The sequence below is a fragment of the Bradyrhizobium rifense genome (genome assembly GCF_008123425.1).
GTDB lineage: Bacteria > Pseudomonadota > Alphaproteobacteria > Rhizobiales > Xanthobacteraceae > Bradyrhizobium > Bradyrhizobium rifense.
Genome location: NZ_VSSS01000044.1, coordinates 1 through 45,637, shown reverse-complemented (window position 1 = coordinate 45,637; position 45,637 = coordinate 1). Strand labels below are relative to the sequence as shown.

Annotated in this window: 40 protein-coding genes and 7 pseudogenes; 31 read left to right on the top strand and 16 right to left on the bottom strand. The window is 59.6% G+C overall.

The features are described 5' to 3' along the window. Positions 1 to 156 (top strand): annotated as a pseudogene (locus tag FXB40_RS28515) (IS701 family transposase); the annotation flags it as partial. A gap of 77 nt (positions 157 to 233) precedes the next feature. Here FXB40_RS28515 and FXB40_RS28510 read toward each other — a convergent pair. The 7 genes and pseudogenes from FXB40_RS28510 to fixL form a co-directional block, all read right to left on the bottom strand. Continuing rightward, the gene (locus FXB40_RS28510; protein WP_085398450.1) at positions 234 to 584 is read right to left on the bottom strand and encodes a hypothetical protein; all 351 of its coding nucleotides are present in this window, start codon (positions 582 to 584) and stop codon (positions 234 to 236) included. A gap of 168 nt (positions 585 to 752) precedes the next feature. Further along, positions 753 to 890 carry a hypothetical protein gene (locus FXB40_RS48195; RefSeq protein WP_187437205.1) on the bottom strand — a complete coding sequence of 46 codons (138 nt, stop codon included), beginning with the start codon at positions 888 to 890 and terminating at the stop codon, positions 753 to 755. A gap of 96 nt (positions 891 to 986) precedes the next feature. Beyond that, a pseudogene (locus FXB40_RS28505) lies at positions 987 to 1,960 on the bottom strand (NAD(P)/FAD-dependent oxidoreductase); the annotation flags it as partial. Between the two features lie 187 nt (positions 1,961 to 2,147). Further along, entirely contained in the window at positions 2,148 to 2,846 is a 699-nt protein-coding gene (locus FXB40_RS28500; RefSeq protein WP_187437203.1) for a helix-turn-helix domain-containing protein, read from the bottom strand. A 102-nt stretch (positions 2,847 to 2,948) separates the two neighbouring features. Next, positions 2,949 to 3,371 carry a response regulator gene (locus FXB40_RS28495; RefSeq protein WP_148775443.1) on the bottom strand — a complete coding sequence of 141 codons (423 nt, stop codon included), beginning with the start codon at positions 3,369 to 3,371 and terminating at the stop codon, positions 2,949 to 2,951. 44 nt (positions 3,372 to 3,415) lie between these two features. Further along, on the bottom strand, positions 3,416 to 4,033 hold the full coding sequence (gene fixJ, locus FXB40_RS28490) for a response regulator FixJ (RefSeq protein ID WP_148775442.1): 618 nt from the start codon (positions 4,031 to 4,033) through the stop codon (positions 3,416 to 3,418). Between the two features lie 3 nt (positions 4,034 to 4,036). Then, a complete protein-coding gene (gene fixL / locus FXB40_RS28485) occupies positions 4,037 to 5,554 on the bottom strand; it encodes a sensor protein FixL (protein ID WP_148775441.1) in 1,518 nt (505 codons plus the stop codon). 265 nt (positions 5,555 to 5,819) lie between these two features. On the opposite strand from fixL, the pseudogene FXB40_RS49430 reads away from it, so the two are divergent. From FXB40_RS49430 to FXB40_RS28425, 12 genes and pseudogenes are all read left to right on the top strand, one after another. Continuing rightward, positions 5,820 to 6,040 (top strand): annotated as a pseudogene (locus FXB40_RS49430) (universal stress protein); the annotation flags it as partial. A gap of 36 nt (positions 6,041 to 6,076) precedes the next feature. Beyond that, on the top strand, positions 6,077 to 6,502 hold the full coding sequence (locus FXB40_RS28475) for a CBS domain-containing protein (protein ID WP_148775440.1): 426 nt from the start codon (positions 6,077 to 6,079) through the stop codon (positions 6,500 to 6,502). 209 nt (positions 6,503 to 6,711) lie between these two features. After that, positions 6,712 to 8,361, top strand: a complete 1,650-nt coding sequence (gene ccoN / locus FXB40_RS28470) for a cytochrome-c oxidase, cbb3-type subunit I (RefSeq protein ID WP_148775439.1) — start codon at positions 6,712 to 6,714, stop codon at positions 8,359 to 8,361. A 10-nt stretch (positions 8,362 to 8,371) separates the two neighbouring features. Further along, positions 8,372 to 9,106: a cytochrome-c oxidase, cbb3-type subunit II gene (gene ccoO / locus FXB40_RS28465; protein WP_148775438.1), complete on the top strand. Its 735-nt coding sequence runs from the start codon at positions 8,372 to 8,374 to the stop codon at positions 9,104 to 9,106. 13 nt (positions 9,107 to 9,119) lie between these two features. Continuing rightward, positions 9,120 to 9,284, top strand: a complete 165-nt coding sequence (locus FXB40_RS28460; RefSeq protein ID WP_027528922.1) for a CcoQ/FixQ family Cbb3-type cytochrome c oxidase assembly chaperone — start codon at positions 9,120 to 9,122, stop codon at positions 9,282 to 9,284. A 6-nt stretch (positions 9,285 to 9,290) separates the two neighbouring features. Then, positions 9,291 to 10,166, top strand: coding sequence for a cytochrome-c oxidase, cbb3-type subunit III (gene ccoP, locus FXB40_RS28455; protein ID WP_148775437.1), 876 nt, complete (start codon positions 9,291 to 9,293; stop codon positions 10,164 to 10,166). A 109-nt stretch (positions 10,167 to 10,275) separates the two neighbouring features. Next, the gene (gene ccoG, locus FXB40_RS28450; protein WP_148775436.1) at positions 10,276 to 11,742 is read left to right on the top strand and encodes a cytochrome c oxidase accessory protein CcoG; all 1,467 of its coding nucleotides are present in this window, start codon (positions 10,276 to 10,278) and stop codon (positions 11,740 to 11,742) included. A gap of 15 nt (positions 11,743 to 11,757) precedes the next feature. Beyond that, complete coding sequence (locus FXB40_RS28445; RefSeq protein ID WP_148775435.1) at positions 11,758 to 12,243, top strand: FixH family protein; 486 nt, start codon at positions 11,758 to 11,760, stop codon at positions 12,241 to 12,243. Between the two features lie 11 nt (positions 12,244 to 12,254). Then, entirely contained in the window at positions 12,255 to 14,447 is a 2,193-nt protein-coding gene (locus tag FXB40_RS28440) for a cation-translocating P-type ATPase (protein ID WP_148775434.1), read from the top strand. Beyond that, positions 14,447 to 14,608, top strand: coding sequence for a cbb3-type cytochrome oxidase assembly protein CcoS (gene ccoS / locus FXB40_RS28435; RefSeq protein ID WP_148775433.1), 162 nt, complete (start codon positions 14,447 to 14,449; stop codon positions 14,606 to 14,608). The genes FXB40_RS28440 and ccoS overlap by 1 nt, the downstream gene beginning before the upstream one ends. Before the next feature lie 89 nt (positions 14,609 to 14,697). Beyond that, positions 14,698 to 14,997 carry a helix-turn-helix domain-containing protein gene (locus FXB40_RS48185; RefSeq protein WP_187437201.1) on the top strand — a complete coding sequence of 100 codons (300 nt, stop codon included), beginning with the start codon at positions 14,698 to 14,700 and terminating at the stop codon, positions 14,995 to 14,997. A gap of 187 nt (positions 14,998 to 15,184) precedes the next feature. Then, positions 15,185 to 15,706, top strand: coding sequence for a hypothetical protein (locus tag FXB40_RS28425; RefSeq protein ID WP_148775431.1), 522 nt, complete (start codon positions 15,185 to 15,187; stop codon positions 15,704 to 15,706). A gap of 36 nt (positions 15,707 to 15,742) precedes the next feature. Here the strand turns inward: FXB40_RS28425 and FXB40_RS49425 are convergent. Continuing rightward, positions 15,743 to 16,231, bottom strand: a pseudogene (locus FXB40_RS49425) (transposase); the annotation flags it as partial. A gap of 1,432 nt (positions 16,232 to 17,663) precedes the next feature. On the opposite strand from FXB40_RS49425, the pseudogene FXB40_RS28410 reads away from it, so the two are divergent. The 3 genes and pseudogenes from FXB40_RS28410 to FXB40_RS49955 form a co-directional block, all read left to right on the top strand. Then, positions 17,664 to 18,879: pseudogene (locus FXB40_RS28410) on the top strand (EAL domain-containing response regulator). Between the two features lie 528 nt (positions 18,880 to 19,407). Continuing rightward, entirely contained in the window at positions 19,408 to 19,611 is a 204-nt protein-coding gene (locus FXB40_RS28405) for a 4Fe-4S dicluster domain-containing protein (protein ID WP_085399650.1), read from the top strand. Positions 19,612 to 20,319: 708 nt separating this feature from the next. After that, positions 20,320 to 20,496 (top strand): annotated as a pseudogene (locus tag FXB40_RS49955) (hypothetical protein); the annotation flags it as partial. 247 nt (positions 20,497 to 20,743) lie between these two features. Here the strand turns inward: FXB40_RS49955 and FXB40_RS49950 are convergent. Beyond that, on the bottom strand, positions 20,744 to 20,878 hold the full coding sequence (locus tag FXB40_RS49950) for a hypothetical protein (protein ID WP_283812956.1): 135 nt from the start codon (positions 20,876 to 20,878) through the stop codon (positions 20,744 to 20,746). A 790-nt stretch (positions 20,879 to 21,668) separates the two neighbouring features. Beyond that, positions 21,669 to 22,138: pseudogene (locus FXB40_RS50530) on the bottom strand (cytochrome-c peroxidase). A gap of 2,136 nt (positions 22,139 to 24,274) precedes the next feature. On the opposite strand from FXB40_RS50530, the gene FXB40_RS28390 reads away from it, so the two are divergent. From FXB40_RS28390 to FXB40_RS28375, 5 genes are all read left to right on the top strand, one after another. Next, complete coding sequence (locus tag FXB40_RS28390) at positions 24,275 to 24,634, top strand: hypothetical protein (protein ID WP_246208014.1); 360 nt, start codon at positions 24,275 to 24,277, stop codon at positions 24,632 to 24,634. Positions 24,635 to 24,843: 209 nt separating this feature from the next. Next, entirely contained in the window at positions 24,844 to 25,317 is a 474-nt protein-coding gene (locus FXB40_RS28385; RefSeq protein WP_347339784.1) for a helix-turn-helix domain-containing protein, read from the top strand. Positions 25,318 to 25,731: 414 nt separating this feature from the next. After that, positions 25,732 to 26,055, top strand: a complete 324-nt coding sequence (locus FXB40_RS49415; RefSeq protein WP_246208012.1) for a hypothetical protein — start codon at positions 25,732 to 25,734, stop codon at positions 26,053 to 26,055. Positions 26,056 to 26,184: 129 nt separating this feature from the next. Then, a complete protein-coding gene (locus FXB40_RS49410) occupies positions 26,185 to 26,397 on the top strand; it encodes a hypothetical protein (protein ID WP_246208011.1) in 213 nt (70 codons plus the stop codon). 291 nt (positions 26,398 to 26,688) lie between these two features. After that, positions 26,689 to 27,723: a TIR domain-containing protein gene (locus tag FXB40_RS28375; protein ID WP_148775429.1), complete on the top strand. Its 1,035-nt coding sequence runs from the start codon at positions 26,689 to 26,691 to the stop codon at positions 27,721 to 27,723. Between the two features lie 13 nt (positions 27,724 to 27,736). Here FXB40_RS28375 and FXB40_RS28370 read toward each other — a convergent pair whose 3' ends face one another. The 6 genes from FXB40_RS28370 to FXB40_RS49940 form a co-directional block, all read right to left on the bottom strand. Next, complete coding sequence (locus FXB40_RS28370) at positions 27,737 to 28,258, bottom strand: M67 family metallopeptidase (RefSeq protein ID WP_148775428.1); 522 nt, start codon at positions 28,256 to 28,258, stop codon at positions 27,737 to 27,739. Then, a complete protein-coding gene (locus tag FXB40_RS28365) occupies positions 28,212 to 29,954 on the bottom strand; it encodes a ThiF family adenylyltransferase (protein ID WP_148775427.1) in 1,743 nt (580 codons plus the stop codon). Before FXB40_RS28365 ends, FXB40_RS28370 begins: the two co-directional genes overlap by 47 nt. Beyond that, the gene (locus FXB40_RS28360; protein WP_148775426.1) at positions 29,951 to 31,507 is read right to left on the bottom strand and encodes a nucleotidyl cyclase domain-containing protein; all 1,557 of its coding nucleotides are present in this window, start codon (positions 31,505 to 31,507) and stop codon (positions 29,951 to 29,953) included. Before FXB40_RS28360 ends, FXB40_RS28365 begins: the two co-directional genes overlap by 4 nt. Before the next feature lie 338 nt (positions 31,508 to 31,845). After that, positions 31,846 to 32,025: a hypothetical protein gene (locus FXB40_RS28355; RefSeq protein WP_148775425.1), complete on the bottom strand. Its 180-nt coding sequence runs from the start codon at positions 32,023 to 32,025 to the stop codon at positions 31,846 to 31,848. A 614-nt stretch (positions 32,026 to 32,639) separates the two neighbouring features. Continuing rightward, the gene (locus FXB40_RS28350; RefSeq protein WP_148775424.1) at positions 32,640 to 32,885 is read right to left on the bottom strand and encodes a hypothetical protein; all 246 of its coding nucleotides are present in this window, start codon (positions 32,883 to 32,885) and stop codon (positions 32,640 to 32,642) included. After that, the gene (locus FXB40_RS49940; protein WP_283812955.1) at positions 32,882 to 33,007 is read right to left on the bottom strand and encodes a hypothetical protein; all 126 of its coding nucleotides are present in this window, start codon (positions 33,005 to 33,007) and stop codon (positions 32,882 to 32,884) included. The genes FXB40_RS28350 and FXB40_RS49940 overlap by 4 nt, the downstream gene beginning before the upstream one ends. A gap of 577 nt (positions 33,008 to 33,584) precedes the next feature. Here FXB40_RS49940 and nifD point away from each other — a divergent pair. The 10 genes from nifD (at position 33,585) to FXB40_RS28300 (ending at position 45,443) form a co-directional block, all read left to right on the top strand. Further along, positions 33,585 to 35,087, top strand: a complete 1,503-nt coding sequence (gene nifD, locus FXB40_RS28345; protein ID WP_148775423.1) for a nitrogenase molybdenum-iron protein alpha chain — start codon at positions 33,585 to 33,587, stop codon at positions 35,085 to 35,087. Positions 35,088 to 35,168: 81 nt separating this feature from the next. Beyond that, on the top strand, positions 35,169 to 36,728 hold the full coding sequence (gene nifK / locus FXB40_RS28340; RefSeq protein WP_148775422.1) for a nitrogenase molybdenum-iron protein subunit beta: 1,560 nt from the start codon (positions 35,169 to 35,171) through the stop codon (positions 36,726 to 36,728). A gap of 118 nt (positions 36,729 to 36,846) precedes the next feature. Beyond that, positions 36,847 to 38,490, top strand: coding sequence for a nitrogenase iron-molybdenum cofactor biosynthesis protein NifE (gene nifE / locus FXB40_RS28335; RefSeq protein WP_148775421.1), 1,644 nt, complete (start codon positions 36,847 to 36,849; stop codon positions 38,488 to 38,490). A 9-nt stretch (positions 38,491 to 38,499) separates the two neighbouring features. Beyond that, positions 38,500 to 39,906, top strand: a complete 1,407-nt coding sequence (nifN, locus tag FXB40_RS28330) for a nitrogenase iron-molybdenum cofactor biosynthesis protein NifN (protein WP_148775420.1) — start codon at positions 38,500 to 38,502, stop codon at positions 39,904 to 39,906. Then, positions 39,903 to 40,298 (top strand): nitrogen fixation protein NifX, encoded by a 396-nt coding sequence (gene nifX / locus FXB40_RS28325; RefSeq protein ID WP_085399643.1) that lies wholly within the window; start codon positions 39,903 to 39,905, stop codon positions 40,296 to 40,298. Before nifN ends, nifX begins: the two co-directional genes overlap by 4 nt. 10 nt (positions 40,299 to 40,308) lie before the next feature. Beyond that, the gene (locus FXB40_RS28320) at positions 40,309 to 40,779 is read left to right on the top strand and encodes a NifX-associated nitrogen fixation protein (RefSeq protein ID WP_085399642.1); all 471 of its coding nucleotides are present in this window, start codon (positions 40,309 to 40,311) and stop codon (positions 40,777 to 40,779) included. 7 nt (positions 40,780 to 40,786) lie between these two features. Then, on the top strand, positions 40,787 to 40,987 hold the full coding sequence (locus tag FXB40_RS28315) for a CCE_0567 family metalloprotein (RefSeq protein WP_085399641.1): 201 nt from the start codon (positions 40,787 to 40,789) through the stop codon (positions 40,985 to 40,987). A 13-nt stretch (positions 40,988 to 41,000) separates the two neighbouring features. Next, a complete protein-coding gene (gene fdxB, locus FXB40_RS28310) occupies positions 41,001 to 41,285 on the top strand; it encodes a ferredoxin III, nif-specific (RefSeq protein ID WP_148775419.1) in 285 nt (94 codons plus the stop codon). 176 nt (positions 41,286 to 41,461) lie between these two features. Then, positions 41,462 to 43,534 carry a prolyl oligopeptidase family serine peptidase gene (locus FXB40_RS28305; protein ID WP_187437204.1) on the top strand — a complete coding sequence of 691 codons (2,073 nt, stop codon included), beginning with the start codon at positions 41,462 to 41,464 and terminating at the stop codon, positions 43,532 to 43,534. A 790-nt stretch (positions 43,535 to 44,324) separates the two neighbouring features. Further along, a complete protein-coding gene (locus tag FXB40_RS28300; RefSeq protein WP_148775417.1) occupies positions 44,325 to 45,443 on the top strand; it encodes a TlpA disulfide reductase family protein in 1,119 nt (372 codons plus the stop codon). Positions 45,444 to 45,637 lie beyond the last annotated feature (194 nt).

Here is a 45,637-nt window from a genome sequence, read left to right as displayed (position 1 = left end):
CTGCAACATCGTCGCCTCGCATACGCGGGGCGGAAAAAAAAGAATCAACGGGCCTCCGCCTCAACCAACCATGCCCGCCGTACGTCACGCCATCGTCGATCTCATCCTTCGGCCGCCGCCTCAGCAGTGCCCATATTGCCGAAAGCAAATCCTTGAAAAACAGCGGCGAAAACACATTCTGCCAAAGTAGTGCTAGTTGGCGCGACGTGGAGCACCTCGTGGGCTTTCAGACATTAGCGTAGCGGCAGTACCAACTGCAGCCTTGTTTCGCTCGCATTGGCGGCGATGAAGGCATCCAGCGCAGGTGTGATCTCCAAGGCCTCATCGATTGCGAGTTGCGCAAGCGCCGTGGCAACCTCAGACGTCGCGTCCCTCGACCAGCCCTCAATAGCGTTAAAGGCCACGATCCGCACGGGATAGGTGTATTGTCCAGAGATCAGATCGCGGACGATGGTCTCCAAGTCCGTATCTTCCTCGTCGGTCTCCCGCCAAGCGCAGCCGGCGCGCGCTCCAAAGTCCTCCAACACCAAATAGACGTCACGATCGAGGCGATCAGCCGGTACAATCGAGGGCGAGGACCGCATGAGCTATTCCGAACACAAAGGCTGAGAGAGACGGCCCCGGCTTCAGGGGGCTGGGGGGCATGGCCGGGGCCGCTCTGCCAGCTGGCAACACTCTCAAGCCGATCTGCTGGCCTGCGTTCCTCGCCGGTCCAGCTGGGAAATTTACGGGTGGTCAGACTGGCGGGCCTATCACGTCGTACTCGAACGCCACGCCCTCAGGATCGTTCTCCTCGAAACAGTTTCCGCGGCATCGATCGTGGAGAAGACCTTAATGTGGTCGATGTCGCCGACCTGTTTGGCGGTGTTCACGTAGACGAAGACGGTCATAGTCATCCTCAGACCACGGATGGCGGAGAGACGGCCGCGGCTTCAGAAGACTTTTGGGCCAGGGCCGGGGCCGCTCCCTGGACGCCCCGAAGTCCCTGGAAAAAGCTTGCGCAGCGATCTTTGGGCCCAGGCCCGGTGAATAGATTGCCCCATCCCCACAAGCGCACCAACACTGCCAAACACGAGTCGCCCGGAGCGATCGAGGCGAAATGAAGAGAGGACCTCTCGAGTGTCCCACGCACCCTGCCGCTCAGGCAAGATCGACTTTCTCAGATCGGCGGGCAGAGAAGGCGTGGCAAAGTTGAAATAAGGCAGTTGAATCTGTTCCTGGCGTACCTCAGACCAAAGTCCTTTGCTATAAGCATCCGTCGCGACGACCGACCCAGTCGGCCTCTACAGATCCGGTTTCGGTGCCGACTCTCCAGCGCAAACCGTTGTGTTGCGCCACGATGGCCTCGCTTTGCGTAAATATCCTGGCTCCCATCGCAAGCGCGGCCCGCGCTAACCCTCGCGCATAGGCCAATGGCTGTATGGTGCCGGCGCGGCTATCGAGCAGCGCGCCGGTGTAGTCGCCACCGCCTACTTTCCTGTGTGTTGCCTCCGCATTTAGCACCAAGACGGGCGCTCCACGCTTCTGCCACTGTTCGGCACGGGCCTCAATCTCCTCCAGGCCCTTACATCCGACCGCACAATGCCGGCACGTTCCACTTCACATTCGATGTCGTGCTTTTCGATGAGTTCGAACACCGTCTGCGGTCCGCGCCCGAGTTGTTCAAGCAACCGTTCTCAAAACGGCGCGCGGAGCGCGTCCGGAAGCGCGTCAGGCATGAGCCACATACCCGCATTCACGAGCCCGACGTTCCGCCCGGAGCCGCCGAATCCTATTTCAGACGCCTCCAAAAGCGCGACACGCGCCCCACCTTCAGCAAGATGAAGGGCCGCCGACAGCCCCGTATATCCACCGCCAATCACGACGATATCCGCTGCAGTTTCGGCGGTAAGGGAGCGGTTTCTGGCGCTGGTGGCGCAGTCAGAGCCCATAGTCCGTGTGATCGTCTATTGTTTCGCATCTGCCAATCTTGATCGACCCGAGGTCCAGCAGCTACGGTGAATACCGGTAAGCTCTGGCGGACCTCTCTAGTATGCAAAACTGACGCCGGCCAGGCGCTAGTTTCTCACTACATCATGCTCGGGGCGCAATGAATAGCCGCCATCGGGCCAAGTCGCGGAGGAGAAACATCGGCCAGGTGAAAGCGATCAGGCGTCGAGATTGTGCAGGTGCTGGCGGTTGCGCAGCACGATCTGGCGAGCGCCCGAGAAGCCGAGTATGCCCTTTGCGTGAAGCTGCGAGAGCGCGCGCGACACGGTCTCGAGCGTGAGGCCGAGATAGTCGCCGATATCGCGCCGACACATCGGCAGCGCCATCATGTTGGCGACGGCGAGGCGGCGATCCATTTCGAGCAGGAAGGTTGCAACACGCTCCATCGCCGTCTTGCGCCCCAGCAGCAACATGTGATCTTCGGCGTGACGCAGCTCGCCCGCCGTCATGGCCCAGAGCTTGCGCGCGACCTGTACGTCGGTGCCGGCGACCCTTTCGAGGCTGGCCCGCTCCACGAGGCGCACGCTTGTGGCGATAATCGCTTCGGCCGCAAGGCGATGCGTCTGGCCCGGTTCGAGGCCGAACACGTCACCGGGAAGGTGGAATGCGCCGATCTGACGGCGGCCGTCGGAGAGCAGCTTGTAGCTGCGCACCGCGCCGGAGACCACCTGATAGACATATTCGGCGGGCTCGTCTTCGCCGTAGATCTCCTCGTCCTTGCGATAGGAGAACTCGGTGGCAACGAGGCCGGCATGTCCCGCGATCGCGCCGAACTGGTCGGAAACGGGACGCGCGGGAGCGATCTTACCGCCGATTTGGGTGTTAATCGCCTCGGTCTTGAGTGTCTGGGTCAGCATCTGCGCCATCTCCGTTGTGATGGTGCATTGGTATGCCGGATCGTACGGTCCGGAAATTTCGAGCGATATCTAAGGAGGTTTACCCACGGAGAATCCCGGAGGTCAGTGGCCGCGCCTGTCCTGGATGGCGTGGCAGATGCATTTCGCGAGGCTTTCATCGAGGAGCGGCTTCAAAATCACGTCCTTGATCCCTGCCGCCGCCGCCCGTGCTGAGATATGTCCGTCCGGATAACCCGTGATCAGGATCACGGGCGTGTCGCCGTCGGATTGGCGCAGCCGCCTGGCCAGCTCGATGCCATTGATGTCAGGCATCTTGTAGTCGATGACATAACAATCTGCGCGGGGCGGGTTCGTCGCATTGAGCAGCGTCGTGGCATTCCTGAAGGTCCGTACGGCAAAACCGTCGATTTCCAACAGGAACCGCAGGGAGCCCAGCACGGCGGCATCGTCATCGACAACATAGACGGTGAGCTTCGCCGATGACGCCATTGGGAGCCGCTGATGGTGCGAGCCGATCTCGATCATGCTGATTGGCTAGCACAGGGCCAGCGCAAGGGCTTTGACCTGACTCAATCCTTGATCAGGCCGGCGCGCATCGCCAGCCGCACCAGCTCCGAGAGGCTGTTGGCCTGCATCTTGGTCATCACATTGGCCCGGTACACCTCGATCGTGCGCGGGCTGATATCGTATTCGCGGGCGATCAACTTGTTGGAGAGGCCTGCGATCAGCGCCACCATGACCTGCCGTTCGCGCGGGCTCAAGGAGGTGACGCGGGCGGCGATGTCATGGGCGACGGCCTCGTTCTTGGCGACCGGTTCGGCCTGGCGGATAGCGGCTTCGATCATGGTGACGAGGCGGTCGTCCTCGAATGGCTTCTCGAGAAAGTCGACCGCACCAAGCTTCATCGCCTCGACCGCGAGCGGCACGTCGCCGTGACCAGTCATGATCAGGATCGGAAACGGACTGTTCTGCGCCTTCGTGCGCTTGAGAAGCTCGATTCCGTCAAGGCCCGGCATGCGGATGTCCGAGACGACGCAGCCGAAGGCGAGGCCGGGCAGGGCGTCGAGGAAACTTAGCGCGTTGTCGAACAGCGTGACGCCAAAGCCCGAGGAGTCCAGCAGGAAGTTCAGCGAGTCCCGCATCGCCTCGTCGTCGTCGATGACGTAGACATGTCCCTTGGTCGTCATGAATCAGGTCTCATCGGCTGCGGGCAGGGTGAAGCGGAATGTCGCGCCCCCCGATGCGTTGCTTTCGGCCACCATGCGGCCGCCGTGAGCCTCGATGATCGAGCGGCTGATCGACAGTCCGACGCCCATGCCGGTCTCTTTGGTGGTGAAGAAGGTCTGGAACAGATTTGGAATGACGTCGTCCTGAAAGCCGGAACCGGTGTCGGACACCTCCACCTCGATCATATCGTCGCTGACGCGGGCGTTGGTGACGGCGAGCTCACGTCGTGGCGACTGCGCCATCGCTTCCAGCGCGTTGCGGAACAGATTGACCAGCACCTGCTGGATCTGCACGCGGTCGGCAAGGACGAGATCGGCGTCCGGATCGAGGCTGAAACGAAGCTGCACGTTCTGCTCGCGTGCGCCGGCTAGTCCCAGCGCGCCGGCTTCCTCGATCAGTTTGGACAGGGTTTCGACCCGCTTTTCGGACTCGCCGCGGGAAACGAAGTCGCGCAAGCGCCGGATGATCTGGCCTGCACGCACAGCCTGCTCCGAGGCGCGATCCAGCGCGCTCTCGATCTTCGGCGTGTTCGGATCGATACTGCCGGCGAGCAGTCGCCGCGAGCCCTTCATGTAATTGCTGATCGCCGCCAGCGGTTGGTTCAGCTCATGCGCGAGCGCGGACGCCATCTCGCCCATCGCGCTCAGCCGCGAGACATGGACGAGCTCGGACTGCAATTCCTGGAGCCGCGCCTGGGTCTGCTGATGCTCGGTGAGGTCGCGGACGAAGCCGGTGAAATAAGGCTCGCCGCCCGACTGCATCTCGCCGATCGACAGGTGCATCGGGAAGGTGGTCCCGTCGCGGCGTCTGCCGGTGACGATGCGACCGATGCCGATGATGTGCGGATCGTGGCTGGAGCGATAGCGGGCGATGTAGCTGTCATGGCGGGCGCGGTCGGGCTCCGGCATCAAAATGCTGACGTTCTGTCCGATCGCCTCGTGCTCGGACCAGCCGAACAGCCGCTCCGCGGCCGTGCTGAACAGCTGGATGATGCCGTTGCCGCCGATGACGATCATCGCATCGGGAATGGTGTGTAGGATCGAGCGGAGGTGAGTCTCGCGGGTGCGCAGCGCCTCCTCGACCTGCTTCTCCTCGTCGATGTCCAGAAAGATACCGCTGAGATGACGGGCGGCGCCGGCTTCATCACGAATGACTCCGGCCCGGGCGCGGATCCATTGCCCACTCTCTGATTCGCCTACGACCCGGAAAGACAGGTCGAACCCGCCGCCCCGCTCGGAGACGCGCTTGATCGCCGTCTCGACCCGCTCGCGGTCCCCGGGCTCGAGGCGGGACATAAACAGGTCGTAGCTCCCCGGCTGGCCCCGCGCGACGCCGAGCAAGATACCGGCGGTTTCCGACCAGTCCAGCTCCCGCGTGTTGAGGTCGAGATCCCAGGTGCCGACGCCGAATCCTTCGATTCGGACCCGAAAATATTCGCCGCGAGCGTCGTCTTGTGGATGCGTGATTCGGCTCGGCGACAAGCTATTGCTCCCATTCTCCTGCGGCGGGTTCCGTGCCGTGAAGATGGCTGCAATTTCGCCCCAAGGCCGGGCCGGAGGCAAGTTCGGATGTCTGATTTTATTGGCGGATTTCTTCCAGCTGGCGCGACGAAATTTGATCTACCTCATCCCGCCTTGCGTCGGCGCGGCTAGATTCCACCGCATCTCGCTGCCCGGAGGCTCCCGATGACATATGCGACAGTGATGGTCAGCCTGGCGCTCGATCAGCCCAAAAACGGCCGTCTTCTGGCTCGCCCGCCACGGCGTCGCTGCTAGCACGCGCATCGCGGAAGTCGGGAGAAACGAAACCGCCGCCGTGCAATTGGAGAAGATCGCCCATGACGTCGGTGCCGGCCTGATCGTCGCCGGTGCCTACGGTCATTCGCGCTTCCCCGAGCTGATCCTCAGCGGCGTTACGCAGTATCTTGTGATGCAAAATCCGCCCGCTGCGTGTTGTTGTCGCACTGACGGCCGGCGAACCCAGATGAACGAGGAGGACGCGCCGTGTACAAGTTTCTTGAGCAGACCGTCGACGGCTACATGACGCGCGACGTCCGGATGGTGAAGCGCGATCTCGACCTGCTCGAACTCAGCGAGATGTTCGAGCGCGACGATTTCAACTCCTATCCAGTCGAGGACGACGGGCAGGTCGTCGGCATCGTCACCAAATTCGACATCCTGAAGGGCTTCGCCTTCACGCCGAGCCAGATGCTGCCGCGCTATCACGATCTGACGAGCCGCAAGGTCGGCGACGTCATGGCGCCCGAATTCATTTATGTCAGTTCCGACACCAAGTTGACGCGCGTGCTCCAGATCATGGTCGAGCACCGCATCAGGAGCGTCATCGTGCTCAACAGCCGCCAGAAGCTGGTCGGAATCATCGCCCGTGAGGACGTCATCGCCGCACTCAAGGCGACCGCGCGCGACTGACAGGCCGTCCGCAAATCGCTCGACTTGAGCTCCATGATTTCACGCAAGCGGTGGTTACCGCGCGCTGCGCGGAGCGCGAGCGGTTGATATCGCTCTCCGGCCAGGGGCTGCTTCACATTAACAGAAATTCACTGACCTTGATTTCAATCAAATCCCCGCGAGGTTGAATGTGGTTTCTGGCGCTGTGTTTCTTTCGAAAGAGAATCCGCATGAGCCAGCCATCTATCTCAAAATCCATGACAACAGGTGAAAGCGGCCTGGCGCTCGTGTTTGCGGTCACCGCCTTCCTCTGCTTGATCGCCTCAGCCAAGGCGCTCGATGCGCCGTTCGCGTTCCATGCCGCGCTCAGCGCGGCGGCGAGCCTGGCCGCGGTGTTCTGTATCGTCAACCGCTACTTCGATCGGCCGGCAGAGCTGCCGCCGGCGGAGATCAACGGGCGCCCCAACTACAATATGGGGCCGATCAAGTTCTCGTCCTTCATGGCGATGTTCTGGGGCATTGCAGGCTTCCTTGTCGGCCTCATCATCGCCTCGCAACTGGCCTGGCCCGCGCTGAACTTCGATCTGCCCTGGACCAGTTTTGGCCGCTTGCGGCCGCTGCACACCTCGGCCGTGATCTTCGCCTTCGGCGGCAATGTGCTGATCGCAACATCGTTCTACGTGGTGCAGAAGACCTGCCGCGTGCGCCTTGCCGGCGACCTCGCGCCCTGGTTCGTCGTGGTCGGCTACAATTTCTTCATCCTGATCGCCGGCACCGGCTATCTGCTCGGCGTCACTCAATCCAAGGAATATGCCGAGCCGGAATGGTATGCGGACCTCTGGCTGACCATCGTCTGGGTGACTTATCTGCTCGTCTTCCTTGGCACGATCATCAAGCGCAAGGAACCGCACATCTTCGTCGCGAACTGGTTCTATCTCGCCTTCATCGTGACGATTGCGGTGCTGCATCTCGGCAACAATCCCGCGCTTCCCGTCTCGGTGTTCGGCTCGAAATCCTATGTCGCCTGGGGCGGCATCCAGGATGCCATGTTCCAGTGGTGGTACGGCCATAACGCGGTCGGCTTCTTCCTCACCGCTGGCTTCCTCGCCATCATGTACTACTTCATCCCCAAGCGCGCCGAGCGGCCGATCTATTCCTACCGGCTCTCGATCATTCATTTCTGGGCGCTGATCTTCCTCTACATCTGGGCCGGCCCGCACCATCTGCATTACACCGCGCTGCCGGACTGGACGCAGACGCTGGGCATGACCTTCTCGATCATGCTGTGGATGCCCTCCTGGGGCGGCATGATCAACGGCCTGATGACGCTGTCGGGAGCCTGGGACAAGCTGCGTACCGACCCCGTGCTGCGCATGCTCGTCGTCTCCGTCGCCTTCTATGGCATGTCGACCTTCGAAGGCCCGATGATGTCGATCAAGGTGGTCAACTCGCTCAGCCACTACACCGATTGGACCATCGGCCACGTGCACTCCGGTGCGCTCGGCTGGGTCGGCTTCGTCTCCTTCGGCGCGCTCTACTGCCTGGTGCCGTGGGCCTGGAATCGCAAGGAGCTCTACAGCCTGAAGCTCGTCAACTGGCACTTCTGGATCGCGACGCTCGGCATCGTGCTCTACATCTCGGCGATGTGGGTGTCCGGCATCCTCCAGGGCCTGATGTGGCGCGCCTACACCTCGCTCGGCTTCCTCGAATATTCCTTCATCGAGAGCGTCGAGGCGATGCATCCCTTCTACATCATCCGTGCCGCCGGCGGCGGGCTGTTCCTGATCGGCGCGCTGATCATGGCCTTCAATCTCTGGATGACCGTTCGCCTTGGCGAACAGGAAGTCCAGATGCCGGTCGCTCTTCAGCCGGCGGAATGAGGAGTTTTCCATGTCGTTCTGGACTCGCCACCAAGCCTTCGAAAAGAACTCGATCATCCTGATCGCCGGCATTTTGCTGGTGATCGCGATCGGCGGTCTCGTCGAGATCACGCCGCTGTTCTACCTCAAGAGCACGATCGAGGCGGTCGATGGCGTGCGGCCCTACACGCCGCTGGAGCTCGCCGGGCGCAACGTCTATGTCCGCGAAGGCTGCTATCTCTGCCACTCGCAGATGATCCGCCCCCTGCGCGACGAGGTCGAGCGCTACGGCCACTTCTCGCTCGCCGCCGAGAGCATGTTCGACCACCCGTTCCAGTGGGGCTCGAAGCGCACCGGCCCTGATCTTGCCCGCGTCGGCGCCAAATATTCCGACGACTGGCACGTCACCCATCTGACCAATCCGCGCGCGATCGTGCCGCAATCGGTGATGCCGGGCTATCCATTCCTCAGCGCAACCGAGGTCGATCCCGACACGATCGCCGACCACATGCGGACCTTAAGGGCCGTCGGCGTGCCCTATACCGACGACCAGATCGCCAATGCCGGCGCCGACATGAAGGCCCAGGCCGATCCGGACAATGCCGGCGCCGACGCTTTCGCCAAGCGCTACGCCAAGGCCGTTGTGCGCAATTTCGACGGCAAGACGGGAACGCCGACCGAGATGGACGCGCTGATCGCGTACCTGCAGATGCTCGGCACGCTGGTCGACTTCAAGCTCTACAACGAGAAAGCCAATCTTCGCTGAGAAGGCATTACCGATGAAAGCCATCCTGACACTCGACAATCTCGCGTCCGGCCTCGTGACCACGATCTGGACGCCGGTCTTCGTCGCGATCTTTCTCGCGATCATCGCCTACGCGTTTTGGCCCCGCAACAAGGCTGCGTTCGACGAAGCGGCCAGCCTGCCGCTGCGGGAGGAGTGAGAGAACATGACCGATCATCATGGCGAATTCGATTCCGTCACCGGCAAGTCCACGACCGGACATGAATGGGACGGCATCAAGGAGCTCAACACGCCGCTGCCGCGCTGGTGGGTGATCTCCTTCTACCTCACCATCGTCTGGGCGATCGGCTACTGGATCGTCTATCCGGCCTGGCCGCTGATCTCGGGCAATACGCGCGGCGTGATGGGGTATTCCTCGCGTGCCGACGTTGCGGTCGAGCTCGCCAACCTCGAGAAGATCCGCGGTGACAAGATGGTGGCGCTGGGCGCCGCCTCGCTCGCCGACATCGAGAAGGATCCTGCGCTGCTGGCGCTCGCCCGCGCCAAGGGCAAGACCGTGTTCGGCGATAATTGCGCGCCATGCCACGGCTCCGGCGGTGCCGGCGCCAAGGGCTATCCGAACCTGAACGACGATGACTGGCTGTGGGGCGGCACGCTCGACCAGATCATGCAGACCATCCAGTTCGGCGCACGCTCCGGCCATGCCAAGGCGCATGAAGGCCAGATGCTCGCCTTCGGCAAGGACGGCGTGCTGAAGGGCGACGAGATCGTCACGGTGGCCAATTACGTGCGGTCGCTGTCGGGCCTTCCGACCCGCAAGGACTATGACGCCGCCAAGGGCGAGAAGATCTTTGTCGACAATTGCGTCGCCTGCCATGGCGATGGCGGCAAGGGCAACCAGGAGATGGGCGCCCCCAACCTGACCGACAAGATCTGGCTCTATGGTTCGGACGAGGCGACGCTGATCGAGACCATCGGCAATGGCCGCGCGGGCGTGATGCCGGCCTGGGAAGGGCGGCTCGACCCCGCTACGATCAAGGCCATGGCGGTTTACGTCCACTCGCTGGGCGGCGGAAAATAGCGGATAGGCGAACGACGGGGGCGAAGAAAAACGCCCCCGTTTGCGCTGGATCAACTGACGCGATGGCATCGGGTCTAGGTTTAATCGCACCTGTTGAGACTCCAGAGCGATGAACAAGACCGTGAACCCGAACGAGCTCACATCGGACGACGATTACGGGCCGCTCTACGCCGCCCGCAAGAAAGTCTATCCCCAAAGCATCTCCGGCACCTTCCGCCGGATCAAATGGGGCCTGATGGCCTTTTGTCTCGGCGTCTATTACTTGCTGCCGTTCGTGCGCTGGAATCGCGGCCTTGGCGCGCCCAGCCAGGCGGTGCTGATCGATCTGCCCAACAGCCGTTTCTACTTTTTCTTCATCGAGCTGTGGCCGCAGGAGGTCTACTACTTCACCGGCCTGTTGATCGTGGCCGCGGTGGCGCTGTTCCTGATGAACTCGGTCGGCGGCCGCATCTGGTGCGGCTATCTCTGTCCGCAGACGGTGTGGACCGATTTGTTCTACGCCGTCGAACGACTGGTCGAAGGCGATCGCCGCGAGCGGATGAAGAAGGACAAGTCATCTGGCCCGATGAGGCTCGAGCGCATCTCGGAAATCGTGCTCAAGCATTCGATCTGGCTGCTGATCGCCTGGTGGACGGGCGGCGCCTGGGTGCTGTATTTCAACGATGCGCCGACCCTAGTGAAGGAGCTCGTCACCTTCCAGGGGCCGATGATCGCCTACGTCTGGATCGGCATTCTCACTGCGACGACCTATGTGCTCGCCGGCTTCATGCGCGAGCAGGTCTGCACCTATATGTGTCCGTGGCCGCGCATCCAGGCCGCGCTCACCGACGAATGGGCGCTCAACGTCACCTACCGTTACGACCGCGGCGAGAAGCGCACCTCGGTGAAGAAGGCAATCGAGCTGCGCGCGTATGGCGAGCACGCCGGCGACTGCGTCGACTGCTATCAATGTGTCGCGGTCTGCCCGACCGGCATTGACATCCGCAACGGGCCGCAGCTCGAATGCATCCAGTGCGGCCTCTGCATCGACGCCTGCGACAACGTGATGACCAAGATCGGCCGGCCGAAGCGGCTGATCGGCTACGACAACGACATCAACATCCAGCGCCGCCAGGAAGGCAAGGCGCCGGTCTACCGCATCGTCCGGGCCCGCACCGTCGCCTACAGCGCGATCATCGCGGCGGTTGGCGGCATCATGATCTACACGCTCGCGACCCGCAGCCTGCTCGACGTCAACGTGCTGCACGACCGCAACCCGGTCGCGGTCAGGCTCAGCGATGGCTCGGTCCGCAATGCCTATACGGTGCGGCTCTTGAACAAGAGCGGCTATGACCGCGTCATCGCGATCGACGCGAACGGTCCGGCCAACCTGACCACGCATGTCGTCGGCATCGATTCCGTGACGCCGGATAGGCCGATGATCGTGATCCCGCGCGACTCCACCAGCGAGCTGCGCCTGCTGGTCACCGCGCCGGCGGAGAGCAATCCGGAAAAGTCGGTTCCTGTTCGCTTCCACGTCACCGACATCGGGCTCGGCGAGGTCGCCACCGCCACCGACAATTTCGTCTCGCCCTAGGATCAGGAGACTGCCATGGCCACCAAGCCGCTGACCGGAACAAAAGTGTTCCTGATGCTGGTCGCCTTCTTCGGGCTCGTGATCGGCGTCAACGTGACCATGATGAAGCTCGCGATCGCGACGCTGCCCGGCACCGACGTCGACAGCCCCTATGCCGCGGGCCTCACCTATGATCGCGAAATCTCGGCGGCGCAGGACCAGGCCGCGCGCAACTGGAAGGTCAACGCCCATATCGAGCGCCGCGCTGATGGTGCTGCCACGCTTCAGGTCGAAGCGCGCGATGCGAGCGGCCAGCCGGTGAGCGGGTTGAAGTTCGGCGGACGCCTGGAGCGGCCGACCGACAAGCGCGCCGATCTCGCAGTCGAGCTGTCGGAAGCCGGCATCGGCATCTATCGCGGCAATGCCACTGCCGTCGCGCCGGGGCAGTGGGATCTCGTGATCGAGGGCGAGGCGCGCGGGACACGCGTGTTCATGTCGCGCAACCGCGTGATCCTGAACTGAGGGAATTCGTCATGCAGGTCACGCGGGATTTTTCGCATTACGTCCGGGCCGCGGGCGAGGGTATCAAGCATATCGATCTTGCCGTCGAGGGCGTTCACTGCGCCGGCTGCATGGCCAAGATCGAGCGCGGATTGTCGGCCATCCCCGATGTCACGCTGGCGCGGGTGAACCTCACCGACCGCCGTGTCGCGCTGGAATGGAAAGCGGGCACGCTCGACCCTGTCAGCTTCATCGATCGGCTCGAAGAGCTCGGCTACAAGGCCCATCCTTACGAGACCGAAAGCGCGGAGGCGACCGAAGTGGCCGAATCGCGCTTCCTGCTGCGCTGCCTCGGCGTCGCCGCGTTCGCCACCATGAACGTGATGATGCTGTCGATCCCGGTCTGGTCCGGCAATGTCTCGGACATGCTGCCGGAGCAGCGCGACTTCTTCCATTGGCTGTCGGCGCTGATCGCGCTGCCGGCGGCGGCCTATGCCGGCCAGCCGTTCTTCCGTTCAGCCTGGCGCGCGCTGTCGAACAAGACCACCAACATGGACGTCCCGATCTCAATCGGCGTGACCCTGGCGCTCGGCATGTCGGTGGTCGAGACCATACACCACGCCGAGCACGCCTATTTCGATGCGGCGATCATGCTGCTGACCTTCCTGCTGGTCGGCCGCTTCCTCGACCAGAACATGCGGCGGCGGACCCGGGCGGTCGCCGGCAATCTCGCCGCGTTGAAGGCCGAGACCGCAGCAAAATTCGTCGGGCCCGATGAAATCTCGCAGGTGCCGGTCGCCGCGATTCATCCCGGCGACATCGTGCTCTTGCGGCCCGGCGAGCGCTGCGCCGTCGACGGTACCGTGATCGAGGGGCGTTCCGAGATCGACCAGAGCCTGATCACCGGCGAGACGCTCTATGTCACGGCCGGGCAGGGTACGCCGGTCTATGCCGGATCGATGAACATCTCCGGCACGCTGCGGGTGCGGGTCTCGGCGGCCTCAGAAGCGACGCTGCTCGCCGAGATCACGCGGCTGCTCGATAACGCGCTCCAGGCGCGCTCGCGCTACATGCGGCTCGCCGACCGCGCCTCGCGACTCTACGCGCCGGTGGTGCATGCGACCGCGGTCCTCACCATCCTCGGCTGGGTCATCGCCGGCGCGACCTGGCATGATGCGATCGTGACCGGCGTTGCCGTGCTGATCATCACCTGCCCCTGCGCACTTGGACTTGCGATCCCGACGGTGCAGACGATTGCCTCCGGCGCGATGTTCAAGTCCGGTATGCTGCTCAATTCGGGCGATGCCATCGAGCGGCTGGCCGACGCCAACCATGTCATCTTAGACAAGACCGGCACGCTGACGCTGCCGGATCTCGAAGTGACGAATGCCGCCGATATCCCTGCCGACATCTTCGATCTCGCCGGCCGGCTCGCGCTGTCGAGCCATCATCCGGTGGCAGCCGCGGTCGCGCAGGCCGCAGGTGCCAGATCGCCGATCGTCGGTGCTGTCGAGGAGACCGGGCAGGGCGTGCGGGCAACCATCGACGGCATCGATATTCGCCTTGGCCGTCCGTCCTTCTGCGGCGCCGAGGCGTTGATCGGCGCCGGGGCCGATCTCGATTCAGAAGCCTCCATCGTGGGCTTCAGCAAGGGAAACGAAAAGTTCATCCTCTCGGTGCGCCAGGGCCTGCGTCCGGATGCGCAAGCGGTGATCGCGGCGCTGAAGGCGCGCAACATCGGCATCGAGATCCTGTCCGGCGATCGCGAACCGGCGGTGAGGGCGGCGGCCGACGCCCTCGGCATCGCCGAATGGCGCGCCGGCGTCACCCCTGCCGACAAGATCGCGCGGATCGAGGAGTTGAAGCAGCGGGGCGCAAAAGTGCTGATGGTTGGCGACGGCATGAACGATGCGCCGTCGCTCGCGGTGGCGCACGTCTCGATGTCGCCGATCTCGGGCGCGCATCTCAGCCAGGCGACCGCCGATCTGGTCTTCCTCGGCCGGCCGTTGGCTCCGGTCGTCGCGGCGATCGACTCTTCGTGCCAGGCGCTGCGCCTGATGCGGCAAAACCTCTGGCTTGCGATCGGCTATAATGTGCTGGCCGTACCGGTCGCGATCAGCGGCGTAGTCACGCCCCTGATTGCGGCGGCCGCCATGAGCGGATCCTCGATCCTGGTGATGCTGAATTCGTTGCGCGCCCGTAGCCGCGCGCGGGAGATCGTGTAATGGAGATCCTGGTCTTCCTGGTGCCACTGGCGCTGATGCTCGGTCTTGCCGGTCTCATCGCCTTCCTCTGGTCGCTCCGGAGTGGCCAGTATGACGATCTCGAGGGCGCAGCGTGGCGGGCCGTCGGCGAGGACCGGCCGCCGGAAGAGGCGCAGGGTTAGGGCTAGGTGTGGTCTTTCCAGAGGTTGTCCATCTGATCTGAACCGAGCAAGCTGAGGTTGCGAAGCTTCAGTGTTCCAAGAGAGACCAGATGAAAGTCCAGAAGGCGCCTGACGCCCACCGACAGGCGATGGTGCGGAGTGTCGTCCAGGGCGGGCTGAGCAAGGCCGACGCGGCCTATCAGTTCAACACGACACGGAAGACCATCGCCAAATGGGTCGAGCGGTTCCGCAGAAGGTGTGGAGCGGGCATCACACACGAAGCAAATGGGCTGCTCACGATCCAGAGACGAGGCCTCGGCAAGACGAACATCTATGAACTGTATCTCACGGTGACTTCCGATGTCCGGTTCAGACCGGACAAAAATGCCCGGTCCAGAAAGGTACGTTAGGTCCAATATGGCGCAGACAAAAATGTCCGCTCCTCTATTAATGAGACCTGATGAATGAGACCCATATTGAGAATAAGCAGTAGGGGAATGAACTTTCGCAATAAAGGGGAAGCTCCAAAGGCGGCGCGTATAGCTCTATGCTAGGTTTGATCGAGTCTCCCAAACTCCAAATTCGGGGAAAGCGCGCATGACGCCGGAACAGTTCCAAACACTATACCCTCACTTAATCGGTTGGATTCATCAAACACTACAAGCACATTCGAACGAAGTAAGGATCGTAAGTTCGCTCGGATTCCCGAGACTGTCGCAATACTTCAGCGGAAATCTCTTATCGTCGACCAAGGTTGCCGTCGTCGAACGGGTTCCGATGCCGCCACTATCATCTTTAGGACTCAGCCAGTTCGCCGAATTCGAAAACGGCGATTACGACGGTATCACGTACCTGGACACATTCTTCGTAAAGCGTCGCTCTGCGTCGAGTGAGCGGCTCCACTTTCATGAATTAGTTCATGTTGTACAGTGGCGATTGCTTGGTCCTGAAAGGTTTCTCGCGACGTACGCCGATGGATTGGAGAAACATGGGTATCGGCAAAGTCCGCTAGAGGCCATGGCTTACACCGCCGAGGAAGTATTTTGTCAGTCCAACGAGAACTTTAATGCCGAAAAGCTGGTTGCGGACGAACTGGATCGAATGTCAGGGGGCGTTTAGCGAAACGCGTGCACGATCGGGGATACCGTCGCGCATTCATCGCGCATTGAGAAAAAATGGCTCAATCTTAATGCCGTCGTTGAATCCGACGATTGCGACGACCCTCGGCAACGGATTTGTGCTTTTGAGCCGCCGCCAGGTCCTTGATGCGGCGATCACGAACACCATCGGCCTGGCGGTGGTTGGCGACAAGGAGCCCTTCGTCCGCACGGTCCTGTATCGCCCGGTTGCGGACACGCGCTCGATGGGATTGGTAGTGCTCAAGTCAGCCCAATGTTCGGCAAGAAAATCCTAGAAGGGCAGCAGTGCGTCGCGATCCCTGACCAGGCATTCCACCGCCCAGCCGTACTTCGCGCAAAACTTCTTGGCGAAGACGTCGGTCGCCGCTTCGGCGGATGCTGGGCTCGCGCCCAATAGACCTCGCGTAAATCCTTCTTCATGGTGGCCTGCACCGAGAGTGGGACCTTGTCCAGGACGTTCACGTCTTGTGCACTCACCATTATGGTGGCTTGTGCGGGGAAAGACCGGCCGGGGCTTCGGCCGCCCGCGCCCCGCCGACTTGCCTGCGCGCTTTTAGCCGGGCAAGTCTCGGCTTGCCGTCCAGGAGCGTTGAGAAGACGATCTTATCGCTTCGCACAATGAAGAACGATTTGATCACTGACATGTCGAACCTTCCCGCCAAGAAGGTCGAAGAGGTAACCGCTCGCAGTGGGAGTAAGCACCGCATCAGTCCAGGTTCTCGACCATGCTTGGCCGCGACGCACGCGTTGAAGCGTTCGTTGCGAGAACCAATAAGCCGCAGGACTTGCTGCTGAAAGACTTTACTGGTAGCACGCTAGCTCAGGAGCGATTTAACCGTGTGAAGCAGAGTTCATAGTGCCGTCACGGCCTCTTGCGCGCGCAATCCTGCAATCCGATATGTGCTCGCCTCGTAGAAACGGCGTACCCGTGCTAAGGCCGGATAGCCATCCGGAGGCGACGCAACCTCAATCATCTGCCAGCCTCGGCGCGTCGCCTCCGAATGTACCGCCTCGAGCAGATGCCGACGTTGTCAGAGCTTCGGAAGTCGCGGGAAATCCATAGCTCCTGAAGCACGCCGTACGCTCCGGCTGCTCACATGCCTGTACGGATGAGATGGTAGCGAGCCGTACAACCTGCCCCGTGGCTTGTTGCTCGATAACAAAAATGAAGGCCCCTTCGGGATGCTGAATCAGGCGCAGAGCCGCCTGCTTCGCGCCTTCAAAGGCTGAACTCTGCTCCGGGGCCACGTAATTCAGATATTAGCTTTTCGACCGCTTCTGCGATCGCGCCCTCATCTCCTGGCACGCCTCTGCGCGAAGCCGTGCCCCCGTGGCGGGCCTTGCGCTTCAGCGCCAGCACGAACACCGTGACGTTAATCCCTCTTGAAGAAATCCATAGTCAAAAGGATACAGAAAGCTCAACCGAGAGCAACTATCAAGCTCGGTAGGGAATGGGACCTCCGCACTGCTATAAGCAACAGAGGTGAGTAAGTGCAAGCTGCTTCCGTTTTCAGAATCGACCGCGTTGATCGCCTGCGAACTCAGGATGGACTTTCCTTCGATTGGAAAATAAATGAACCAGACGCCACATTCGCGCGTGTGCAAGCCGGCCATGCCGTCGAACCATTCGTAAGAGTGGTTGCCGATCGTCACTCACGAGCGAGTCCATGAAGTAGATCTTGCACCATGATGATCGCCGCCCATAGGGCGCATCAGTCCGACGGTGAGATTCTCCACAGTCGCGTGCGTCACTCAACAAAATTACGCGAAGAGGTGTCATGCGCGCGCCCGACAAAATCGTCCGAACAACATCGCGAATTGCCTGCTCATGCACTATTTTAAGCTTACCTCGAAGAATCGAAAGATAGCGACAAGCGCAGCTTGTTTGGACCTTCGCTCCTCGTTTAAACGGTGGTCACGGAACGGGAGTGGTTGCGATGGAGCATGGGCAGGCCGAATTGATCGGAGGGAAACCTGCGATCTTCGGGCGGCGTAAGGTGCGGCCGCGAACGTGCGTGGCCGTCGGCAAGCGGCATCTGCGCGCGTTTCTACAGGATGTGCTGGAGGATATGGGGTTTATTATCAGCGAATGCGGGACTGCTGAAGAGCTGCCGCACGTACTCTGCACGGAGCTCCCTGATCTGATCCTGCTCGGCATTGGCTCGGATCGCATCGAGCCTGGACGATTGCTCGAGATACTCGTGCGCGAAAAATTTGCAGGCAGAGTGCTGGCATTCGGCGCCCGCGAATCGATCATCATGACGGCAGTGCAGCAGGTCGGGGGCGAATATGGACTTGTTATGCTGCCGCCGCTGAGGACGCCGTTTGCAGCCGAGACGCTGCGCGATCGGGTCGCTATGCTCTTGCCCAGAGAGCCGGCGCCCCGTCCCGCGGTCCATGTCGGAGAAGCCTTACACGCTGGATGGCTTGAGCTCTGGTATGAGCCGAAGTTTGACGCGTGTACCCTCAGCCGCCGCGGCGCCGAGGCGCTTGTGCGAATGCGGCACCCGACCTGGGGCGTTGTTCCACAGGCCTATTTTCATCCCAGAGCCTCACGATCCGCATTTTAGGGAGTTGTCGGAGTTCGTGATCGACCGCGCAATCAAGGATTGGCGGTATCTTCTGGAGCAGAAAACTTCAATCGATCTTTCCATCAATGTCCCGGCAGCATTCCTGATGGACCCGCAGGCGGTACACGATCTGTGTCAGCGCATGCCGTCGCACCCCGCTTTCGGCGGCTTGACTATTGAAATCGAGAGCGAGGAAGCCATCCGCAATCTAGATCTCCTGATCGAGGTCGCGCGCGAGGTTCGCTTTTACAACATTGGCCTTGCAATCGACAATGTCGGCGCCAATTGGCCGCAGCTGATGGGGGTGGAGAGATTCCCGTTCATGAAATTGAAAGTGGACCGGCAATACGTCTCGGGTTGCGGAAATGGGCCCCTGAAGCGAACGGTGTGCCGCCAGATCGTCGATCTAGCCAAAGAATACAGTGCGCGCACCGTCGCCGAAGGTGCGGAGAGCCATGCCGACCTGATCGCTGTGACCGAACTCGGCTTCGACCTTGCGCAGGGCCATCTGTTCGGAAAGGCCATGCCGCTGAAGCAATTTGCGCAGTCATCTTTCCGCACTGCTCCACTTCTTCCAAACTAGGTGCGTGAGAGTGGCTGAGCACAGTCAAGCAAAGCGCAGCAGCGCTCGCCCACACCGCCATGCTTACTCGGCGCCAGGCGTGAGGCTGACTGCAATTATCGGTCAGTCTGCAAGGTGCCAGTGTCGCTCCTCCCGGCGCGACTTCATTTCCCTCCGAGCGAGACTTGGACAAAACCTCCAGTCAGGGCGTGTGACCGGAGGTTTGCCGAAATCCGGCCTAGACGTGCGTCGGCTCGCGGCTTTTAGTCGCGCCGCCGGTTTCGGATCATCGAGCGTCGCGTGGCCCGTACTGCCGTGCCGGACAAACCGACGGAAGCGCGCGGCGGTCGAGTCGCGACATGCTCTCGGAGTACTGCCGAGGGCTCTCATAGCTTGAATTGAAGCGGCCTGTTGCTGTAGCAGATGCAACATGGTCTCAGCCCCGGGACAGCACAATTGCGCAAATTGCCCGCCATTGAGCCTATCTGTGTTTGGCACGGCATTTGAAGGGATCGCCAATGGCATCGCTCGCCTAAGGAGTCGGAAGACATGGCTTACAAGATCGTCGCTTCGCAATGCACCGTTTGTGGTGCATGTGAGTTCGAGTGTCCCAACGCGGCAATCAGCCTCAAGCGCGACATTTACGTTATCGATGCCAAAAAGTGTACGGAGTGCGAGGGCCATTCCGACACGCCGCAATGCGCGGCCGTCTGTCCGATGCCTGACACCTGTGTCCCGTCTAAGACAGCATAAGCAGCCCGCGTAAGGCTTCATCGATGTCGTGAACGAAGTAGTAGAATTCGCGCTCGAAAGGGGGCTGTCGGAGGACACCTCAAATTTATCTCGAATAAGGCCGCTTCGATGCTCCAGTGGCCGCGTTGAGGCTTGTCGTCGCTGGCTGACGAGCCGAGGCGAGGTGGACGGGCGTCGAATATCTCAAGATCGCTTGCAGAATATCTAGAACTGCGTCACTTCGGAGCCGAAGAGCCGGTCTCCTCGCGCGACGAGATCGTTCCGGAGATCCTGAAGAGGTCCGAGAAGCTCGACCTCCGCTTGCCCGTGGTCACCGTGCACGAGTGCATGTAGTGTAGGGTCATAGCCCGATCCGGCCGCCCGCGCTCTGGTTGCCTACTTCAGTTCGCAACTCAGAATGCATCCTGAGGTCAGGAGCTGTTCCGTCATATCGCCCGCCAGGCTCCGCTCGCCAAGCCGCGCCGGACGCATCGAAGGCGCGCGCAATGGCAATTCCTAAGGAGCCTCATGGCGGTGTGATCAAACGGACGCCGGCCGAGGATGATCGCAACTTCCTGACGGGCGGGTTGGAGAAGCTGCCGACGGAAAAACCAGGCCCGTCGCAATCACACAGATATCGAAAGCGGCCCGGGCTCGTTCCGGCCGCGGAGCTCATCCGGTTACCCGAACAGGGTATCGAACGCGAACGCATTCACAGGCGGAGCCTCCAAGCAGCTTATCGTGTTGGCGCCGCAGCGAGTGTCTGATCGGCAGCTCTGGATCAATCCCGACTGCGGGCTGAAAACTCGAAAGTGGGAGGAGGTGCGTCCCGCGCTCGTCAATATGGTGGCTGCGCGTTGCGAGCTGCGCCACGTGCCGACCGTTTTGCCACGCTTTTGCGAATGAGATGCACACCCTTTGGGGGCTTGCGATGTCCTTGCGAGCTTCCCAAAGTTCCAGAGACGGGAATGCCCTCCGGCGTTGGCCAAGGCAGTCGCATAACAGCCGGCGACAAGCTCGATTCTCGATCCGACGGCCGATAGCCTGCCGGCGATGCCGATCGAAGTCATTAACGGTCGATGCTAATCCAGCTCTACTTTTCATTTATCCATCGCGTGGATGCGTCCCATCACAACAATCTATTTTACCTACCTTACGGAATGTCATAGGAGATTGGCGCCTTGGCACGATCTTCGGGAAGATAATCGAGCGTTGCTGGTGTTTTGGGGATGCCAAATGCTGCTGTGCGACGGTAAAGCGGCCGCTTGAGTTTCAGGGCGCGGCGCATTGCGCGAAGGATCCAGCTCCATCAAAGGCACTGCCTTGCCAACTGGACTCGGGTGCGAGTGGTGGGCAGTCCTGAAGTGTCCCACAGGAGCGGAAGGCAAGCGGCTCCAGATTGTGCGCGGAGGCGATATCCGCTTCTCGTTGTTTGACGGCGAATGCCCTCGCCGTAAATCGATCGCCGGTAGTCCTCCCTACCGACGAAAGCTGGTGCGATGCGTAAAGCAGCGTCGCTCCTGCGTGACTTTCGCCCGGCCTCCAGAGTAGGCCGGGCGCTTTTTTATATGCCTGGCTATGAGTGACGGCACGGGATCATTCATTTTGACGTCATTGCGTGACCCCGGGTACGTGCATGGCATCTGCTACACCAAGCATGAGGCCGGTGCTGCTAAGTCCTATCTATCTATGGAAGGCTTTGGCCTCGTGTTTGTACACGTGGGTAGTGGCGGATACTCGATCTTAGGTACCCGCCCGGTCAGCGAATACAGAAACACTACGATATCGTTCTCTTCCTCATCCCTAAGCTTGGCGCCGAGCTGGATTTCACTCATCAGGGCAACAGCTTGCTTCACGCTCCAAACTTGGCCCGAATGGAAATAAGACGCTCGCAACGCGACGTTCCGCAAGGGCGCCGCGCGGAAGACATATTCGTCACCGACTGCCTTGGTGACCGCGAACCAACCCTTATCGGCGGCCCGGGAGCAGGCTTGCGTCAGGCGTTTTCATCACGCCGAATGGGAAGTATGCCTGTCCACCGACGTTGATTCCCTTGTGGCAAGCGGAGCATCCGTTCTCTATAAACAGCGCCAACCCTGACTTCTGCTGATCATCCAGAGCATGTATTTTGCCCTCCAGATATTGATCGAATGGAGCCGCAGGTGAAATGAGAGTCGCTTCATTAGCCTCGATTGCCTTCGCATAGTTTTCGAAGGGGACTGGTATCGGTTCGGGAAGGCGTTATTGAACAAGGCGACATAGCTGGCCATTGAGTTCAAGGTGTCGAGCACACGATCCGGAGTCGCATTCATTTCGGCACTTGCCTGCACAGGGCCGGTGGCTTGCGCCTTCGGTCCGCGGCGCCTCCGTCCCAGAATTGCGCCACATTGAACACCGCGTTGTAGACAGTGGGGGCCCGACGTAGGCCGACCTTCCAGCCGTGACCGACTGAGGTCGGAACGGCATCGACTCCGCCGGTACCGAGATTGTGGCATGTATCGCAGCTAATGATCTCGCTTGCCGATAGCCGCGGATCGAAGGACAGCATCTTGCCAAGCTCGATCTTTTTCATGTGTGACTGAATTGTCCTTTACCGCAGGAATGACTCAGGGGATCGGATGGAAGATCTGCTTGGCGGTTCTCATCAGCTCATCGTCCGGACATCAGCAGCCCAGTCGCCAAAACAGATGCTTCGGCCACAAGCCGAAGCTTCCGGATCGATTTGTTCATACACCCACCTCATCAGCTCTGATTGTTAATCAAGGAAACAGTCGAGAACGAGGCCATCCTCCGTTCGTTCAACGGGTTGGCGCAGTATGCACCAGATCCTCTGAAAGCGAGGCTGCATCAAACGTACGATTTCAAGATGCTCGCTGCCGGCGTGCGCCCACGAGCGTTTGGGCCTTATTTGATTCGCGAGTTCGCTTTGAGCCAGATAACGACATTTGGTTGGTAGATCAGACGAGCGCCTCAACCTTCGGCGTGGTGGTCGACCTGACAACAACGGGTGTGCCGCAAAAGGGTAAGCTGTCCGGTGGCCGCATCGGTGCTCCATCAAGCGATTGGGTGGCCAATACGCTCCCGCGAAGTTGATCGTATGCGTCTTACACTGCTGGTCGCGCTCAGCGCTCACGGTGTGGCTGGACAATAGCAGCCGCTGCCAGTTGTATCTGACGTGCAAGCTGCTGAGTTAGTTGCAGAACGAGCCCGGGCGAACAAACAACGTCGGATGTCTTGGCTTGATGAATACATGCAGTGTTACAGATGCGACAAGCGCTGGTCGACATCATCGCACAAAGAGTTTTGTGATGAGATCGAATTGCCAGCTTGCGGGCCGAACGCGAGCCCGGCGGTAATAAGGTCTACGCAGGTTTGGCGAGACACGGGGCCGAGGCGCCAAGGCGGTGCGCATCGCCCACGATTTTGCCGAGCCCTGCCCTACTGGAGCCTCTCCGACTCATATCCGGGCCGCTCCGGGGACGCCGCCGCGAAATCCCGCTCCTTTGTAACGGACCAGCCCCAAGCTTGAACATGGCCTGCCTTCCACCTGAAGTTCGCTGGCATGACAATTGCCGTTCTCAAATCTGAAAGGCGCGGCTACCCAGAGCTTGACGGTGCGACGGTCCGATTAGTCGGATACTCCCATTCGAACCAGCTCAAGTCGCCGGCCTGACACCGGATCAGGCCGGGTGTTGGTTGGAATAACAAACCACTTCGTCTTACTGACGGCGAGTGGCAGCTTTTGAAGTCCTGCGCGCTGATGGCAAAAGCCGCTGAACTTCTGCAGAAGCAACCGTCACTTCGTGCCCTTGCGTTGAAAGACTGCGATACAAGAGGACATGCTGGGAGGAGATCGTGACATCATGTCCGCAGATGGCCAGGTCGTGACATGTCATCGGCGTCTTCCCCGGAAAGACGTGATCGACCAGTTGTCCATGGCTGGTTCAGGTTGAATATGGTATGCGTGATGGCTTCGATTGACGATCGCTTGAATGAGATCAGATACGTGCGGAATGACATTTGGCGCTGTCGCAGAAGGCTTCAATGTGAGCTGAGTGGTGTCGAGCGTAAGTTCCTCGAAGAGCGTCTGCTTGAGCGGCAGACTGCCTTTGACCGGCTCCTGGCGACCACGTTTCCTTTTACATTGAAACTGTGAAGAAAATTTCGGGACCTGGCCGCGGGGCATTGGCGCGGAAATGGCTTCCGCCCGCAGAACGCCTGCGCCCGCGTCAGGAACGTAGCGCTCCGGCGCCGCGGGCCGTCGGGCCCCTCATAGCCGCCGCCGAGCTGAATGGCGTCGGTCCATAGCCTTGGTTCACCGACGTGCTGGCCCGCTGCGCGGCGTGAACGCGGATAACGGAATCGTTCGGGCACCCATCCAGGGGTGTCGCCGGGGGACACCGATCGCCACGTTTCTGCGACACCGCGGTCACCGTGACTAGCTTTCATCCGACAGAGCGATCGAAGAAGCTTGAATCGGCCGTAGCGTCAGATTGTACAGAGTAGGCGAACGATATTCCAGACCAGGTGCAGCCGAATGATAAGACCCGTTCTCGCTTTTGTATTATGTTCCGCTCTCGAGTTGTTCGGGCCAAGCACGGGCGCGGTTGCGGACACAAGGCGGTACGCGTGCACGATCACTGCCGCCGATCGAGAACCGGTCGGAGTTCGGAATGAGCGGGTCATGCTCAGCGTTCAATATGGCTGCCGGATCGCGGGTGGTCTCTTGAGCGACGCGGGGATCACAGCAGTGTCGGTCAGCGAGTGGGCTGCTGACGAAGGGTCATACTTGGCTTCCCTGGAATTTCACCGCGCGCTGGAGGGAGTTGCAATTGGACAACTCTCCGAGGCGACCGGCTTCTCTATCATGGAAGGCGAGCAAGGCATTGCGGTCGCAACTTCCGGCACGACAGTATTCAAGTTCGCATCTGGCTCATTGGCAGCCCTTTCAGGGAAGACCCTTAAATTCACGACCAAACCCACTGGCCTACGTAGCTTCGAATTGGAGTTCACAGATTGGCCAGAATCTCTTCTATGGAAGTGAACTCGTGTCTTACGCTGATTTCCGCAGGCGCTCGGACGCACGAATTACCGTCCATACTCTTAGCCGCACACAATACGTGCTCCCCGGCCTGTGTGCTGTCCTCCAAGGCGAGCACACGCGCAACACGTTAAGCTAAAACTCCGAAGGCACTCGAGCGCTGTAGAGCTTTCAAATTAACCTTCACCCGAGCCGATCAGCAGCTCTCTAAGGTGCTGATCAGCATCAGGGACGAACTGGTCCCGCAGAAGGGGCATCTCTTCGGCAGCGCCTGCGCGACACCGAAGCTATCGACAAGGAACAGACGCAGCCCGATGATGAGCACGAAGAAGAAGAAGCTGCCGGCCCACAGCCGAGGCTCCGGCAACATTTTTGCTGATCTCGGCCTGGCGAACGCCCAGGAGCACCAACTCAAGGCAGCACTCGTCGTACAACTGAAGCGCTTGATGGCGGAGCGGGAGATCACTCAGACCGAAGCCGCGAGGCTGGTGGGCGTGAAGCAGCCCAACCTGTCCAGGATGCTTCGGGGCCAGTTCAGGCTGGTTTCTGTGGTAAAGCTGCTGCGTATGCTGACGGCGTTCCGCCAGGACGTCGAGATAACGGTAAAGCCGCATCGGAAGCGTGGCAGAGCGGGCCGGATCACGTTATTCCGGCCTGAGAGCTGCCGAAAAGGGGAGAGTTCATGACATCCAACGCGACGGCGCCCAAAACCGCTCATGACCCCGCCTGTCGTGCCCGAACTGCAATGATTACATTCGGCCGACTTAAAATCCTCTACTAAGCCAACAACGCAAGACAACAATCTTAAAATTCAACGACTTACGAGGATTTCGGCTCCTCGAAAGCTGTTACATAAGACTTACACAGTCGTCCTCGGATAGTTTCTTTTCCGGGCGAACTAGCGCCACCCGCGAAAGCGTTTCGCGGGAAAATCCGAAATTCCCGAACAGCACAGGTTTCTTGACGGTCGCGTCTACAAGCGCGAAGGCTCCCGCCTTTGGCAATGCGCAACGTTTCTCGGCAACCGCAATTGGCGCGTCTCGACGAAGACAGACTCATTCTCCGAGGCGAAAACGTTTGCCGAGGACTGGTACCTTGGCTTGCGCGGCAAGCTCAAAGCAGGACTGCTCAAGCACGAAAAACCTTCCGCGACGCGGATCGAAAATCCCAAGCGCAGGTCGCGGCTCGAAGAGTACGAAGACCTGCACGACTACATTCTGTTCATGGCGAACACTGGCCTGCGGCCCGACGAGGCAAAGCGGCTGGAGTTTCGGGATGTGAAGATCGTCTACGATCAGGGAAGCCGTGAGACCATCTTGGAAATTGCGCGGGAAGCGCGGCGTCGGCTTTTGCAAGAGCATGCCAGGTGCGGTGCATCCATTCCAGCGCGTTACGAATCGGCGCAAGCCAACACTTGGCAGTGAGAGGGTTTTCCGAAGGATCATCGCCAGCTATTCAATGCGATCCTTGCCGAAGAAGGCCTCAAGTTCGATCGAGAGAGACAGCGCCGGACGTCCTATAGCCTGCGGCACACCTACATCTGCCTTCGCCTCATGGAAGGCGCGGACGTATACCAGATCGCCAAGAACTGCCGCACCAGCGTCAAGATGATCGAGGGATTCTACGCATCGCACATAAAGAATATGGTCGACGCCTCGATCATTAACGTCCGGCGTAAGGGCTCAAAAGCCCCCTCGGAAACGCCCGCAAAGCGCTTCAACCGCAGCAAGAAAACCCGCTTCCGAGGGGTGGGTTCACAAACCTGAGTTTTTAGGTTGGCGAAGCAGCCAGCCACAGGTAAGTTGCCTCTTATGCGGGCATGGCGAAATTGGTAGACGCAAGGGACTTAAGCCAAATTGAGTGAGGAAACCCAAGGTGCAGAACTGCTCAAATTCGGGGAAACCTGTCACATGGCAATCCCGAGCCAAGCGTCCCCAGCCGAACGGCTGGGAGCGAAGGTGTAGAGACTAGACGGGCAGCATCTAAAGGCGCGAACGCGCCCATGGTGAAGGTATAGTCCAGACCACAAACGAGCCCAGCGCGAACGCGCGACGGCTTTGGCGGCGAAAGCCGTAGCTGGTAAGAAAATCCCTCGGCTCGCAAGAGCTGTGCAGGTTCGATTCCGGCTGCCCGCACCATTAATTTCAGCCCTATTGATTGAGCAGAAAAAGCATCACGCAATGATCGAGAGATTTCAAGGCGACAACCGCCAAGCACTTGTAGACGCATTGATGCGCCAGGACTTCGTGCGCGGGAATGCCGCGATCGTTGAGGATTTGATCGCCGCTGGCGAATTAATCGAATACAGCTCGACCCCGCTTATCATCCAAAATGAAGCGAAGAATGACGTGTACCTTATCGTCGCCGGTACAGTCTCCATTATCGCGAACGGCGTCGAGGTGCGGACGCTTAGCACCGGCGGCCATTGTGGCGAGATGTCAGCGATTGACAGCGCCAATCCCCGATCCGCAACCGTCCATCCAACGGGCGTTGTCGTAGCCCTGAAGGTCCCTGGCGCAAAATTCGTTGATATACTCGACAAATACCCCCAGACATGGAGGCTGATCGCGCGTGAACTGTCGAACAGGCTGTTTGATCGCAACAGGCTGATTAAGCAGCCCAATGAACGACCAAAGCTGTTCCTTATTTCGTCGGTTGAGGCCCTCGACGTTGCGAATGAAATCGCGGTGGGATTGCAACACGACGCGTTGCCGACTGTGTGGACGCAAGGCGTCTTCTGGGTCAGCGGCTACGCCCTCGAAGCGCTAGAGAAGGCTGTGGCGCAATCCGATTTCGCGGTTGCGGTAGCTCAATTTGAGGACGTCGTACAGTCGCGAGGCAGCTCCCATCCCGCAATCCGTGACAACGTTCTCTTTGAGCTTGGAATGTTCATGGGGCAGCTCGGCAGGCACCGAACGTTTCTCGTGCATCCCAAGCTGAAGGATTTAACGCTGCCGTCGGACCTGCACGGAATCACGCCAGCATCTTACTTGCCTGGAAAACCGGAAGATTTGCCTTCACGCATTGGTCCAGTCTGCACCGAGATTAGAAGGGTCATTCGCGCGATCGGCTTGCGCACACAGGTTGGCTAAGCTGGCCCTTACGTTACCATCGAAAAAAATCGAGAAGTCGTGATAACAAGGATGCCTTGTCGCTATCTACAGTCTTGGCATCAATAATGACTTCGATGGGCTCTGGAATAATGCCTGCCCGAAAAAGCGTGGCCGACAGCTGCAAAACGCTGCGACGTTCCAGTCGCGCTATGATGAGAATGGCGAAATTCACGCCGACAGCGGGATCTTCGATTATCTCGAACATGCTTGCGATATCTTCGCCGCTAGGCACCGCCTCAAATGCAGGATGCGAATGCCATTCGCCAATGTAGTTGAACCTCTTGAAGTCACGGCCTGTGTGCGCGAAAAAATCCGCTAAGAACTCGCGATGATGCTCCGGGTCGCGCACAAAATGTGCGATCGTCCCCCCGCTGAGCTGAACCGAAATGTCGATGAGCCGAAACGTATCCGGGCCGACATTCTCGCCGACCAGAACACCGCCAATTTCATGACGCCGCCCTCGCAGCTCATGTCTCAGGCGTTTGACTATCTTGTTTGGCAGCAGCAGTTTCATCTGATTTTGCTTTGAAAAGTCTCAGTACGTTCGCTATTTCCGCTGCCATTTCTTCCGACGACAACTCTTGCTTGGGTGCTATCACGAGAGGTGGTCCAACTTCGATTGGATACGTCTCGAAGGGTTGGGTAAAGACCGACCCAGCACCCAGCCCGATAGCGTAGACCGAATTCGGAAAGAGTGAAGGAATACGACCGATCAATGTATCAATCGCAAATCGAGCGGCGTGCGCCGCAATGGCCGAAACATCTGCATCGTCTGCGATAAGGGGCACGCCGTCCCGTCCCGTCTCATAAGATCGGGTCGCCTTCACAGGAGGCGGCCCACGCTCCGCAAACCAATTCTCAATCGCGCGGCGCATGTACTGCGGCGGAGGCTCAAGGTTGGGTCGGCAACGCGCAATCAATCCACCGATGCCCCCGCCGAAAACCTCGGCCCACAAAACGGGTTTGGCCGTGACTGAGCAGACCGCCGATACGAGATTCAAAATGTCGGGATTGGCGGTCGCATCAAATATCAGATCGCATTCTCCGATAGTCTTCAAAACCCCTTCCGCAGACTCGTTTGACTCTTGTCCGGCTAGGCGCGATCGCCAACGGGTCGTTTCGACCAAGGGATTCACGAGTTGCAATCGCCTCTCAAGGGCCGCCGCCTTGTGCGTACCAATGTCGCGCCAGTCGAGGTCATGACGGACTAGGTTATCCGGCAGCAGAATGTCGTCATCGACCAGCACAAATCGGCCCGTACCCGATCGTGCGAGCATTGTGCCGACCTTGCTCCCGAGCGATCCGCAACCGATCAACGCCACGCTCTTGGATTTCAAGAGTTCATGCGCTGGGTCGAGCCTCGGAACATCCGGCGAGGCCGGTATGACCGCAACTTCTACGGCCGTGTTGTCAGGCTCCCAAAGGAAATACACGTGGACATCTGCGCCCTGCACGATCACGGCATACCGATTATCGATCGTGACCCCGAACGCTGCGCAGGCTGCACGGAAATCCTGATAGGTGCTGATTGGGGGAAGCACTTCACCCATCGCCAATCGGCAAATTGGCGCGGGCCGGTCCAAGTACTCCGACGCAAATTGGGACGGTACGCTCGGGTCTACCCAGTTGATTCCGTCCCCCAAGGTGATCTTGTCGATTACATGGATCACCGAATCCTGATGATGTGCCGAAACGAAATTGCACGTTGCCGGAGCTCGGACAGGAAGCGCTGGAAGAAACGCCTCAAGGCTTCGCGTCATCAAGAGACGGCTATATTCCGAGCGCAGTTTTTGGCCCAATGTGTCAGTGTGGCGGGATTGCACGACACCTTTTTCGCCGACGCCTGGGTTTTCACCTTGAAGCAGCCTATGCGCGCTCTCGATCAACTGGATGCCGGTTAATTCCGGTATCCAGTTATCGGGGCCAAATTCAAGGCACAGCTCACCCCCCGGTCCAAATTGATGCCGAGACCAGCGTCCAGTTTCGCCGCGAGGGAATACGGAAGGCGGGCTATGCGGAAACATTTCCGGGTACTGTAGGTAGACCGGATAAACCCGGCCACCAGCAACAATTTCAGCGTCCAGCACCAGGTGCGCGCCCTCACCGATGCGCCAGCCGGAAGGCACAAACCAATCGACGTTTTGGGAAAAAACGTCGAGCCCTTCACGCTCTGCCCGAAACCGGGCGAGGTTCGAGAAATACCACGTCACGCAAACCCACCCGGCTTGGCTGGGCCGGTGGCACGATCAGGAAACGTCAGCGGCGCGGCGGCGGCGCTCGCGGGTTTCAACAGTGTTGACACTGCCATTGCCTTTGCGGCACGCGCGGTCTTGTCGTCCTTGGCAGCCATTTCACTGACAGCGGTATCGTAATCGAGATTCGACCGGATACGCGAATCGCCGAAGATCGCATGAACACCGTGGGTGCACTTGTTATAGGCGACCTTGCCGATTGCCGTTTGCTTGCCCGTGCAACGGTGCTGTTCGTGCTCGGCGGCCAGAACGCCCCGGCTGACGGAACAGCGGATAAGCTCGCCCTTCATACCCAGCCGTGTCACGGTCATCGGGCCATACTCAAACCCGATTGCGAGCCCGAGGCTTGATGCATCCGTTCCCTTGTCCTTGAGCCGCTTGAGCGCGAGGTCAAAACTGCTGCGCATCGCCCCGGCGCACAGCGCCATATTGCTGATCGTCTCATGAACGTCTGTCGACTGGGCGGTTCCTTCAACCAGGAGCCCGTGAATGCAGTCGCCGATGAAGCGGACCTTCCGACCTTGAAAGTCCTCATGAAGAACGGCGTCCAGCTCAGCGCGCAGAACATGGAGGGTACGAACAACGTGCTTCGCTCCATCGTTCGTCCCGATGTTGTTGCCAACGTAGGCCGTGAATCCGTCCAGATCGCCGTAAACGGTCGCGGCATCCTGTCGGCGCGAGTTCTTGACCGAAAGCCCTTCGACATCGAGCGTCGCGAATGGAGGCGTGTGACCGGTAAACTCGAAATTGCCAATTGGATTGTTCTTCAAATCGTCGGCCCACTCGTTGACGATCTGATCGACCGTCACGCCAAGGTTAGCCGCGTTCTGGCTCGTTTCGATCTCAGTAGCTGTAAGCGGTGTAGCATCAACGTTTGTAACTTCCGCGAGCCCAATCACCTTCCGCGCTTTGTTGGTCAGATAGATGCCGGTCGCGGACCCGCCGCCCGCGCGCTTGGCCGCATAGTTTGCAGGCTCGCCCAGAAAAAGCGGCTCACGATGACCCCGCCGCCCATTGTTTACGGCCAGGGCCTTTCCGCTATCTATACCGATGCGGACCTTGGCCGCCGGATGATTAGCATCTTCACCTGTCCGCGCCAGCACGTCGGTAATGAGCTGCCCGGTCGCAACTGCGCGATGAACGCGCTTAGCTTCGTCATCGTAGGGCTTTGCAAAGACGGAGTGCAGGCGCTGGTTGTGAAAATCAACGAGGATGGAATCCACGCGCCCGATAATCCGGTGCACGGCGCGATAGTGCATATTCAGGAACCGAAGTGTTTGCTTGTGGCAGGTTTCTCCTTCCACATCTGTAACATTCAGCATGTCCCTAAGATTGAGGATGTCAGCGTAGATGTGCACACCATCGACGCGGTACGCCATTGTGTTGGCTATCCCCGCCAGCTTCGTGTCGCGGACATATTCCTTGATTTCGATATCCTTGAGCGGCAGCGCGTCGATCTTGGCGTCGACGCGTTTCGTTGCGCGGTCCTTGTTCCAAGTACGGGTACCCATAGCGACGCCTTTCTGAATCATGATCGCGCTAACTGCGCCAAAAGTGAACTCTGCTGTCGGGGCAATTGGCCGCGGCATCCCCGGGTTTTCACGACCCGGCCTCACGCCCTTAAATGGTGACCGGTCTGTCCGTTGCCAAGTCGGCGCCCGACCTCGGTCTCGCAAAACATCCGCAAGAAACAGCGAATCACTTAGGGCGAATCATTAGCGTCAGGAGTTGCCAGCACGTTTGCAAGGGAGAAGCCCATTCCTCGTATATTTCACCACAGTTTTCGGACTTCTCACGGGTTCATGGCCCGGCACGGCCAAGGCCATCTAGGCTTGACGTGCGGAAGCGCCTACCAGTTGGGGTCACGTCTCGCCCGGATGCGCCGGATATTGGAAAGCGTTTCGCGGGCGGTCACGTAGGCCTGCGAGGTTTCCGGATAGTCCGGAAGCCGGTTCGTGATCTTCACGGCAAGGTCACAAAGCTCGATCCGCGTCAGGCGCATCAATTCCATTATCGTCGAAACCACCATTTTACTCTCCATCGTTTCCAATCGCGTGATTACGGCCTTCGTGGAAAGGCCCGTCAGCGACGGTGGAGGCGGCGACATCGCTTGTGACCGCAACGAAGAGTAGGAGCGCGCAACGCGCGCTTGACGTTGACCAGCCGAGACCGGCGCTTGCTTGGTCGACGAAGGACGCAACGCACCGCGAAAGGTGGAGATAGGTGGTTTGTACGGGATGGAATTGATGCGCGGCGCTAAGAGAGCTTCGCGGCGCGTTGCGACGCAGCATGGGCGTCTCGGACGCCGCGTCGATGAGGACGCCATCCGCAACTACGTGGGCGACATCGAGAGGGTCGTATCAGGCCGGGGCCACCGAAAGACCTTCCTGGTTACTGTGCCCGCGTCTCCGGCGATCGACCCGCTTCTTCCCATCAGCGATCATCCCAACGCGGGCATTTTCCATGCCCGCCAGCAGGTATGGGTTCACGTGGCGTACAGGCCTTATCGCCCGGCCTACAAGCGAGCGCTTCAGCATGACACAATCGACGGCCTGATCCTAAGCCATGCCATGAACCGGGACACAGCGGCTCACAAGGGATTTGGCTTTGTGAGACTGACGCCAGTGTCCGGTGTCGCCAACGTCAGTAGTGCGTTTTCAGAGCTTTCTCAAGATGGTCTGCTGGAAGCAATGGAGACAATGCGTACGCGTGGGCGGCTATTCGATTGTTGCCATCTATCACGCTCAACCCACTTTTCACGGGCACCACTACGATCGGCTTTGGAAATTTCTTTTCCTCCAGAATGATATCGAGTTGATCGAAGAACCTCGCGTTCATGCCGAGCTCAAAGCTCAGGGCCATCGTGCAAGCCGCGGCCAGCAGGATCATTCCAACCAGTCACCGACGGACATGCTCATCACAGCGGAAAGCGCGACGATGGCAGCGATGAGTCGGATCCCGAAATGCCGGTGCTCGGTGATGTTCAAGTTGAGCGATGTCTCCTTGGCCATATCTTTCTGCGTCCCTAACTCGACCTTCAATGCGGCGAATAACCGATCTTTGGCGGCGTAGATTTCCCGGAGAGCGCAACTGATTGTCTTGTTTCAGACAGGCCGTTAGCCGGTACGCCTGTCGGTGGCCAACAGGTCAGGTTTCTAACAATCCGCATCCTGCCAACTATCTAGTTCTACAGACGTGGGTTTTTGTCTTCGACCAGCGCTGGCACACTCATTGCAAACCCCTGCGCAAGAGGCGGCTGTTAGCCCTCTGCAACAACATGCAGAGGGACACGCCCCTGATGGCAGGCAGTGAGTAAAGAAGCCGATATGACCACCCGCTGGAGAGTAGGCATGACTTCACCGAGACGCGTCTTGGTCAGCGATCCCGTCGACAAGTCAACAGCGTCACACACACCGCGTTCGCAAGCGCTCGACCGCTGCCGCATGATCCAGAAGGCCGCGAAGTTGCGATCAGTAGGACCGGTCACGGAGATTGCACGCCTTACACCTGAATGCCGGATCGGGAATCCGTCCGTCTACCAGAAGCGCGTCGCTTCATGATCTGAGGCGACAATCAAAGGAAATTTGTATGAGCCGAGCAACTACCCAGAGTGTCGCTGAGATCAAGGCGCGCAACAAGCAGCTAATCGATGAGGTGTTGAAGGTTTACCCAGAGAAGACCGCCAAACGGCGCGCCAAGCATCTCAGTGTTCACGAGGCGGGGAGGTCGGATTGTGGCGTCAAGTCGAATATCAAGTCCATTCCGGGCGTGATGACCATCCGTGGCTGCGCCTACGCAGGCTCCAAGGGCGTGGTCTGGGGGCCGATCAAGGACATGATCCACATTAGCCACGGTCCGGTCGGCTGTGGTCAGTACTCATGGGGCTCGCGGCGCAACTACTACGTCGGCACGACCGGCATCGACACCTTCGTGACACTGCAGTTCACCTCCGATTTCCAGGAAAAGGATATCGTGTTCGGTGGCGATAAAAAGGTCACGAAACTCATCGATGAGCTCCAGGAGCTATTTCCTCTCAACAGGGGCATTACCATTCAGTCCGAATGTCCGATCGGCTTGATCGGCGACGATATCGAGGCGGTTTCCAGAGAAAAGTCAAAGGAATATGGCGGCAAAACCATCGTGCCTGTGCGGTGCGAGGGCTTTCGTGGCGTGTCACAATCGCTCGGACATCACATCGCGAACGACGCAGTTCGAGATTGGATCTTCGACAAGAGCGCCCCAGAGGCCAGTTCAAAATTTGAGCCGACGCCATATGATGTTGCGATTATCGGCGACTACAACATCGGCGGCGATGCCTGGTCGTCACGGATCCTGCTCGAAGAAATGGGCCTGCGCGTCATCGCCCAGTGGTCCGGGGATGGATCTCTCGCTGAATTGGAGGCGACGCCGAAGGCGAAGCTCAATATATTGCATTGCTATCGCTCGATGAACTACATCTCACGGCACATGGAGGAAAAATTCGGAATTCCCTGGTGCGAGTACAACTTCTTCGGGCCTTCCAAAATCGCGGAGTCGCTGCGCAAAATTGCAAGCTTCTTCGATGATAAGATCAAAGAAGGCGCCGAGCGCGTCATCGCGAAATATCAGCCGCTTGTCGACGCGGTGACCGCGAAATACCTGCCGCGGCTCGAAGGCAAGACCGTGATGCTGTTCGTCGGCGGCTTACGTCCTCGCCATGTCATTGGCGCCTACGAGGACCTCGGCATGGACGTTGTCGGCACAGGCTATGAGTTCGGGCATAACGATGACTACCAGCGCACCGCTCAGCACTACGTCAAAGATGGCACACTGATCTACGACGATGTCACCGGCTACGAATTCGAGCGCTTCGTCGAAAAGATCCGGCCAGACCTCGTAGGTTCCGGTATCAAGGAAAAATACGTCTTCCAGAAAATGGGCGTGCCGTTCCGTCAAATGCATTCCTGGGACTACTCGGGTCCTTACCATGGCTACGACGGCTTCGCGATCTTCGCCCGCGACATGGATATGGCGATCAACTCCCCGATCTGGGGGAAGACCACGGCACCTTGGAAGGACGCTCCGCGGCCGAGCCTCATGGCGGCGGAATAGGAACGCCGACGCCCGGCCCCTTTCTTCCGCAGAGGAGGGGAAGGGCAGGAGAACGAACACAAGAACCTAAAGAGTGCCATGATGACACAGAACGCCGAACACATACTCGACCACTCTGAGCTTTTCCGGGGAGACGAATACCAGCAGATGCTGGCCAATAAGAAGGCGCTATTTGAGAATCCGCATGATCCCGCCGAAGTCGACCGTATCAGAGAATGGTCCAAGACGCCCGAATACCGCGAGAAGAACTTTGCCCGCGAGGCGCTAACGGTTAATCCGGCGAAGGCTTGCCAGCCGCTAGGTGCGGTGTTCGCCGCGCTCGGGTTCGAGCGCACACTGCCGTTCGTCCACGGCTCACAGGGCTGCGTTGCATATTATCGCAGCCATCTGTCACGCCACTTCAAGGAGCCGACCTCGTGCGTCTCCTCGTCCATGACGGAAGACGCGGCCGTGTTCGGGGGGCTCAACAATCTTACCGACGGGCTTGCCAACAGCTACAACATGTACAAGCCGAAGATGATCGCGGTCGCGACGACCTGCATGGCGGAAGTCATCGGCGACGACCTCAACGCCTTCATCAAAACATCCAAGGAAAAAGGTTCAGTCCCCGCGGACTACGATGTACCATTCGCTCACACTCCCGCATTCGTCGGCAGCCACGTTACCGGCTACGACAACACGCTCAAGGGCATCCTCGAGCATTTCTGGGACGGCAAAGCCGGCACGGCGCCAAAACTCCAGCGCAAGGCGAACAACACGATCAACTTCATCGGCGGCTTCGACGGCTACACTGTCGGCAACATGCGTGAGATAAAGCGCATATTCGAGCTGATGGGGATCGGCTACACCATCCTCGCGGATAACAGCGACGTGTTCGATACCCCCACCGACGGCGAGTTCCGCATGTATGATGGCGGCACCACGCTGAAGGATGCCGCGAACGCAGTCCACGCGAAGGCAACCATCTCCATGCAGCAATATTGTACGGAGAAGACGTTGGCCTTCGTCAAGGGGCACGACCAAGAGGTCGTCGCCTTCAATCACCCCCTGGGCGTCGGCGCCACGGACGATTTCCTGATGACGCTGTCGCGTATCACCAACAAGGCAATTCCAAATGCGCTGGAGCGGGAGCGCGGGCGTCTGGTAGACGCAATGGCTGACTCTAGCGCGCATGTTCACGGCAAGAAGTTCGCGGTCTACGGCGATCCCGACCTCTGCTATGGCCTGGCCGCATTCTTGTTGGAGCTCGGCGCTGAGCCCACCCACGTGCTCTCGACGAACGGGGGTAAGGCCTGGCAGCAGAAAATGCAGGCGCTGTTCGCGAGCTCGCCGTTCGGTAAAAACTGCCGCGCCTTCCCGGGCAAGGATCTCTGGCACATGCGTTCGCTCCTGTTCACAGAACCGGTCGATTTCCTGATCGGTAACACCTACGGCAAATATCTCGAGCGTGACACTGGAACACCGCTAATCCGCATCGGATTTCCCATCTTCGATCGCCATCATCACCATCGTTATCCAGTGTGGGGCTATCAGGGTAGCATGAATGTGCTGGTCAAGATTCTCGACAAGATCTTTGATGAGATCGACAGGAAAACCAGCTCGGTTGGCAAGACAGACTACAGCTTCGACATCATACGCTAAGGCGAGCGCCCCGCCTCATTCGTCCGCAGGAACAGCGGCGGTGTGGCGGGGATCACAGGTTATCCGCCGGCCATGCTCTTGGTCTGTGCGGCGTCTTGACATCCCCGAAAGAGACACCATGACTTTGCTTCCCACGACCATACTGGACGTCTTTAACGAACCGGGCTGCGCCAGGAACGCGAGCAAGTCGAACGTCGAGCGCAAGAATGGATGCACCAAGCAGCTGAAGCCGGGCGGCGCCGCCGGCGGGTGTGCCTTCGATGGCGCCAAAATCGCACTGCAGCCCTTTACCGATGTCGCCCATCTTGTGCATGGTCCAATCGCCTGTGAGGGCAATTCCTGGGACAATCGCGGTTCCGCCTCCTCCGGCTCCGATCTGTGGCGCAGAAGCTTCACCACTGACATGACCGAGACCGACGTCGTGTTCGGCGGCGAGAAGCGGCTGTACAGGGCAGTCAAGGAGATCACAGAGAAATACGACCCACAGGCCATCTTCGTCTACCAGACGTGCGTGCCCGCGATGATCGGTGACGACATCGATATGGTCTGCAAGGCGGCCTCCGCCAAATTCGGCAAACCGGTCATTCCCATCAATGCACCGGGATTTGTGGGGTCGAAGAACCTTGGTAACAAGCTCGCAGGCGAAGCACTGCTGGAGCACGTCATCGGGACCGGAGAGCCCGATTACACCACTCCGTATGACATCAACATCATTGGCGAATACAACCTGTCCGGCGAGCTCTGGCAGGTCAAGCCGCTGCTCGATGAGCTCGGAATTCGGATCCTGTCCTGCATCTCGGGGGATGGCAAGTACCGCGAGGTCGCTTATTCGCACCGAGCCAAAGCCGCGATGATGGTCTGCTCAAAGGCAATGATCAACCTCGCACGCAAGATGAGACAGCGCTACGGCATCCCGTTTTTTGAAGGCTCGTTCTACGGTATTGAGGATTCCAGCGATTCACTGCGCCAGATCGCGCGGCTGCTGATCGAACGTGGCGCGCCGGCTGAGCTGATGGAACGAACGCAAGCCCTGATCGCACGCGAAGAGACCAAAGCCTGGACTGCGATCGAACGTTTCAAGCCGCGCTTTGCCGGCAAGAGGGTCGTTCTCATCACCGGTGGCGTGAAATCCTGGTCGATGGTGGCCGCTTTGCAGGAGGCCGGGCTCGAAATCGTCGGCGCGTCTGTGAAGAAATCGACCGAGAAGGACAAGGAACGTATCAAGGAATTAATGGGCCAGCACGCCCACATGATCGAGGACATGTCATCTCGCGAGATCTACAAGATGCTCAAGGACGCAAAAGCCGACATCATGCTTTCGGGCGGCAAGTCGCAATTCGTCGCACTCAAGGCGGCGACGCCATGGCTCGATATCAACCAGGAGCGCTGCCACGCCTATATGGGCTATGTCGGGATTGTCAAGCTCATGGAGGAGATCGAGAAAGCGCTCTACAATCCGATATGGGATCAGCTCCGCCAAGGCGCGCCCTGGGATGAGTTCGATTGGAAGCGTCAGGCAAAGACGGTTGCGCAGATGGATGTGCAAGTCGTTGATCCAGTTCGCGGCGCGACCGCGAACGGCGTCAAGACGATAAGTTTCTCCAACAGAAGTGAGATCGGCGATGGTGAGAGCGCGATTGCGGCGCATGGCCGGAACCTCGTCGAGCCCGCCAAGCCGTGCACCAATTCCACCGCAAGAGGCCCTGCTTGTAAGGACACGTTTTCCGATCTCCAGCCCTCGGCGCTGCAGGCGGCGGAGTAGGAGAACGACATGGCGATCGTCACTGCCTCGAAGAAAGCCTGTTCGGTCAATCCGCTCAAGATGAGCCAGCCGATCGGCGGCTCATTTGCCTTCATGGGACTGCGCGGCGCGATGCCGCTTTTGCACGGCCCGCAAGGTTGCGCCTCCTTCGGGCTGACGCTGTTCGTGCGCCATTTCAACGAAGCCGTGCCGATGCAGACGACCGCCATGAACGAGGTTGCCACCGTGCTCGGCGGTCTCGAGAATCTCGAACAGGCGATCCTCAACATCTACAATCGCGTCGAGCCGGAGATCATTGGTATCAATTCGACTGGCGTCACCGAGACCAACGGCGATGACGTCGAGGCCTTCATCCGGTTGATCCGGCAGAAGCATCCGCAGCTCGAAAAGCTTCCCCTTGTCTACGTCTCGACGCCCGATTTCAAGGATGCCTTTCAGGATGGCTGGGGCAAAACAGTGGCGCGGATGATCGAGGTGCTCGTGGCTCCCGTCGACGCAGCGAGACCGCGCGATGGCTCCCGCGTCAACGTGCTACCTGGCTGCCATCTCACGCCCGGCGATCTCGACGAGCTTCGCACGATCTTTGAGGATTTTAGGCTCAAGCCCTCCTTCCTGCCGGACGTTGCCGGTTCGCTGGATGGCCACATCCCCGACGAATTCACGCCAACCACGATCGGCGGCATTGGAGTTGACGAGATCGCGACGATGGGGCAGGCGGCCTGGACGATCGCGATCGGCGCGCAAATGCGCCGTGCGGCCGAGATCATGCAGGCGCGGACAGGCACGCCGTTCCGTCTGTTCGAGCGGCTCTGCGGCCTTATGCCAAGTGACGAATTCATCGCGTTTCTGAGCGAGATCAGCGGCCGGTCGGTGCCCTCGAAATATCGCCGGCAGCGTGGACAGCTGGCAGACGCCATGCTGGATGCCCATTTCCATATCGGCGGCCGCAAGCTCGCAATCGGCGCCGAGCCGGACTTGTTATTCGATCTCTCCAGCTTCCTTCACGACATGGGGGCGCAGGTAACGGCCGCGGTGACGACGACGAACTCACCTGTGCTCCAGCGGGTCAGGACCGAGGACGTCCTGATCGGCGATCTGGAGGATCTTGAAGAGCTTGCCAGGTCACGTGACTGCGACCTCTTGATGTCGCATTCACACGGTCGCCAGGCCGCTTCGCGACTCAATGTTCCGTTCCTCCGGGTGGGCTTTCCGATGTTCGATCGCCTTGGCGCTGCGCACCTCACGACCGTGGGCTATCGCGGCACGCGTGATCTGATCTTTGACATCGCCAATCTGATCATCACCGACCGCGAAACCAACCATGGGCCGACGCCCGACTCCTGGCCATCACCTGCGGTGACCTGCAGGTCCATCCGCCCCAGTTGCATTGAGCAGGAAGAGAAACCACTCGGATGAAAGTTGCATTCGCCACTCAGGACTTGAAGCACGTCGATGCGCACTTCGGCTGGGCCAAGAACATCGTGATCTACGAGGTCGGCCCGGACGGGCATCGGTTTATTGAGGCGGTTCAGTTCGGCGGTGACCTCACGGAAGACGGCAATGAGGATAAGCTGGCGCCGAAGATCCAGGCGATCAGGGACTGCGCAATCCTCTATGTAGCGGCGATCGGCGGCTCGGGTGCTGCGCGCGTCGTCGCGAGCAACATCCATCCGATGAAGGTGCTGCAACCAGAGCCCATCGACGACCTTTGCGTCAAACTCGAGACCGTGCTGAAGGGGTCGCCGCCGCCCTGGCTGCGGAAGCTGCTCACCAAAAGCTCGGAACGTACGGTGGATTTCGAAGCCTGAAGGAAAGAGGATGCCCGATCAGTCTGAAATCACTCCAGCCGCCCCCGCGGCAGAGCGGCCATTTCTCAAAGAGCTCATCAAGATCTTGCGCGCCCAGGACACCCACGGCGCCTGGGAGGGCAAGAAGGACCTCGACCTGCTCGACCCCTACATTCTGGACAAACGCAAGCGCCGTGCGCTGCCGATCGTTGGCAATCCCGAGCCCGACACGATATGGCGACTGCAGTTGTTCTTTGACGCCATTGCGCTCTCGATCGAGAAGGCGACGGGCGTGATGATCTCGCCAATGCTGAAGATGCATCAGGAAGGGTTCGGTCGGATCGTACTGATCGGGGGCCGGCTCGTTGTCGTGAGCAAGCAGCTACGGGACGTGCATCGCTTTGGTTTCAACAATCTGTGTCATCTTGCCGACCAAGGCGACGAAATCGTCAACAGTGGTGTTGAGATGATCCGCGAGTTCCCGGACGTCGCGAACTATTGAGGCAAGTATGAGCGATGTTGAAAGCCTGAAAGCGGAAATAAAGAAGCTGTCGGCCAAAGCGACCCAGGCCAAGATGGACCTCCACGACCTCTCCGAGGAACTGCCCGTCAACTGGACCGCGATCCTGAGCGTGGCGCAGAAGGCCCACGACGCCTTCAGCGAGCTCGAAAGCAAGCGCCAAGTTCTCCAGGCGCTACACAAAGCATAACGGACCTCAAGCCATGTCATTCAGAACCCGCGACGGCCGCGATTGGAGGCCGGACTACCTGGTTTGGATCGATCCGAACAAGTGCATCGGCTGCGGCCGCTGCTACAAGGTCTGCGGCCGCGAGGTCATGACGCTGAAGGGCCTGAGCGAGGGCGGCGAGTTGATCGATCTCGATGAGGACGACGATGAGGTCGAAAAGAAGGTCATGGTGATGAAGGACGAGGGGGCCTGCATCGGCTGCAGCGCCTGCGCCCGGGTCTGTCCGACAAACTGTCAGACCCACGCGCCAGCTGCTTGAATCGACTTTTCTCTCGCTATGAACAGGGGTGGTTTGTCAGAGACAAAGGTAGCTCGGAAGATCCGGCATCGCGCCGACGACATGTACGGCGAAGCCTTGAATCCTGTCGAAAGTGCGCGTCAATGCTAAGCATGGAGTGAATCTTGGTCAAAAAAGGTGTGCCGTTGCAGTCGCGGATTGAAAGGCCAACGGCCTCGACTCCAGATGATGATCCCTATCTATGGTTGGAAAAGATCGAAAGCGGACGGGCGTTGAACTTCGTCGAGCGGCAGAATAGCAGGACGCTGCGCGTGTTCGGCGGACCGGCCGCGGGACGAGATCGCGATGCGCTGACCGCGATTTACGATCGGCCTGACAGGATCCCCTACGGCTGGCGCCGCGGCAGCTATCTTTACAATTTCTGGCAGGACGCCACCTACCCGCGCGGGCTGTGGCGGCGGACAACAATGCCGGAGTTTCGAAGACCCAATCCGGCGTGGGAGATCATGCTGGATATCGACCAGCTTGCGGCAAGCGAGCGCGAAGACTGGCTACTGAACTCGACAAGCTCACTGCCGGGAAGCCCGCGAAGTATCTTAAGCCTGTCGCGCGGCGGCAGCGATGCCGTCACCTTGCGGGAATTCGACGCCGACACGAGGAGCTTCGTCGCGAACGGCTTTGCGATGCCGGAAGCCAAGGGCAGCGTCGACTGGCTCGACACGGACACGCTGCTGCTGTCCAGCGCCCATGGCGAGGGCATGGTCACGAGCTCCGGATATTCGAGGACCGTTCGCCTGTGGTGTCGTAGCGAACCTGTGGATCGGGCAGAAGTGATCTTCGAGACCGCGGCTGATCACATGCGTGTCCATGGCCTCGCGGACCATACCGGCGCGGTCCCGCGTACCTGGATCATCGATCGGATCGACTTCTTCAACCAGCGCATCTGGCTGCGCGATCACGCCGGCACCACCACGAAGCTCGAGCTCCCGTCCGGCATCTGGATGCAGGCCCATGGCGACTGGTTTGCGATGAAGCTGCGCCAGCCCTGGTCGACCGGAGGTCGAACCTATGCCACCGATGCCGTCCTCGGCATCTCGCTTTCGGCTTTCCTTGCAGGCAGCCGCGATTTTTCGCTCCTGTTCGAGCCCGGACCGCGGCGCGCATTGCAGGACTTGTTCTGGACGGCCGGCAGACTGGTGCTCTCGATCCTCGACGAACTTAAGCCGCAATTCCAGATCTTCACGCCATTCGCCACGGGCTGGAGCCGCGCGATACTCGGCGGGCTTCCTGAAATCGGCGTGGTCGACGTCCGGCCGCTCGATTGTCATCCGTCGGAGAGCAACGGCGACCTGCTCGCCGAAGTGCAGGACCCGCTCACGCCGCCCTCGCTGCTGTTGATCGAGCGCGGTGTCGAAAGTCCTGTCGTGTTGAAGCAGGCATCGAAGGCCTTCACCGCCGATGGCCTGGTGGTGACGCAGCATGAAGCGATCTCGATCGACGGCGAGCATATCCCCTATGTGCAGACCGGCCCCGCAGGCGAAACCGGCGATGCGCCGGTCTATATGACCGCCTATGGCGGCCTCGGTCGCTCGGTGAAACCATATTACAATTCGTCGCTCGGCAAGCTGTGGCTGGAGCGCGGCGGCACCGTTGTGCAGGCGAATTTGCGCGGCGGCGGCGAGTTCGGCACTCGATGGCACGAGGCTGGCCGGCTCGCCGGCAAGAAGCTGTCGCATGACGACTTCGCGGCCGTTGCCGCCGATCTCGTCCGCCGCGGTGTCACGAAAGCGAAACGGATCGCGGCCAGGGGCGGATCGAACGGCGGCATCCTCATTACCAACATGCTGACGCGTTACCCGGAGCGTTTCGGCGCGCTGTTCTGCACCGTCCCGCTGACCGACATGCGCCGCTACACCAAGCTGCTTGCCGGCGCGAGCTGGATCGCGGAGTACGGCGACCCGGACAAGACCGAGGACTGGGAATGGCTGAAGACCTATTCCGCCTATCACAACGCAAAACCCGGCCAGCCCTATCCGCCAATCCTGATCGCCACGAGGCGGCGGGACGACCGCGTCCATCCCGGACATGCGCGCAAAATGGCCGCAAAGCTCCAGGCGATGGGCTATGAGGCTTATTTCTACGAGGCGGCGGGCGGGCACGGCCGCGGCAAGGACAACAAGGAGCGCGCAGGCCTCGAAGCGCTGGGCTTTGAATTTCTGAAGAGCAAGATTGGCTGGCAGGAGGAGGAGGAGGAGGCGTCAGCCAGCTAACGCAATTGCCAGATGACATTCGTACGATATCGACCAGAGCGAGGGCGATCTGACCGGCGTCAGAACTCCCGCTACGGCCGATTCGAGATCCTGCGTGCTTGAACCAACGCATGGTGGAGTTACTGTCTCGCCGGGACTTTGATAACACCGTTTCTCTTCACAACTCTATGACCTCACTTACGTGCTGTATCTCAGCCCGGTGCTGCGCGTGATCTTCCAGGACCGTGACTAAACTGCGTCTTGTCTTGCCCTTTAGAATGTATCCGCACAAAAGCTCGCGATTTAAAGTTCGAATTGCCTTTTGTACGTTCCGCAGGCGCTCAATTCGGCGACAGGATTATCTTCAAGCAGCCGTGGCCGCGCTTTCTTTAAGAAGCAGGTCAGACAGACAGAGCGAGCGAGGCTCATATTAACTGTTATTTGCCGGCGCCGCGCGCCGGCGGTTACGGCAGCGATCCTCAAAACGCCAGCAGAGATCGTCATGATGGGCGGGGCACAAACCCCGCGGCCCGAAGCGCTCGACCCGCGTCCGATGTCTGACATCGAACGAGACCGTTAGCTACAAACGTACCGTCATGTTGAGCTGCCGAGGCAATCTCAGACCCGATCAGGCGCGTGATGTTCGTTGCTGGCGTTGGCACGGCCATTGCTGCTGAGATTGAGCACGGTGTCAGGCGGAGTGCATGCAGACGCGCTCTCTCGTTCATTGAACTCGGGGCGCGTTTCTTAGAGACAGACGAGCTTGCGCAAACATTCGCGTGAAGGTTTGGCAATATCTTTGGAGAACAACATGAATCTTCGTATGGAGTCGCCAGCTCCTCCGATCAGAGTGGAGAGCTGGGTACGTGGCGAGCCCCTCACCAACTTTAAGCTGGGTACGCTGTATATTGTCGCGTTTTGGGCGACTTGGTGCGGCGGATGTGTGGCGGAGATTTCCCACCTCGCGCAGCTGCAAGAGAAATACGACCATAGCGCAGTTGAGGTCGTTGCAGTTGCAGCTTCCGAGCGAGGCTCAACGCCCGAGGAGGCGCGAACACACTTGGACGCGTGGTTGACCAAGAACGGCTCGGAGCTGAACTTTCGGATCGCGTTCGATTATTCCGGAAACATGAAGAAGTCTTGGATGGCGCCCAGCCTTTCCAGCACTATCCCCACCTCATTCGTCATCGACCGTGACGGTCGCGTCGTCTTTATCGGTCACCCGATGCAACTGTATGACGTGTTGCCAAAACTCGTAAATGGCACCTGGCGCACCAGCGATGAAGCCAAAGCAGCGGATGCTGAGCGAATCGCTGAAGCAGAATCTGAAATGCGCGAGAAAGCCCGGACGCAAGCATTCTGGGGCAAAATTGGACTGGCGCTGAAGGCCCGGGATTCGTCGACGGCGCTTTCGGCCGCTAAAGAGGGCGTCACAATCATGCCGGACGACATCAACGTTCACCTAGTTCATGAGGATCTAGCCCTGCACAAAATCCATGACATGCAGACGGGATTACCCGTTATGCGTCAATTGGCTCGCGATGCGGTCGAAAAACAATCCGAGTTGTGGAGGGTGCAAGCGATCCGCCAACTCTCTAATCCAGCGGAGAAGAACTCTGATGTTCCGCATTCTGATCGCTTTGCGATTGGCAAGGACTTGGCCGAACACATCCTCGCGCTGGGCTCTCCAGAAGGCTGGGCCGGCCGCAAGTTTCTGTCCTATGTGGCGGTCGCCCAGTATTGTTTCGAAAGTGGCGACAACGATCGTGCGGTCGAGTTAGCTGAGTCGGCGGTGAAGTCGCTGGACGACCCGAAGCCAATGCCGGCTGAACAGAAGGCACACTACCTGCGGCTGTTGCTTGCGGCCTTGGCCAAGTACGAGGATGAGGAGGCAAAGCCGTTCTCGGGGACGAAGAACGCCTTGGCCTGAATTCTTGGCCTGAATTTAAGAAAATGCGGCTCGCAGCGGACGAGCGGTGACCCAGAAGCGGGTGCCGCGGAACGCCCAAGGTGCGCCGAAGATGGCGGTGAGGCAGCTTGCCGCATGGAGAGGATTGGAACAATGAACGGGTCGCAATTCGAGCGCGCAAACATCGTGGCAGGAGAGCTGTCGGCGACGGTCGC

Excerpts from the sequence above, each read along its gene's own strand:
- FXB40_RS28390 (WP_246208014.1), top strand. The coding sequence starts at position 24,275 with ATGCTCAGCGTTCAATATGGCTGCCGGATCGCGGGTGGTCTCTTGAGC.
- FXB40_RS28315 (WP_085399641.1), top strand. The coding sequence starts at position 40,787 with ATGAGCGATGTTGAAAGCCTGAAAGCGGAAATAAAGAAGCTGTCGGCC.
- FXB40_RS28460 (WP_027528922.1), top strand. The coding sequence starts at position 9,120 with ATGAAAGCCATCCTGACACTCGACAATCTCGCGTCCGGCCTCGTGACC.
- FXB40_RS28510 (WP_085398450.1), bottom strand. The coding sequence starts at position 584 with ATGCGGTCCTCGCCCTCGATTGTACCGGCTGATCGCCTCGATCGTGAC.
- FXB40_RS28320 (WP_085399642.1), top strand. The coding sequence starts at position 40,309 with ATGCCCGATCAGTCTGAAATCACTCCAGCCGCCCCCGCGGCAGAGCGG.
- FXB40_RS28300 (WP_148775417.1), top strand. The coding sequence starts at position 44,325 with ATGAATCTTCGTATGGAGTCGCCAGCTCCTCCGATCAGAGTGGAGAGC.
- FXB40_RS49410 (WP_246208011.1), top strand. The coding sequence starts at position 26,185 with ATGGAAGGCGCGGACGTATACCAGATCGCCAAGAACTGCCGCACCAGC.
- ccoG (WP_148775436.1), top strand. The coding sequence starts at position 10,276 with ATGAACAAGACCGTGAACCCGAACGAGCTCACATCGGACGACGATTAC.
- ccoP (WP_148775437.1), top strand. The coding sequence starts at position 9,291 with ATGACCGATCATCATGGCGAATTCGATTCCGTCACCGGCAAGTCCACG.
- FXB40_RS28500 (WP_187437203.1), bottom strand. The coding sequence starts at position 2,846 with ATGCTGACCCAGACACTCAAGACCGAGGCGATTAACACCCAAATCGGC.
- FXB40_RS28360 (WP_148775426.1), bottom strand. The coding sequence starts at position 31,507 with ATGGGTACCCGTACTTGGAACAAGGACCGCGCAACGAAACGCGTCGAC.
- FXB40_RS48195 (WP_187437205.1), bottom strand. The coding sequence starts at position 890 with ATGACCGTCTTCGTCTACGTGAACACCGCCAAACAGGTCGGCGACATC.
- nifE (WP_148775421.1), top strand. The coding sequence starts at position 36,847 with ATGACTTTGCTTCCCACGACCATACTGGACGTCTTTAACGAACCGGGC.
- FXB40_RS28350 (WP_148775424.1), bottom strand. The coding sequence starts at position 32,885 with ATGATCCTGCTGGCCGCGGCTTGCACGATGGCCCTGAGCTTTGAGCTC.
- FXB40_RS28445 (WP_148775435.1), top strand. The coding sequence starts at position 11,758 with ATGGCCACCAAGCCGCTGACCGGAACAAAAGTGTTCCTGATGCTGGTC.
- FXB40_RS28440 (WP_148775434.1), top strand. The coding sequence starts at position 12,255 with ATGCAGGTCACGCGGGATTTTTCGCATTACGTCCGGGCCGCGGGCGAG.
- ccoO (WP_148775438.1), top strand. The coding sequence starts at position 8,372 with ATGTCGTTCTGGACTCGCCACCAAGCCTTCGAAAAGAACTCGATCATC.
- FXB40_RS28405 (WP_085399650.1), top strand. The coding sequence starts at position 19,408 with ATGGCTTACAAGATCGTCGCTTCGCAATGCACCGTTTGTGGTGCATGT.
- ccoN (WP_148775439.1), top strand. The coding sequence starts at position 6,712 with ATGAGCCAGCCATCTATCTCAAAATCCATGACAACAGGTGAAAGCGGC.
- ccoS (WP_148775433.1), top strand. The coding sequence starts at position 14,447 with ATGGAGATCCTGGTCTTCCTGGTGCCACTGGCGCTGATGCTCGGTCTT.
- FXB40_RS48185 (WP_187437201.1), top strand. The coding sequence starts at position 14,698 with ATGAAAGTCCAGAAGGCGCCTGACGCCCACCGACAGGCGATGGTGCGG.
- FXB40_RS49940 (WP_283812955.1), bottom strand. The coding sequence starts at position 33,007 with ATGGCCAAGGAGACATCGCTCAACTTGAACATCACCGAGCACCGGCAT.
- nifN (WP_148775420.1), top strand. The coding sequence starts at position 38,500 with ATGGCGATCGTCACTGCCTCGAAGAAAGCCTGTTCGGTCAATCCGCTC.
- nifK (WP_148775422.1), top strand. The coding sequence starts at position 35,169 with ATGACACAGAACGCCGAACACATACTCGACCACTCTGAGCTTTTCCGG.
- FXB40_RS28425 (WP_148775431.1), top strand. The coding sequence starts at position 15,185 with ATGACGCCGGAACAGTTCCAAACACTATACCCTCACTTAATCGGTTGG.
- fdxB (WP_148775419.1), top strand. The coding sequence starts at position 41,001 with ATGTCATTCAGAACCCGCGACGGCCGCGATTGGAGGCCGGACTACCTG.
- nifX (WP_085399643.1), top strand. The coding sequence starts at position 39,903 with ATGAAAGTTGCATTCGCCACTCAGGACTTGAAGCACGTCGATGCGCAC.
- nifD (WP_148775423.1), top strand. The coding sequence starts at position 33,585 with ATGAGCCGAGCAACTACCCAGAGTGTCGCTGAGATCAAGGCGCGCAAC.
- FXB40_RS49950 (WP_283812956.1), bottom strand. The coding sequence starts at position 20,878 with ATGCGCCGCGCCCTGAAACTCAAGCGGCCGCTTTACCGTCGCACAGCA.
- FXB40_RS28355 (WP_148775425.1), bottom strand. The coding sequence starts at position 32,025 with ATGGTGGTTTCGACGATAATGGAATTGATGCGCCTGACGCGGATCGAG.
- FXB40_RS28495 (WP_148775443.1), bottom strand. The coding sequence starts at position 3,371 with ATGATCGAGATCGGCTCGCACCATCAGCGGCTCCCAATGGCGTCATCG.
- FXB40_RS28370 (WP_148775428.1), bottom strand. The coding sequence starts at position 28,258 with ATGAAACTGCTGCTGCCAAACAAGATAGTCAAACGCCTGAGACATGAG.
- fixJ (WP_148775442.1), bottom strand. The coding sequence starts at position 4,033 with ATGACGACCAAGGGACATGTCTACGTCATCGACGACGACGAGGCGATG.